49 protein-coding genes and 1 riboswitch (2 of these 50 only partly in view) are annotated in these 57,671 nt (G+C 47.0%); of the genes, 8 read left to right on the top strand and 41 right to left on the bottom strand.

Annotated elements, in window-relative coordinates; genetic code table 11:
- The 20 genes from serS to BQ9856_RS09090 all read right to left on the bottom strand — a co-directional run.
- A protein-coding gene (gene serS / locus BQ9856_RS09185) for a serine--tRNA ligase (RefSeq protein WP_077610757.1) crosses the window boundary here: on the bottom strand, positions 1-978 show its 5' portion. Its footprint begins 312 nt before the window's first position; only the first 978 of its 1,290 coding nucleotides appear in the window; it begins with the start codon at positions 976-978; its stop codon lies off the left edge, out of view.
- 135 nt (positions 979-1,113) lie between these two features.
- A complete protein-coding gene (locus BQ9856_RS09180) occupies positions 1,114-1,950 on the bottom strand; it encodes a pyridoxamine kinase (RefSeq protein WP_077613316.1) in 837 nt (278 codons plus the stop codon).
- A 61-nt stretch (positions 1,951-2,011) separates the two neighbouring features.
- Positions 2,012-2,599 (bottom strand): ECF transporter S component, encoded by a 588-nt coding sequence (locus tag BQ9856_RS09175; protein WP_077610756.1) that lies wholly within the window; start codon positions 2,597-2,599, stop codon positions 2,012-2,014.
- Positions 2,600-2,695: 96 nt separating this feature from the next.
- Complete coding sequence (locus BQ9856_RS09170) at positions 2,696-3,358, bottom strand: thiamine diphosphokinase (RefSeq protein ID WP_077610755.1); 663 nt, start codon at positions 3,356-3,358, stop codon at positions 2,696-2,698.
- Entirely contained in the window at positions 3,355-4,017 is a 663-nt protein-coding gene (gene rpe / locus BQ9856_RS09165) for a ribulose-phosphate 3-epimerase (RefSeq protein ID WP_077610754.1), read from the bottom strand. Before rpe ends, BQ9856_RS09170 begins: the two co-directional genes overlap by 4 nt.
- Before the next feature lies 1 nt (position 4,018).
- The gene (rsgA, locus tag BQ9856_RS09160) at positions 4,019-4,897 is read right to left on the bottom strand and encodes a ribosome small subunit-dependent GTPase A (protein WP_077610753.1); all 879 of its coding nucleotides are present in this window, start codon (positions 4,895-4,897) and stop codon (positions 4,019-4,021) included.
- 10 nt (positions 4,898-4,907) lie between these two features.
- Positions 4,908-7,055, bottom strand: a complete 2,148-nt coding sequence (gene pknB, locus BQ9856_RS09155; RefSeq protein WP_077610752.1) for a Stk1 family PASTA domain-containing Ser/Thr kinase — start codon at positions 7,053-7,055, stop codon at positions 4,908-4,910.
- Positions 7,052-7,780: a Stp1/IreP family PP2C-type Ser/Thr phosphatase gene (locus BQ9856_RS09150; RefSeq protein ID WP_442855511.1), complete on the bottom strand. Its 729-nt coding sequence runs from the start codon at positions 7,778-7,780 to the stop codon at positions 7,052-7,054. The genes pknB and BQ9856_RS09150 overlap by 4 nt, the downstream gene beginning before the upstream one ends.
- Before the next feature lie 37 nt (positions 7,781-7,817).
- A complete protein-coding gene (gene rlmN / locus BQ9856_RS09145) occupies positions 7,818-8,855 on the bottom strand; it encodes a 23S rRNA (adenine(2503)-C(2))-methyltransferase RlmN (protein WP_077610750.1) in 1,038 nt (345 codons plus the stop codon).
- Positions 8,856-8,933: 78 nt separating this feature from the next.
- Positions 8,934-10,313 (bottom strand): 16S rRNA (cytosine(967)-C(5))-methyltransferase RsmB, encoded by a 1,380-nt coding sequence (gene rsmB, locus BQ9856_RS09140; RefSeq protein ID WP_077610749.1) that lies wholly within the window; start codon positions 10,311-10,313, stop codon positions 8,934-8,936.
- Entirely contained in the window at positions 10,306-11,022 is a 717-nt protein-coding gene (locus tag BQ9856_RS09135) for a zinc metallopeptidase (RefSeq protein WP_077610748.1), read from the bottom strand. Before BQ9856_RS09135 ends, rsmB begins: the two co-directional genes overlap by 8 nt.
- Positions 11,023-11,089: 67 nt before the next feature.
- Positions 11,090-12,034 carry a methionyl-tRNA formyltransferase gene (gene fmt, locus BQ9856_RS09130; RefSeq protein ID WP_077610747.1) on the bottom strand — a complete coding sequence of 315 codons (945 nt, stop codon included), beginning with the start codon at positions 12,032-12,034 and terminating at the stop codon, positions 11,090-11,092.
- Between the two features lie 2 nt (positions 12,035-12,036).
- On the bottom strand, positions 12,037-12,528 hold the full coding sequence (gene def, locus BQ9856_RS09125; RefSeq protein ID WP_077610746.1) for a peptide deformylase: 492 nt from the start codon (positions 12,526-12,528) through the stop codon (positions 12,037-12,039).
- Positions 12,529-12,547: 19 nt separating this feature from the next.
- Positions 12,548-14,776, bottom strand: a complete 2,229-nt coding sequence (priA, locus tag BQ9856_RS09120) for a replication restart helicase PriA (RefSeq protein ID WP_077610745.1) — start codon at positions 14,774-14,776, stop codon at positions 12,548-12,550.
- 108 nt (positions 14,777-14,884) lie between these two features.
- Positions 14,885-17,317, bottom strand: coding sequence for a replication restart helicase PriA (gene priA / locus BQ9856_RS09115; protein ID WP_159441974.1), 2,433 nt, complete (start codon positions 17,315-17,317; stop codon positions 14,885-14,887).
- A 108-nt stretch (positions 17,318-17,425) separates the two neighbouring features.
- Positions 17,426-18,796 carry a UDP-N-acetylmuramoyl-tripeptide--D-alanyl-D-alanine ligase gene (locus tag BQ9856_RS09110; RefSeq protein WP_077613315.1) on the bottom strand — a complete coding sequence of 457 codons (1,371 nt, stop codon included), beginning with the start codon at positions 18,794-18,796 and terminating at the stop codon, positions 17,426-17,428.
- Positions 18,797-18,934: 138 nt separating this feature from the next.
- On the bottom strand, positions 18,935-20,401 hold the full coding sequence (locus tag BQ9856_RS09105; protein ID WP_077610744.1) for a UDP-N-acetylmuramoyl-L-alanyl-D-glutamate--2,6-diaminopimelate ligase: 1,467 nt from the start codon (positions 20,399-20,401) through the stop codon (positions 18,935-18,937).
- Between the two features lie 13 nt (positions 20,402-20,414).
- The gene (locus BQ9856_RS09100; RefSeq protein ID WP_077610743.1) at positions 20,415-22,085 is read right to left on the bottom strand and encodes a formate--tetrahydrofolate ligase; all 1,671 of its coding nucleotides are present in this window, start codon (positions 22,083-22,085) and stop codon (positions 20,415-20,417) included.
- Between the two features lie 39 nt (positions 22,086-22,124).
- Positions 22,125-24,845, bottom strand: a complete 2,721-nt coding sequence (locus BQ9856_RS09095; RefSeq protein WP_077610742.1) for an FtsK/SpoIIIE family DNA translocase — start codon at positions 24,843-24,845, stop codon at positions 22,125-22,127.
- Positions 24,846-24,906: 61 nt separating this feature from the next.
- Complete coding sequence (locus tag BQ9856_RS09090) at positions 24,907-25,689, bottom strand: ClpP family protease (protein WP_077610741.1); 783 nt, start codon at positions 25,687-25,689, stop codon at positions 24,907-24,909.
- Positions 25,690-26,020: 331 nt separating this feature from the next.
- Between BQ9856_RS09090 and BQ9856_RS09085 the strand changes: the two genes are divergently transcribed.
- The gene (locus tag BQ9856_RS09085; RefSeq protein WP_077610740.1) at positions 26,021-27,352 is read left to right on the top strand and encodes a citrate synthase; all 1,332 of its coding nucleotides are present in this window, start codon (positions 26,021-26,023) and stop codon (positions 27,350-27,352) included.
- 3 nt (positions 27,353-27,355) lie between these two features.
- Entirely contained in the window at positions 27,356-29,668 is a 2,313-nt protein-coding gene (locus BQ9856_RS09080) for a hydratase (RefSeq protein WP_077610739.1), read from the top strand.
- 103 nt (positions 29,669-29,771) lie between these two features.
- Here the strand turns inward: BQ9856_RS09080 and BQ9856_RS09075 are convergent, their stop codons facing one another.
- From BQ9856_RS09075 to BQ9856_RS09040, 8 genes are all read right to left on the bottom strand, one after another.
- A complete protein-coding gene (locus tag BQ9856_RS09075; RefSeq protein ID WP_235839182.1) occupies positions 29,772-31,364 on the bottom strand; it encodes a C40 family peptidase in 1,593 nt (530 codons plus the stop codon).
- Between the two features lie 264 nt (positions 31,365-31,628).
- Complete coding sequence (locus BQ9856_RS09070; protein WP_077610737.1) at positions 31,629-32,426, bottom strand: ABC transporter ATP-binding protein; 798 nt, start codon at positions 32,424-32,426, stop codon at positions 31,629-31,631.
- Positions 32,427-32,428: 2 nt separating this feature from the next.
- On the bottom strand, positions 32,429-33,343 hold the full coding sequence (locus tag BQ9856_RS09065; RefSeq protein ID WP_077610736.1) for an ABC transporter permease: 915 nt from the start codon (positions 33,341-33,343) through the stop codon (positions 32,429-32,431).
- 150 nt (positions 33,344-33,493) lie between these two features.
- On the bottom strand, positions 33,494-34,543 hold the full coding sequence (locus tag BQ9856_RS09060) for an ABC transporter substrate-binding protein (protein WP_077610735.1): 1,050 nt from the start codon (positions 34,541-34,543) through the stop codon (positions 33,494-33,496).
- A gap of 216 nt (positions 34,544-34,759) precedes the next feature.
- Positions 34,760-35,623 carry a YitT family protein gene (locus BQ9856_RS09055; protein WP_077610734.1) on the bottom strand — a complete coding sequence of 288 codons (864 nt, stop codon included), beginning with the start codon at positions 35,621-35,623 and terminating at the stop codon, positions 34,760-34,762.
- Between the two features lie 147 nt (positions 35,624-35,770).
- Positions 35,771-37,288 carry a UDP-glucose--hexose-1-phosphate uridylyltransferase gene (galT, locus tag BQ9856_RS09050; RefSeq protein ID WP_077610733.1) on the bottom strand — a complete coding sequence of 506 codons (1,518 nt, stop codon included), beginning with the start codon at positions 37,286-37,288 and terminating at the stop codon, positions 35,771-35,773.
- 89 nt (positions 37,289-37,377) lie between these two features.
- The gene (locus tag BQ9856_RS09045; RefSeq protein WP_077610732.1) at positions 37,378-37,893 is read right to left on the bottom strand and encodes a Gx transporter family protein; all 516 of its coding nucleotides are present in this window, start codon (positions 37,891-37,893) and stop codon (positions 37,378-37,380) included.
- A 125-nt stretch (positions 37,894-38,018) separates the two neighbouring features.
- On the bottom strand, positions 38,019-39,200 hold the full coding sequence (locus BQ9856_RS09040) for an FMN-binding protein (protein WP_077610731.1): 1,182 nt from the start codon (positions 39,198-39,200) through the stop codon (positions 38,019-38,021).
- A gap of 369 nt (positions 39,201-39,569) precedes the next feature.
- Between BQ9856_RS09040 and BQ9856_RS09035 the strand changes: the two genes are divergently transcribed.
- Positions 39,570-39,920, top strand: a complete 351-nt coding sequence (locus BQ9856_RS09035) for a NusG domain II-containing protein (RefSeq protein WP_077610730.1) — start codon at positions 39,570-39,572, stop codon at positions 39,918-39,920.
- Between the two features lie 4 nt (positions 39,921-39,924).
- Here the strand turns inward: BQ9856_RS09035 and BQ9856_RS09030 are convergent, their stop codons facing one another.
- From BQ9856_RS09030 to BQ9856_RS08990, 9 genes are all read right to left on the bottom strand, one after another.
- The gene (locus BQ9856_RS09030) at positions 39,925-40,812 is read right to left on the bottom strand and encodes a DegV family protein (protein WP_077610729.1); all 888 of its coding nucleotides are present in this window, start codon (positions 40,810-40,812) and stop codon (positions 39,925-39,927) included.
- A gap of 34 nt (positions 40,813-40,846) precedes the next feature.
- Positions 40,847-42,250 carry a sensor histidine kinase gene (locus tag BQ9856_RS09025; RefSeq protein WP_077610728.1) on the bottom strand — a complete coding sequence of 468 codons (1,404 nt, stop codon included), beginning with the start codon at positions 42,248-42,250 and terminating at the stop codon, positions 40,847-40,849.
- Between the two features lie 41 nt (positions 42,251-42,291).
- Positions 42,292-42,981, bottom strand: coding sequence for a response regulator transcription factor (locus BQ9856_RS09020; RefSeq protein ID WP_077610727.1), 690 nt, complete (start codon positions 42,979-42,981; stop codon positions 42,292-42,294).
- A gap of 42 nt (positions 42,982-43,023) precedes the next feature.
- The gene (locus tag BQ9856_RS09015) at positions 43,024-44,679 is read right to left on the bottom strand and encodes a Na/Pi cotransporter family protein (RefSeq protein WP_077610726.1); all 1,656 of its coding nucleotides are present in this window, start codon (positions 44,677-44,679) and stop codon (positions 43,024-43,026) included.
- A 103-nt stretch (positions 44,680-44,782) separates the two neighbouring features.
- On the bottom strand, positions 44,783-45,775 hold the full coding sequence (locus BQ9856_RS09010) for a dipeptidase (RefSeq protein ID WP_077610725.1): 993 nt from the start codon (positions 45,773-45,775) through the stop codon (positions 44,783-44,785).
- 132 nt (positions 45,776-45,907) lie between these two features.
- A complete protein-coding gene (locus BQ9856_RS09005; protein ID WP_442855510.1) occupies positions 45,908-47,092 on the bottom strand; it encodes an ABC transporter permease in 1,185 nt (394 codons plus the stop codon).
- Positions 47,070-47,777 (bottom strand): ABC transporter ATP-binding protein, encoded by a 708-nt coding sequence (locus BQ9856_RS09000; RefSeq protein WP_077610724.1) that lies wholly within the window; start codon positions 47,775-47,777, stop codon positions 47,070-47,072. Before BQ9856_RS09000 ends, BQ9856_RS09005 begins: the two co-directional genes overlap by 23 nt.
- 44 nt (positions 47,778-47,821) lie before the next feature.
- Positions 47,822-49,576, bottom strand: a complete 1,755-nt coding sequence (locus BQ9856_RS08995) for an HlyD family efflux transporter periplasmic adaptor subunit (RefSeq protein WP_077610723.1) — start codon at positions 49,574-49,576, stop codon at positions 47,822-47,824.
- Positions 49,577-49,590: 14 nt separating this feature from the next.
- Entirely contained in the window at positions 49,591-50,682 is a 1,092-nt protein-coding gene (locus tag BQ9856_RS08990; protein ID WP_077610722.1) for an S-layer homology domain-containing protein, read from the bottom strand.
- A 324-nt stretch (positions 50,683-51,006) separates the two neighbouring features.
- On the opposite strand from BQ9856_RS08990, the gene BQ9856_RS08985 reads away from it, so the two are divergent.
- Both BQ9856_RS08985 and BQ9856_RS08980 read left to right on the top strand, forming a co-directional pair.
- Positions 51,007-51,681 carry a response regulator transcription factor gene (locus BQ9856_RS08985; RefSeq protein ID WP_077610721.1) on the top strand — a complete coding sequence of 225 codons (675 nt, stop codon included), beginning with the start codon at positions 51,007-51,009 and terminating at the stop codon, positions 51,679-51,681.
- A complete protein-coding gene (locus BQ9856_RS08980; RefSeq protein WP_077610720.1) occupies positions 51,678-52,925 on the top strand; it encodes a sensor histidine kinase in 1,248 nt (415 codons plus the stop codon). The genes BQ9856_RS08985 and BQ9856_RS08980 overlap by 4 nt, the downstream gene beginning before the upstream one ends.
- Positions 52,926-53,017: 92 nt before the next feature.
- Here the strand turns inward: BQ9856_RS08980 and BQ9856_RS08975 are convergent, their stop codons facing one another.
- Both BQ9856_RS08975 and BQ9856_RS08970 read right to left on the bottom strand, forming a co-directional pair.
- The gene (locus BQ9856_RS08975) at positions 53,018-53,728 is read right to left on the bottom strand and encodes a GTP pyrophosphokinase (RefSeq protein ID WP_077610719.1); all 711 of its coding nucleotides are present in this window, start codon (positions 53,726-53,728) and stop codon (positions 53,018-53,020) included.
- A 27-nt stretch (positions 53,729-53,755) separates the two neighbouring features.
- On the bottom strand, positions 53,756-54,595 hold the full coding sequence (locus BQ9856_RS08970) for an Mrp/NBP35 family ATP-binding protein (RefSeq protein WP_077610718.1): 840 nt from the start codon (positions 54,593-54,595) through the stop codon (positions 53,756-53,758).
- Positions 54,596-54,717: 122 nt separating this feature from the next.
- Between BQ9856_RS08970 and BQ9856_RS08965 the strand changes: the two genes are divergently transcribed.
- A complete protein-coding gene (locus BQ9856_RS08965) occupies positions 54,718-55,479 on the top strand; it encodes an HD domain-containing protein (protein ID WP_077610717.1) in 762 nt (253 codons plus the stop codon).
- 61 nt (positions 55,480-55,540) lie between these two features.
- Here the strand turns inward: BQ9856_RS08965 and BQ9856_RS08960 are convergent, their stop codons facing one another.
- Positions 55,541-56,113: a folate family ECF transporter S component gene (locus BQ9856_RS08960; RefSeq protein ID WP_077610714.1), complete on the bottom strand. Its 573-nt coding sequence runs from the start codon at positions 56,111-56,113 to the stop codon at positions 55,541-55,543.
- Positions 56,114-56,174: 61 nt separating this feature from the next.
- Positions 56,175-56,272: riboswitch (THF riboswitch) on the bottom strand.
- 67 nt (positions 56,273-56,339) lie between these two features.
- On the bottom strand, positions 56,340-56,864 hold the full coding sequence (locus tag BQ9856_RS08955) for a phosphatase PAP2 family protein (RefSeq protein ID WP_077610713.1): 525 nt from the start codon (positions 56,862-56,864) through the stop codon (positions 56,340-56,342).
- A gap of 161 nt (positions 56,865-57,025) precedes the next feature.
- On the opposite strand from BQ9856_RS08955, the gene BQ9856_RS08950 reads away from it, so the two are divergent.
- Together BQ9856_RS08950 and BQ9856_RS08945 are read left to right on the top strand one after the other, a co-directional pair.
- Complete coding sequence (locus BQ9856_RS08950) at positions 57,026-57,409, top strand: CidA/LrgA family protein (RefSeq protein ID WP_077610712.1); 384 nt, start codon at positions 57,026-57,028, stop codon at positions 57,407-57,409.
- Positions 57,390-57,671 carry the 5' portion of an LrgB family protein gene (locus tag BQ9856_RS08945; protein ID WP_077610716.1) on the top strand. Its footprint extends 24 nt past the window's final position, so 282 of the gene's 306 nt are visible here — the first part of the coding sequence; the start codon lies at positions 57,390-57,392; the stop codon falls past the right edge of the window. Before BQ9856_RS08950 ends, BQ9856_RS08945 begins: the two co-directional genes overlap by 20 nt.

Here is a 57,671-nt window from a genome sequence, read left to right as displayed (position 1 = left end):
ACAGCATTCCAGGGTTCTTACCGGGATATCCAGGGAACGGAACAGATCAACGGTATTCTGCCATAATTTCTCATACCAGTCCATGCTTTCTTCCGGTCTGCAGACAACGATCATTTCCTGCTTTTCAAACTGGTGGATGCGGTATACGCCGCGTTCCTCCAGGCCGTGAGCGCCTTTCTCCTTGCGGAAGCATGGAGAGTAGCTGGTCAGGGTCTTCGGAAGTGCTTCTTCCGGAAGGATGGTATCAATAAACTTTCCGATCATGGAATGCTCACTGGTACCGATCAGATATAAATCTTCCCCTTCGATCTTATACATCATGGCATCCATCTCAGCAAAGCTCATAACACCGGTCACTACTTCACTGCGGATCATGAACGGCGGAACGCAATAAGTGAATCCGCGGACGATCATAAAATCCCTTGCATAAGAAATGACGGAAGAATGAAGCCTTGCAATATCGCCCATCAGATAATAAAAACCGTTGCCGGCCACTTTTCTTGCGCTGTCAAGGTCAATTCCATCAAAGCTTTCCATGATTTCTGTATGGTAAGGCACCTCGAAGTCAGGGACCACCGGCTCGCCATAACGCTGCACTTCTACATTCTCACTGTCATCTTTTCCGATTGGTACGCTCGGATCAATGATATTCGGAATGGTCATCATGATCTTTTTGATTCTTTCTTCCAGGTCACGTTCCTTTTCTTCCAGCTGGGCCAGATGTTCAGAAGCATCGGTTACTTTCTTCTTCATCTCCTCCGCTTCTTCCTTCTTCCCCTGTCCCATCAAGGCGCCAATCAGTTTGGAAAGTTTGTTGCGCTCAGCTCTCAAGACATCCCCTTCCTGCTTTGCCGCGCGGTTCTGCTCATCCAGTTCAATGACTTCATCGACCAAAGGCAGCTTGCTATCCTGAAACTTGTTTTTAATATTTTCCTTTACAATCTCAGGATTTTCTCTTACAAACTTTAAATCTAACATGGTATTCCTCCTGGTTTCTCCTCAATATTCTCCGCGGAAATAATCCCGCATAATAATCTGCCGTTGATTATACTACAAAAAAAGGGCAAAGAAAAGCCCTTTTCCTAAAAATTCCTGTATCTTGTCCTATTCTGATCAATGAATGAGCAAATGAAGGATCTCTTCAAAGCACACTCCGTTATTTACCGGAATATTTAATTCGTCTGATTTTTTAATACAGTTCTTGACAAAATAGCCCGCTTTTTTTACCGCCTCCCTTAAGGGAACCCCTTTTACGGTTTGTGCTGCGATGATGGAAGCAAACACATCCCCGGTTCCGGGCCGCTCACACCCCACATGAAGGGAACGCAGAAAGCCGGCCGGCCCGCTCTTATCTGCCACTACGTTGGTTACATAGCTGCCCTCTTTTACTCCTGTGATCACCACTGCTTCCGGCCCCATATTCCTTATTTCCTCTGCCATTTTTAGAAGCTCGGAACGCTTCCAGCCGCCGGTCCGGTATTCCCTTCCGGTCAGAATACAGGCTTCCGTCAGGTTTGGTGTTACAATATCCCCAAAACCAACCAGTTCTTTCATACGGCTGCACATCTTTGGCGTATACGTCTGATAAGCTTTTCCGTGATCACCCATAATGGGATCAATGATTACCTTTGTTACCGGTGTACGAAACTCTTTTATCATATCAATGACGATCGTAATCTGTTCCTCTGATCCCAAAAAACCGCTGTATATCCCGTCAAACGCCAGTTTCAGCTTTTTCCACTGTTCAATGTAAAGAGGCATTTTATCCGTATAGTCATCAAAAAAATAACTTGGAAATCCGGTATGATTGGAAAGAATCGAGGTCGGAACCGGACAGCACTGGACCTTCAGGGCGGAGAGGATGGGAATAGCCACTGTCAAAGAACAGCGGCCATACCCCGACAGATCATTAATGACTGCAATTTTTTTCTGTTGCTTCCCAGATGCCATAAAAATTTCCTCTTTTCCGCCCATGCTTTTTGGGCATAAAGGTATCCCCGAAGGGTACTTCCTAACAAATTTTTGCGAATAATCCCGACCTGACCAAAGCATTTCGAAGCGGTAAATAAATGATCACGGAAACAATGGCTGAAGTCACGGCATTGATGGAAGTGGATGCAATATTCCATGCGAGTGCCAGCTCAGCCGCCGGTTTTCCCAAAATGAGCAGCTTATAATAATAACCTACCAGAGGATCAAAAATTACATTGAACAGCAAGCCGCCGACTGCCGCTATTATAGTCCAGGTAAGTATGTGCTTCTGGTCGGTTGATTCATTGATCCTGCCGATCCTATGGGCCAGCAATCCGGTTATAAGGCCGATGCACAATTTTAACAGAAAAGTTTTTGGTGCATAAACCACATAAACCGGGTCAAAGAGATCCCCGATGGTCATGCCGATCGCTCCGCCTAATCCACCATAAAGTCCTCCCAGCAGAAGAGCTCCCAAAACACAGACGGCATTCCCGAGATGAATGGACGTGGCATCTCCGCCCGGAAGCGTGATCTTAAACTGCAGAAACGTGAATACCACATAGGACATGGCTGCAAACAGCCCGGTCAGTGAAAGCCTATAGATTCGTTGATTCATTTTACTCATTGGTAATTCCTCCCTTAATGCTATGATTGTTCCTAATCTTAGCACGCAAGTGGAGTGATATAAATATCCAGTTTCGATATATTAAACCATACCAGTTTAATCGTGGGATTCCACACAGATAAGCGTTCCGGAATCAAAGTCGATTGTGCCTTTTTCGCCCGTCAGTTCATTGCTGATACAGAGGCTGGTTCCTATATCAATATCCTTTTTATGGAGAGGGTATTTAAAACCGGTCAAAGTGATCCCCTTTACTTCCCCGCTCAAGGGAAGAAAGGAGATGTATTTTCCCTTTACCTCCTCTGCAGCAAACGTCCGTCCCCGATCCAGTACCGTGATCCAGTTTTTTTCGTCTGCAATGGCAGCCTCCACACCTTTTTTCAGGCAGGCATAAAGAAGATGGATATTGCCAATGAAATGGTCCATCCTCCCCCCTGTGGCGCCCAGCAGAATCAATTTTGTACAGCCAAGCTTTATGGCGGTATCCAGGGCCAGCTCGGTATCGGTTTCATCCTTTTCCGGTCTGTGGATCTCCCATGTAATCTCATCCGGGCAGCTTTTATATTCCGCTAAGACTTCCGGATCCACCGTATCAAAGTCTCCCACAATCGCATCCGGCTTTAAATGAAGCTTATGGAGAGAGGCAAGCCCGCCATCCACAGCAATCACTTTATCAAATGTCCTGTTCTCCAAAAATCTGCCGGCAAATCCATAGTTCATGGTGCCTCCGGTAACAATCAAACCTGTAATTTCTTTCTTCACCCTTCATATTCCTCAAATATTTTTAAAAATGCCTTTGTATTGGCTGCCGCATCCCCTTTGAATACGGCTGAACCGGCCACAAATACGTTAGCGCCTGCTTCAATCAGCTCTCTCACGTTATCGCAGGTCACTCCTCCGTCAACCTGAATGTCAGTTTGAAGGCCCCGTTCCCTGCACATGCTTCTTAACGCCCTCACCTTATCCAGGGTGTATGGGATGAATTTCTGTCCGCCAAAGCCTGGGTTTACGGTCATGATTAAGACCATATCCACTTCTCCCAGAATGCAGTCAAGAACAGACAGGGGAGTTGCCGGATTAAGTGCCACCCCGGTCTTTAACCCCGCTTCCTTAATCTGGTTAACGGTGCGGTCCAAATGGGTACACGCCTCGGCATGTACGCAGATGAGATCTGCTCCCGCTTCCTTTAAGTCATTCACATATCTCCCTGGTTCCTCTACCATCATATGAACATCGAATACCCGGTCAGTGCAGCTGCGCAGGCTGCCGATCACAGGCATTCCAAATGAAATGCTGGGAACAAAAGCCCCATCCATCACATCCAGATGGATATAATGAGCGCCTGCCGCCGCTGCATCCGACACCTGCTGTCCCAGATTTTTAAAGTCCGCCGCTAATATAGAAGGGGCAAGTTTTAGCATATTAGTATCTCCTTTTTTCTTTTAGTTCCTGGTATAAAAGCCGGTAGTTCTCATATCGGCTATGACTGATTTTTCCTTCTTCCACTGCATTCTTTACGCCGCAGACGGTTTCCCCAATATGAACACAGCCCAAAAATCTGCAGTTTTCTTCATAAGGTTCAAATTCCGGAAAATAGTCCTTCAGACGGATACACTCCATATCCTCCATGTACATGGAACTGAATCCCGGCGTATCCATCATGTACGTGTCCCGTCCGATGCCAAAAAGCTCGGAATGCCTGGTGGTATGCTTTCCTCTTTGGATTTTCTCACTGATATTTGCAGTCTCCATCTCAGCCTGGGGGTAAAGAAGATTGGTGAGAGATGACTTTCCAACTCCGGATGGTCCTGCCAGAACCGTAGTTTTTCCAAGGACCAGCGTCCGGATCCCATCGATCCCCCGGTTATCATAGGTACTGGTAAAATATACGGGATATCCCGCCGCCCCGTAGATATCCCGGAGAGCTTGTCTTTTTTCATCGCCTGTTAAATCAATCTTGTTAAAACAGATACTTACAGGAACCTCCTGGACTTCCATCATGACCAGAAAACGGTCCAGCAGATTTAAATTCGGCTCCGGATGAGTAATGGAAAAAAGCACCAGAGCCTGATCCACATTGGCCACGGCCGGACGGATCAAGGCATTTTTTCTGGGCAGGATCTGATCAATGTTTCCTTTCATTTCCAGTTTATCCAGAACAGAAATTTCCACATCATCTCCAACCAGAGGCTTTACATTTTTATTGCGGAAAATGCCTTTCGCCTTGCATTCATATAAATTTTCGTCCGTGCCGTGCACATAATAAAATCCTGCGATTCCTTTCAAAATTTTACCTGTCATATACCATTCCTTAAGATTGGGGGACCGGGATAAATGTGATGGAATAGGAATTAATCACATCGCCTGTCTCTACATTTACGATTTCAACTGTACCGTTTGTAACACCGTAAGCGCCTTCTATATTTTTAAACGATACCGGCAGCAGCTGGTCACCTGTCATAGTGACAGGACCCATGAGCTCCCTGACCTCATCCTTTCCATTCACCCATTGCCTTAACTGTATCTTTAAGGTAAGCTGGGTGCTGCCTGAACCAGGTCCGATGATGTTCTGCAGGGAATAGGATTTGTCAATGGAAGCCAGATATTTGTATTTGGCCTGCTGGGCAGTTCCGCTGCTGATCACATAATTAACAGCTGTCCCTGATTCTACCTGGCTGCCTGCTGTTACAGACTGGCTGATGACGCTGCCCATGGCTACGGTCTCAGAAGTTGCTTCTGTGACCGTACCCTGGACAAGTCCTACGTCAGCCAGCATTTCAATGGCAACCTCCTGGGTCTGACCGGAAATGTCCGGTACGGTAACCGGATTCACCAGGACAGGCCCGCTGCTTGAGACCAGTGTCACCGTCTCACCTTCTTTCGCTTCACTCGGACTGAAACTGATCACGTATCCGGCCGTCACCGTATCACTGTTCTTCTGCTCCACATTGACTACCAGGCCTTTGTCCTCCAGAGCTGTCTTTGCGGATGCGGCATCCATTTTTTCCAGACCGAGCTGGGTCAAATCAATGGTGGCATGTTCCGGTCCTTTGCTTATCACGACATAAACGGCTGAATACTTGTCAACCACCGTACCTTCCGATGGCTTTTGGGATACCACATCCCCTTCATCGACCGTATCGTCATACACGTAGTCGCTTGTTTTCATATACAGACCGCCGCTGTCCTTTAACTTCTGTTCTGCAATATCAGCCGCCAGTCCCAGCACATCCGGCATCTTCACCTTCTTATCGCTTAAGGTTTCTTCCGCAGAAGTCTCTAAGGCTGATTCTGATTCCTTAGAGGAACCGGAACGGAACAGACCGCTCACCTTGGAAAATACAATAATAAGTACAATCACAATAATGATGGCAACGACAACGCCTGCAGCGGTCAACAATTTTTCAATCCTGGGATTGATATCATCTTCTGACTCCTGCCTTCTGGTTCTGCTGCCGCCTGCAGGTGCATTGCCGTTTCTTTCCGGCCGCTGTTCCTGTTTTCGGATCCCGTTCCGGTTCACAGATGGATCTGCCTGTACCTTGCGGCCGGAACGGATCTGTTCCAGCTCGGGCTTCCCGATGACCACAGTCTGGGAGTCATCCACCTGGGAATTGTACTGAACAAAATCCCCGTCCGGATTAACAAGCGCCTTTCGCAAATCCGTTATGACCTCATGCATGCTTCCATAACGGTACTCCGGTTTCTTCTCGGTGCATTTTAAAATGATATTTTCAAGTCCTACGGGAATGCTCTCATTATAGAAGCTGGGCGGTGTTATGGGGTCTTCCAAATGAGCCAGGGCAACTGTTACCGTATTGTCCCCCTGAAACGGGACCCGGCCGGCCACCATCTCATACATGGTGATGCCCAGGGAATAAATATCGCTTCTGACATCGCTGTAACCGCCTCTTGCCTGTTCTGGCGATATGTAGTGTACGGAGCCTACGGCAGTGGCGTTCAGTGTCTGGGATGAGGCAGCCCGCGCGATCCCGAAATCCGCCACCTTCAACTTTCCGTCTCTCGCAATAATAATGTTCTGAGGCTTGATATCCCGGTGTATGATTCCCTGCTCATGAGCGGCTGCAATTCCCTGAGCAACGGAAATCGCAGCCCCGATGGCTTCCTTCACCTCCAGGCAGCCCTTTTTGGATATATAGTTTTTTAACGTAATTCCTTCGATCAGCTCCATAACAATGTAATGGAGATCTCCCTCATCCACAACATCGTAGATATTCACAATGTTCGGGTGGGAAAGGCAGGCAGCCGACTGGGCCTCCATTTTGAACTTACTGACAAATCCACTGTCCGAACTGAATTCTTCCTTTAATACCTTTATGGCAACGGGGCGGTTTAATTTATGGCACAGGGCCTTATACACATCTGACATACCGCCGGAACCGATCTGCTCCAGTATTTCATACCTGTCCTGTAAAAATGTCCCCGGTCTTAAGATCATAAGCTTACCTCCCTGCCAATCTGCGGATCAATTAAAACAACAGCAATATTGTCTTTTCCTCCATTGTCATTGGCTACTGTAATTAATTTTTCTGCCTTTTCCGGCAATTCCAGTTCTGAGCAGATAATTTCTTCCATCTCAGCGTCCTCAAGCATATTGCTGAGTCCATCGGAACACATGAGTACATAATCCCCCGGCTCCAGGCTGACTTCAAAAAAATCAATCTCCAGCTTATCCTCTGTACCAACCGCTCTTGTAATGATATTCTTTTTTTCACAGTAATCCCGGCTCCCCCGTTCCAGCTGGCCCAAAGAAACCAGCTCTTCTACGAAGGAATGATCTTTTGTAATCTGTTTTAACTGATTCCTTACCAGATACAGCCGGCTGTCTCCTACATTGGCAACATACATGGTGGAGTCCTCAACAACTGCCGTTACCAGTGTTGTTCCCATGCCGTTTAATTCTGCCTTTTCTAAGGATTCCTGATACAGCATACCGTTAACCTTCTGTATTCCTTCCCGAAGAAGCGGAATAATCTGGGACGGCTTTGCCTGTTTTAAATAGGCCACCAGATTTTCGGCAATATATCTGGAAGCGTAATCCCCGGCCTGATGGCCGCCCATCCCGTCTGCGACTAAAAAAAGATTGGGCAGTACGCCCACAGACTCTGTTGAGGCATAGACGTAATCCTGATTGGCCGTTCGGACTCTTCCAGTATCTGTCATAGCGCAAGCCTTCATCGTTTCATTCTCACTTCCCTCTTTATTCCTGACTTAAAAAGCTCTTTCTCAGCTGTCCACATGCTCCGTTGATATCCCGGCCCATTTCTCTTCTTATAGTAACATTTATTCCGTTTTTTTCAAGAAGATTTTTAAAAGCTTCTATGGCTTTCCGGTCTGACTGCACGTAATTCCGTTCTTTGATTGGGTTTACCGGAATCAGATTGACATGTCCATGCTGGTTCTTTAACAGAGCCGCAAGTGCCGCCGCTTCATTCAGGTTGTCATTGACGCCGCTTACAAGGCTGTACTCGAATGTAAGCCGCCGTCCGGTTTTTTCAAAATAAGTCTGACAGGCATGCAGCACATCCTTTAATGGGTAACGGTTGGCTACAGGCATCAGGGTCTTACGAACCTCATCATCTGGTGCATGCAGGGATAAGGCCAGAGTGATCTGAAGATTTTCCTCCGCAAGTCTTAAAATTTCCGGAACAATGCCGCAGGTGGATACGGTTACGTTACGCTGGCTGATATTCAGTCCGTTTTCATCGGTAAGAAGACGGATGAACGAAACCAGATTATCATAATTGTCCAAAGGCTCCCCGGACCCCATAACCACCACATTGGAAACCCGTTCTCCAGTTATTTTCTGGATCCGGTAAATCTGATCCAGCATCTCTGACGGCCTCAAATTCCGTTCCAGCCCGTCAAGGGTTGAGGCGCAGAACCGGCAGCCCATACGGCAGCCCACCTGGGATGAAATGCATACCGAATTCCCGTGCTTATATCTCATCAGAACGCTCTCAATGATATTCCCATCCGAAAGGCCGAATAAGTATTTTCTCGTTCCGTCTATTTTCGATATCTTTTCCTCTACAACAGTAAGGGAAACAAATGCTGCTGACTGCAGCAATTTTTCTTTCAGAGATTTGGGAAGATTGGTCATCTCATCAAAATCAGCCGCCAGCTTCCGGTGCATCCACTCGTAGAGCTGTTTTGCGCGGAATGGCTTTTCACCAATGGACACCATATACGATGTCAGTCTCTCCAGATCAAGAGATTTTATATCTGTTTTTTCCATTCTATTTCCCTCTGTTCTGCCCACGTTTTTTGGCAGGGCCCGCCCCGCTTTCGGACGGAAAGGTATGCCTGCAGGACGCTACCTTTTTCGAAATGCCGCAATGAAGAATCCATCACATGGATGGATCCCTGGCAAAAGCTGTAAATATCCCTGCCTCATGGTGGCTGAATTCAGTTTTTCTCCCAGTTTTCCTTCCAGATCTATGAAATCAAACGGAAAATGCTCCAGGAACCACCGTACATTATCTTCATTTTCCTTCCTGTCTATGGTACATGTACTGAAAACCAGTTTTCCACCCGGCTTCACATAAGCCTGTACAACCGAAAGAATCTCCCTCTGGAGCGAAGCCAGAGCTTCCAGATCATTCATTGTCATGCGGTATTTGATATCAGGTTTTCGTCCTATGATACCCAGACCGGAGCAGGGCAGGTCAGCGATTACAATATCCGCTTTTTCAAAGGAATCCGGATCCGAAACCAAAGCATCCTGTACCTTTGCACGGATATTTTTAAAACCGCACCGTTCAATATTTTCCTGTACCATGCTGATCTTCTGATAACTTAAGTCCCGGACTTCCACCATACCGGTCCCATGAAGCTTATCCGCAATGTGGAGGCTCTTTCCTCCCGGGGCGCCGCAGACATCAATGCAAAAATCCCCTTTTTGCGGATCTGCAATTTCACCCACAAAACTGGAACTTAAATCCTGCACCTGGATATATCCCTTGCGGAACGCTTCCAGGCCTTCCAGATGATCAAACCGTTCCAGGTAAAGAATTCCTTCCGAAATACCGGATTCCGACACTTCTGCTCCCTGCATTTTTAAGCTCCGGAGAATTTCTTCTTTCGAAGCCTTTGCAAAATTACAGCGGACCGTAGTTCTGCTGTTCTTTAAAAAAGCTTCCATCATAATCCCGGCCGTTTCCCTGCCATAGGTTTCCTCCCACATGGATACAATCCAGGAAGGCATGGAATAACGAATGGAATCATCAGGCCAGCACAATTCCTCCCTGTTTCTGGAAATGTTTCGCAGCACTCCGTTAACAAAGCCCTTTAATCCGGCAAACTTCCGTTTTACAGCAAGCTTCACGGCTTCATTGCACACCGCCGAATCAGGAACACGGTCCATATAAAGAAGCTGATAAACCGACATGCGCAGAATGGTACGGATGACGGGTTTCATCTTACTGACCTTGATGTTAGAAAAGGAATCAATGACATAATCGATCTGGAGTAAGTATTCTACTGTTCCATCTACGGTCCTGGAAATGAAAGCCCGCTCCGATTTATCCAGATACTGGTACTTATTTAAGGCCTGACGCAGGATCATATGGCTGTAGCCGCCCCGCTCCAGTATTTCCAGCAGGATGTCCAGTATAATTTCCCTATTCCTGCCCGCGTTTTCTGGGCGTAAAGGTATGCCTGCATGGCTTTCCCTGCTGTCTGTCTCTTTAGTCATTATCCCTTCTTCCTCCAAATAAAATCACCAGTCTTAAAAGCTGAAGCACAGTTGCTGCCAAAGCGGCCACATAAGTAAGCGCCGCTGCACCTAATACTTTTCTGGTATGCCCTAATTCCTGATCGCCTAAAATCCCCACCTGTCCCAGTAATGTGACCGCCCGGCTGGAGGCATTGAATTCCACAGGCAGAGTCACCAGCTGGAAAAGAACAGCCAGGGAAAACAGGATCAGCCCTATGTTGACCAGGGGAGAACCGATCCCGCCTATGATAACGCCCAGAATGATGAGGGGCAGAGCCGCCTGGGAACCGATATTGGCTGCAGGAACAATGGCTCCCCGAAGTCTTAACGGAACATATCCCGTATGATCCTGCATGGCATGGCCGCATTCATGGGCAGCTACACCGATTGCCGCAACCGATGTGGATCCGTAAACAGAATCAGACAGATTGACCGTCTTGGTCTTAGGATCATAGTGGTCCGTGAGCCGCCCGCTTACGGGCCTTACCTGTACATCATAAATCCCCTGTGAATTCAACAGGCGCTTTGCCGCTTCTGCTCCTGTCATCCCTGACATGCTTCTCACCTTTGAATATTTGTTGAATGTACTGCTTACTCTGGCAGATGCCGTCATGGACAAGACTGCCCCGATAATGACCAGAATCCAGGTAGGATCCAGATAATATCCCATCATACCGCCATAAAACATAATCAGATGCTCCTTTCATTATTACTGCCCACGTTTCTTGGGCATAAAGGTATACCCGCAGGGTATTTCATTTTTGCTCAAGTTGTTTCAAAACAGTTCCTTCTGAAACCTGATATCCGCGCAGAAATGCTCCGATATCCATGCGCTTTTTTCCCTGCAGCTGCAACTCGCGGATGGATAAGCCGCCTTTTCCCGTCTTTACAATCATGCAGTCCCGGCCAACTTCCACCACCTGGCCATACACTCCTTCATACTCTTTCTCCACCACCTTTGCTTCCCAGAGCTTCATCACCTTTCCATTCCATCCCGTATAAGCGCTGGGCCATGGATTTAAGCCCCGGATCAGGCGCTCAATGGATTCCGCATCCATGGACCAGTCGATATCTCCCATGGATTTTTTTATCATCCCTACATAGCAGGTATTTGAATCATCCTGGGGAGTCCTGACTGCGGTTCCTTCTTCCATTTTTTTTAAGGTTTTTAAAATAAGCCTGCCTCCGATTTCGCTCAGCTTATCATGTAGACTGCCTCCGGTCTCCTTCTCATCTAGAATAACAGCTTCCTGGTCCAGCATATCCCCGGTATCCAGGGTCTCCGCCATCATCATAGTCGTAATTCCGCTCTCTTTTTCCCCGTTTATGACTGCATACTGGATCGGGGACGCGCCGCGGTATTTCGGAAGCAGGGAAGCGTGGATATTCAAACAGCCGTAACGGGGGATATCGAGAATGCTCTTTGGCAGAAGCTGCCCAAAAGCAGCCACCACGATTGCTTCCGGTTCCATATCCGTAAGAATTTTAACAAACTCCGGATCTCTGGCCTTAACCGGCTGGTAAACGGGAATTTGGTATTCCAATGCCTTTTCCTTTACCGGAGTCATCTGGACTTCCTTCCCTCTTCCCTTGGGTTTATCCGGCTGAGTCACGACTGCAATGACTTCATGCCCGGCTCCCACCAAAGCCTCAAGAGCGGGAACGGAAAAATCAGGCGTTCCCATAAATATAATTCGCATAATTACTCTTCTACCTCCGATTCTTCCTCTTCCAAGGTGACATCCTCCAGTTCGCCTTCCACCTTGTCCACATATAAATCACCGTTTAAATGGTCACATTCATGGCAGATGGCCCGCGCTAACAGTTCTTCCCCTTCTAATTCAAATGGCTTCATCTCTGCATCAAAGGCCTTTACTTTTACATAATTGGGTCTTGTAACTGTTCCGGATTTTCCGGGCACACTTAAGCAGCCCTCGGGACCGGTCTGGCTTCCGCTTGTCTCCACGATTTCCGGATTAATGAGAACATACCGGTTGCCATCTTCCACGTCTATTATAACAATCTGCTTTAAAATCCCCACCTGAGGAGCCGCAAGCCCAACTCCGTTGGAATCGTACATGGTTTCAAACATATCCGCAATCAATTCGGTGATCCTGGGGGTAATTTCCTTTACAGGTTTGCAGTGCTTTCTTAAAATTTCATCTCCGATGGTTCTGATCTTTCTAATTGCCATTTATCTTTTATCCTCTCATTTATGAAAAATCGTATTGTATCATAACCTGCTCAAACAGCTCCGGATGGCTTTCTGAAAAACCATCGATATGATTCCTGATTTTTATTAGTATATCATAGTTTTCCTGTTTCAAGTATAAAATTTTTCTATAGATATCATTAATTTTGTAAACCGAGGCTTCCACCGGGCCAATGGTCTGCACCATTTCCCGTTCCGCCATGGGGCCGATATACCTGGTTACTGCCGCCGCAGTGTCCGTCAGACAGCTTTCCTGCCGGGAAGAAAACTGAACCGTCAGAAGGCCGCTTGCAGGGGGATATTTCATGAGGCGCCGGTATGCCATCTCCTGCTGGTAAAACGCCTCATAATCCTGGTTTGCAGCCGTTACAATGCTGTAATGTTCCGGGTTATAGGTCTGAATGATCACATCTCCATGCCGAAAATCCCGTCCGGCTCTTCCGGCTGCCTGGGTTAAAAGCTGGAACGTCCGTTCTGCCGAACGGTAGTCCGGGGTGTTTAAAGACAAGTCCGCCGCCAGGACACCTACCAGGGTCACATCCGGAAAATCATGCCCCTTCACAATCATCTGGGTTCCGATGAGGATGTCCGCCTCTCCCTCGGAAAAAGCAGACAGGATCTCTTCGTGTCCGCCTTTTTTTGAGGTGGTATCAAGATCCATGCGCAGGATTCTGGCAGCAGGGAACATCTTTTTTGTCATCTGTTCAATCTTCTGGGTTCCCGCTCCAAAATTTGCAATGTAAGGAGACCCGCAGGAAGGACAGCGTTCCGGCACCGGTATGGAATGACCGCAATAATGGCACACCAGGCGGCTGTTGTTGTGAAGGGTCAGGGTCACATCGCAGTGGGGACAGCGGATAGCCTCCCCACAGGAGCGGCAGGATACAAAGTTCGCATAGCCTCTCCGGTTCATGAACAGCATGATCTGCTCCCGTTTTTCAAGACGGTCCTCGATCAGCATTTTTAGCTTCCGGCTGAAGATGGACTTATTTCCTTCTTTTAATTCCTGCCTTAGATCCACCACAGAAACAGCAGCAAGAGAGCTGTCTTTCTTTGCCCGTGACCTAAGATGAAAAAGCTGGTAATCTCCCCGAAGGGCTCTGGTATACGCTTCCAGTGACGGAGTCGCCGAGCCCAAGACCAGGGATGCGCCCTGCATAGCCGCCCTTTTAACGGCCACATCTCTGGCATGATACCTTGGAACTACCTCGCTTTTATAAGCTCCCTCGTGTTCTTCGTCTATCAGAATCAGGCCAAGTCTGGAAAAGGGAGTGAATAAAGCCGAGCGCGGACCGATCATAATATCCACATCTCCATTTCTGGCCCGTTCAAACTGATCATAACGTTCCCCTGCCGACAAACGGGAATTCATGATGGACACCCGGTTTCCGAATCTTCCGTAAAATCTCATAACAGTCTGATAGGTCAGAGCAATTTCCGGGATGAGAACAATGACCTGTTTTCCGTCTTCTATGACTTTTTGGATCAGTTCCATATAAACTTCCGTCTTACCGCTGCCGGTGATGCCGTGAATCAGATAAGTCCTTCTGATCTGTTCCCCATAATCCCGGCAGAAACTGTCTACAATGGCCTGCTGTTCCGGGTTTAAAAGCACCTTGTTTCTCTCTTTTGTTTCAACTTTAATTGGGTCTCTGTAAACTTCCTCGGATTCAAGAATTACATAATTTTTTTCAATCATGGGCTTTAAGGTAGAAGCAGATAAGTTCATCTGGTTTACCGCGATCTCATATGGAATGGCAGGGGCTTCTAAAAATGCCTGAAAGAGGCGTATCCTGGCTTTATAGTTCTTTTTCTCCGCCTCGGCTAGGGCGTTTGTAAGCGCTTCCTGCCCCAGAAGGCAGCGGAGTACCTTTTTCTCCTTTGGTTTCACCTTCTGCCTTACCGGAAGCACTGTCTTTAACGCCTGGTTCATGGTAGAGCCGTACTGCTCCTTCAGCCACCATGCCAGTGAAATAAGCAGGGACTCCGCCGTCACGCCATCCGTTACGATCCCTGCTATATTCTTAATTTTATCCGGATCATAATCTGCATGGGCGGTAATGCCGACCACATATCCTTTCCTAATGGAATTCCCTTTTCCAAAAGGGATCGTAACCAGAGATCCAACAGCAACTTTGTCAAGCAGCCCGGAAGGAATCCGGTAATCAAAGGTTCTGTCAACTTTTTCATGGGAAATGTCAATGATAATCCGTGCAAATCGTTCTGCCATAGTTTCCTCTTTCCCGCCCACGCTTTTTGGGCATAAAGGTATACCCGAAGGGTGTTTCCTCCTTCCCGCCCATGTTTTTTTGCATAAAGGTATACCCGAAGGGTGTCATCAGAGCTGGTAAAACTCCTCGGCCACCCTGCCAAGTTTCATGCTGTTGGAGCCCTTAAAAAGCACACAGTCTCCTTCTTTTAATTCCGTTTTTAAGTAAGCCACAAGAGGGCCCTGTTCCATAAATTCCCTAACCAGGATACCAGGGGCTTTTTCCTTCACCGCTCTGGCGATTTCTCCTGCCAGTTCTCCAAGAGTCACCACCTCATCAACCGGGTGCTCTGCAATATATTCTCCGATTTCATAATGGAATTCCGGAGATCTCTCTCCAAGTTCTTTCATATCAGCCAGTACGGCAATCCGCCTTTCTGCCTTTGTGATGGAACCCAGAACTTCAAGCCCCGCCTTCATGGATACCGGGCTGGCATTATAAGTATCATCGATCACGGTCATACCGCCCGTACGGTAAATCTGCTGGCGGTTTTTAAAACCCNCAGTGTCCGTCAGACAGCTTTCCTGCCGGGAAGAAAACTGAACCGTCAGAAGGCCGCTTGCAGGGGGATATTTCATGAGGCGCCGGTATGCCATCTCCTGCTGGTAAAACGCCTCATAATCCTGGTTTGCAGCCGTTACAATGCTGTAATGTTCCGGGTTATAGGTCTGAATGATCACATCTCCATGCCGAAAATCCCGTCCGGCTCTTCCGGCTGCCTGGGTTAAAAGCTGGAACGTCCGTTCTGCCGAACGGTAGTCCGGGGTGTTTAAAGACAAGTCCGCCGCCAGGACACCTACCAGGGTCACATCCGGAAAATCATGCCCCTTCACAATCATCTGGGTTCCGATGAGGATGTCCGCCTCTCCCTCGGAAAAAGCAGACAGGATCTCTTCGTGTCCGCCTTTTTTTGAGGTGGTATCAAGATCCATGCGCAGGATTCTGGCAGCAGGGAACATCTTTTTTGTCATCTGTTCAATCTTCTGGGTTCCCGCTCCAAAATTTGCAATGTAAGGAGACCCGCAGGAAGGACAGCGTTCCGGCACCGGTATGGAATGACCGCAATAATGGCACACCAGGCGGCTGTTGTTGTGAAGGGTCAGGGTCACATCGCAGTGGGGACAGCGGATAGCCTCCCCACAGGAGCGGCAGGATACAAAGTTCGCATAGCCTCTCCGGTTCATGAACAGCATGATCTGCTCCCGTTTTTCAAGACGGTCCTCGATCAGCATTTTTAGCTTCCGGCTGAAGATGGACTTATTTCCTTCTTTTAATTCCTGCCTTAGATCCACCACAGAAACAGCAGCAAGAGAGCTGTCTTTCTTTGCCCGTGACCTAAGATGAAAAAGCTGGTAATCTCCCCGAAGGGCTCTGGTATACGCTTCCAGTGACGGAGTCGCCGAGCCCAAGACCAGGGATGCGCCCTGCATAGCCGCCCTTTTAACGGCCACATCTCTGGCATGATACCTTGGAACTACCTCGCTTTTATAAGCTCCCTCGTGTTCTTCGTCTATCAGAATCAGGCCAAGTCTGGAAAAGGGAGTGAATAAAGCCGAGCGCGGACCGATCATAATATCCACATCTCCATTTCTGGCCCGTTCAAACTGATCATAACGTTCCCCTGCCGACAAACGGGAATTCATGATGGACACCCGGTTTCCGAATCTTCCGTAAAATCTCATAACAGTCTGATAGGTCAGAGCAATTTCCGGGATGAGAACAATGACCTGTTTTCCGTCTTCTATGACTTTTTGGATCAGTTCCATATAAACTTCCGTCTTACCGCTGCCGGTGATGCCGTGAATCAGATAAGTCCTTCTGATCTGTTCCCCATAATCCCGGCAGAAACTGTCTACAATGGCCTGCTGTTCCGGGTTTAAAAGCACCTTGTTTCTCTCTTTTGTTTCAACTTTAATTGGGTCTCTGTAAACTTCCTCGGATTCAAGAATTACATAATTTTTTTCAATCATGGGCTTTAAGGTAGAAGCAGATAAGTTCATCTGGTTTACCGCGATCTCATATGGAATGGCAGGGGCTTCTAAAAATGCCTGAAAGAGGCGTATCCTGGCTTTATAGTTCTTTTTCTCCGCCTCGGCTAGGGCGTTTGTAAGCGCTTCCTGCCCCAGAAGGCAGCGGAGTACCTTTTTCTCCTTTGGTTTCACCTTCTGCCTTACCGGAAGCACTGTCTTTAACGCCTGGTTCATGGTAGAGCCGTACTGCTCCTTCAGCCACCATGCCAGTGAAATAAGCAGGGACTCCGCCGTCACGCCATCCGTTACGATCCCTGCTATATTCTTAATTTTATCCGGATCATAATCTGCATGGGCGGTAATGCCGACCACATATCCTTTCCTAATGGAATTCCCTTTTCCAAAAGGGATCGTAACCAGAGATCCAACAGCAACTTTGTCAAGCAGCCCGGAAGGAATCCGGTAATCAAAGGTTCTGTCAACTTTTTCATGGGAAATGTCAATGATAATCCGTGCAAATCGTTCTGCCATAGTTTCCTCTTTCCCGCCCACGCTTTTTGGGCATAAAGGTATACCCGAAGGGTGTTTCCTCCTTCCCGCCCATGTTTTTTTGCATAAAGGTATACCCGAAGGGTGTCATCAGAGCTGGTAAAACTCCTCGGCCACCCTGCCAAGTTTCATGCTGTTGGAGCCCTTAAAAAGCACACAGTCTCCTTCTTTTAATTCCGTTTTTAAGTAAGCCACAAGAGGGCCCTGTTCCATAAATTCCCTAACCAGGATACCAGGGGCTTTTTCCTTCACCGCTCTGGCGATTTCTCCTGCCAGTTCTCCAAGAGTCACCACCTCATCAACCGGGTGCTCTGCAATATATTCTCCGATTTCATAATGGAATTCCGGAGATCTCTCTCCAAGTTCTTTCATATCAGCCAGTACGGCAATCCGCCTTTCTGCCTTTGTGATGGAACCCAGAACTTCAAGCCCCGCCTTCATGGATACCGGGCTGGCATTATAAGTATCATCGATCACGGTCATACCGCCCGTACGGTAAATCTGCTGGCGGTTTTTAAAACCCGTAAATTCCTGAAGGCATTTAGCTGCTTCTTCCATTGGAATTTTGCATTCTGACGCTATGGCCAGGGATACCATTGCGTTTAAGACATTATGACTGCCCATTACCGCCAGACGCAGCGGCACCCTCTGCTGTCCATGAACCGCCGTAAATGCCGGGAAGCCATCTTCCAGATGAACATCCAAGGCACGGTAATCGCAATTTTCACCCGTACCATAATAGATGGTCCGGCATCCTTCTTTTGCCCTGGTATTCTTTAAAAATTCGTCATCCCCATTTAAAAAGAGAATTCCGCCTTCCATGAGCCCGTCCTGAATGGTCAGCTTTTCTTTGTAAATGTTTTCCCTGGATCCAAGCTGTTCGATATGGGTCACTCCGATGTTGGTAATGACAGCCATCTGAATTTTCGCGATCCTGGCAATGACGGTCAGTTCCCCCGGCTCACTCATTCCCAGCTCAATGACTCCGATTTCATCCTCCCCGGATATTTCCGATATGGTAATGGGAACGCCGACCTGACTGTTATGGTTTCCCGGTGTCTTATAGACTTCAAAGCGGGCAGACAGGGCGCATGCTGCCATCTCCCTTGTCGTGGTCTTTCCCACGCTGCCCGTAATCCCCACCAAAGGAAGCTTAAGCCGGTCCCTGTAATAGCTTCCCACAGCCTGAAGGGCTTTTTTTGTATCCTCCACACGTATCCATGGATTCGGCGAGTCCATGGAGTCATGTTCGCTTGTCAAAGCTGCTGCTGCCCCATTGTCAAAAGCCTGCCCGATAAAGCGGTGCGCATCCACCTTTTCCCCAACTATAGGCACGAACAGATCATTTCCTTTCATATTTCTGGAATCAATGCTTATGTGTTCCAGAGCTGTATTCTCACTTCCGCAAAGAAGCCTTCCTCCCGTAGCGAAAAGGATTTCCTTTACCGTCATATCTTCCATTGCTTCCTCCGTTCCATGTACGCCTCCGGCGCACATTCCTTCCATCTACCGTACAAATGCCGAAAGCCACATTTCCTTCCGGCTTCCGGCATTTTGTTTTATCTTTTACTGCCAGCTTTCTACACTCGCATGTATTTTCTATCGATTTATACTCTCCACCACTTTAAGGACCTCTTCCCGGTCGGAGAAATGGTGCCGGACTCCGTTTATTTCCTGGTAATCCTCATGCCCTTTTCCAATAATGGCAATCATATCACCCTGCTGGGCATGGGTAATACTGTAACGGATCGCCTCCCTGCGGTCCGGGATCTCTATGAATTTTCCTCCGGTCTTTTCAAGGCTTCCGCGAATGTCTGCAATGATATCTTCCGTCTTTTCGAATCTGGAATTATCCGCAGTTATGATCGTAAAATCCGCGAGCCGCCCTGCGCTGTCTCCCATGGATATGCGCCGGTCCTTCGAACGGTTTCCGCCGCAGCCAAAGACGCAGACCAGACGCTTGGGCCGGTAATCCTTAAGGGTTGTGAGCAGGCTCTCCATGCTGACCGCATTATGGGCATAATCCACGATCACCGTACAAGCTTCAGAGGTATATACGATTTCCATGCGTCCATTTACGCTTAAATGCTCCAGGCCATGGCAGATCCTGTCCTTCGGCAGTCCCAAAAAGCTTAAGAGACTCACGGCGGCAAGCGCATTGGTAACGTTAAAGCGTCCCGGAATATTGACACGGACCGAAAGCTCATAGATACCTTTTACATCAAATTCCAGTCCGACAAAATCCGGCCGGGCTACATAGCGGATATCTTCCGCCTTAAAATCCGTGCCTTCTTTTTCAATGGAGAAGGAATAAAGCCTGCAGGAAGCATCCTTTACCACCTCATCCCAGTGCTCATCATCACCGTTCATGAGCCCTACCTTGCAGCAGCGGAAGATCTGTGATTTATAAAAAAGATATTCTTCAAAATCTTCGTGCTCATCCGGGCCGATGTGGTCAGGAGAAATATTGGTAAACAAACCGTAATCAAAGCAGATTCCATCCACCCGGTGCATCTTAAAAGCCTGGGATGAAACTTCCATTACCACATATTCACAGCCGGCTTCCACCATATGGCTGAAGGCTTCGTGAAGCTGGTAGGATTCCGGAGTTGTATTCATGGTAGGAGTTACAGCCTGATCAATGACAATACCTGTAGTTCCGATCATTCCCACTTTTTTTCCGCAGGCTTCCAGAATCGTCTTGATCATATGGGTGGTAGTCGTCTTTCCCTTTGTTCCGGTCACGCCTATGGTCACCATCTTCCTTGCGGGATGGTGAAACCTGGCAGCCGATAAAACAGCCAGCGCTTCTCTGGCATTATGTACGAGAATGGCTGTTACGCCATCCGGAACCGGACATTCCCGCTCTACAACAAGGACTTTGACCCCGGCGTTTACCACCTCCGGAATAAATTCATGGGAATCGACTCTCGTGCCTTTCGTGCATATGAAAACAACGCCTTCCTTTGCCTTTCTGGAGTCATAAATGACATCCTCCACTTCCACGTCAAGGCTGCCCTTAAGCACCTCATACGTTAAGTCCTTAAGCCATTCTTTTAATTTCATAGAAACCTCCAAGTCAGAATAATCCGGTGATTACTCCATCTTCCTTTACGTCAATATTATCTGCAGCCGGCTTCTTCGGAAGTCCGGGCATGGTCATGATGGCTCCCGTCAAAATAACCACAAAGCCCGCACCTGCGGATACGTAGGCATCCCGCACGGTAATTTCAAAGTCTTTTGGCCTTCCGAGCTTATTCTGGTCATCGGATAAGGAGTATTGTGTTTTTGCCATGCAAACAGGCAGATGTCCAAAGCCCATGTCCTCAAACTTTTTAATGGCCTTTAAAGCGGCCGGTGCATAGGATACGCCATCCGCACCGTAGATTTCCTTTGCCACCGTGGCAATCTTATCTTCCAGTCCCATTTCATCCGGATAGAGGGGAGTAAAATTGCTTTCATTCTGTTCCAGAACAGAAAGGACTTTCCCGGCCAGGCTGATTCCGCCCTCGCCTCCCTTTTCCCATACTTCGGATAAAGCGAATTCACATCCTCTTTCCTCACAGAACCTTTTCACGAACTGGTATTCCGCTTCTGTATCTGTAATAAAGGAATTTAATGTAACAATAACCGGAACGCCGTATTTCTTCATGTTTTCTATGTGCTTTTCCAGATTTACGATGCCTTTTTCAAGCGCCTCTAAGTTTTCTTCCTTTAAGTGGTCTTTTGGCACTCCGCCATTGTATTTAAGAGCCCGGACCGTTGCAACCAGAACGATGGCATCGGGCTTTAATCCTGCCATCCGGCACTTGATATCCAGAAATTTTTCCGCACCTAAATCGGCACCGAAACCAGCCTCTGTCACAACAATATCTGCCAGCTTTAAAGCTGTCTTTGTAGCACGTACACTATTGCAGCCATGGGCTATGTTTGCGAACGGGCCTCCATGAACAATGGCGCCGGTATGTTCCAGAGTCTGTATCAGGTTTGGTTTTAAGGCATCCTTTAATAAGGCAGCCATAGCCCCCACTGCATTCAGCTGAGAGGCAGTTACAGGTTCTCCAGCATAATTATATGCCACAATAATCTTTCCCAGCCGCTCTTTTAAATCATTCATATCATTTGCAAGGCAAAGGATTGCCATGATTTCCGATGCAACCGTAATGACAAAGTGATCCTCTCTCACAAATCCTTCTGCTTTCGAGCCAAGACCAACCACAATGTTTCTAAGAGCCCGGTCATTCATATCAAGGCAGCGCTTCCAAATAATCTGACGGGTGTCGATCTCCAAAGCATTGCCCTGGTGGATATGGTTATCCAGCAAAGCGGCAAGCAAATTGTTGGCAGAGGTAATGGCGTGGAAATCCCCTGTAAAATGAAGATTTAAGTCTTCCATTGGAACCACCTGGGCATATCCGCCGCCTGCGGCTCCCCCTTTGATACCAAAGCAGGGGCCAAGGGAGGGCTCCCTAAGCGCGATCATGGCCTTTTTCCCCAACCGGCCAAATGCCTCGCCAAGACCTACCGTAGTCGTTGTCTTTCCTTCTCCCGCAGGAGTCGGGTTAATGGCTGTCACCAGGACCAGTTTGCCATCCGGCCTGTCCTTCACCTTGGATAAAAGCCCGTCGGTCAGTTTTGCCTTGTATTTCCCATAAAGCTCTAACTCATCCTCGCCGATCCCATAGGAAGCGGCCACGTCCTTAATGGGTAACATCTTTGCCTCTTGTGCGATTTCTATATCTGTTTTCATCTGTATCATCCTCCTTCTATGTAAAAGACACAGTTTCATTTATAACCCCTGCTCCAGCATTTCCTCAAATTCTTCCATGCTCATCAGTACCTTACGCGGTTTGGTCCCTTCCTCTTCGCCTACCACACCGGCCTCTGCCAGCTGATCCATAATCCGGGCAGCCCGGTTAAAGCCTATTTTAAACATCCGCTGCAGCATGCCGATGGAGGCTTTGTCCTTTTCGATGATAAACTTTCCGGCCTGTATAAAATACTCATCCCTGTCGTTTCCGCCGCCTTTCATCTCTCCGGCTGCAGGCGCCTGGGCGATCAGGCTTTCTACCTCCGGGTTATATTCCGCTGTCATCCCCTGTTCTGTTAAAAATTCCACTACCCTGGAAACCTCGGTATCCGTTACAAAGGCCCCCTGCACACGCATTGGCTTTGGATAACCGGCGGGATAAAATAACATATCCCCTTTTCCAAGAAGCTTTTCCGCACCGTTCATGTCAATGATGGTTCTGGAATCCACGCCGGAAGAAACCGAAAAAGCGACCCGGGACGGAACATTGGCTTTGATCAGTCCGGTGATAACGTTGACCGATGGACGCTGTGTGGCAATAACAAGATGAATGCCCGCGGCCCTGGCAAGCTGGGCCAGACGGCAGATGGAATCCTCCACTTCTCCGGGAGCTACCATCATCAGATCTGCAAGCTCGTCAATGATGATGACGATCTGAGGCATCTTTTCCGGTTTGTTCTCATCCTCAATGTCCTTTAAGCTTTCCACCTTTGCGTTGTATCCCTTAATTTCCCTGACATTGTACTGGGCAAACTTATTATAGCGGTCCGCCATCTCAGCTACCGCCCAGTTTAAGGCTCCGGAAGCTTTTTTCGGATCCGTGACTACCGGGAGCAGCAAATGGGGAATTCCATTATAAACGCTTAATTCCACCACCTTGGGATCCACCATAATCAGCTTCACAGCCTCCGGATCAGCCTTGAAAATGATGCTCATGATCAGGGTATTGATGCAGACGGATTTACCGGATCCTGTGGCTCCGGCTATTAAGAGGTGAGGCATCTTTGCAATGTCCGTAACAACCACCTGCCCTCCAATATCCTTTCCAACCGCAAAAGCGATCCTGGAGGGGTGTTTTTGAAAGCTGTCCGCTTCCAGGATATCACGCAGATAGACCACATTGTTTTCTTTGTTCGGAACCTCGATCCCCACCGCAGGTTTTCCCGGTATGGGAGCCTCGATGCGGATATCCGCAGCTGCCAGACTTAGCTTTATATCATCTGCCAGACTTACAATTTTGCTGACCTTTACGCCCTGCTCCGGATGGAGTTCATACCTTGTCACAGAAGGGCCGCAGCTTATGTTGGTTACCGTAACGCCAACACCGAAATTCTGAAGAGTCCGCTGCAGCTTGATGGCGGTATCCTTATATTCACGGTCAGAAAAAACCGCTGCCTTCCCTTTCTTTAGCAGCGTAAGAGGAGGATATTCATATTTCTTTTTCACTGCCTCCTGTTTTTGGTTTATTTCCTGGGTAACACTCAGACCGTCTTCCCTGGCTGCCTCTTCCCGCTTCTTTTCCAGCTTTTTCTGCAATGCCTCGGTGTCGGTTTCTATGACCTTGCCGGAAGCGGTGACCACCTGCTTCGATTCCTCCGGAACAGAAAAGGTACCGAAGTCATTCCTTCCGCTCCTCCCCTCATCCGGAGGATATAAGTCATCCTCTACAATTTCCATTTCTTTTAAGGTCCTTGTTTCTTTCTTCATATAAATAGAAGATTCCCCGGAAGCCTCTGGAAAGGGTACCGGTTCCACATCCGGATCAAAAGGTACGGAATCCTCATCTTCCTCCGGGACAGGCGAAATGCTTCCGCAGAAAATGTCGGCCGGATTGGGTTCCTGCCCCTCCACTGAGGTAACAGCAGATAATTGTTTTACCTGACTGTCAATATCTTCTGCCAGGTCCCCGGCTATGTCTGCTTCAAAATCCGCTTCTTCCGGCTCCGGATCATCCTCTTCCCGGACTGCTGCCAGTTTTGTAGCTTCCAGATTGACTCCCCGAAGCTTTTGCTCTTCCCGAAGCTTCCTTCGTACTTCCTGCCGTTCCGCATGAATTTCTAAGTGCATGTCCATATTCTCCCTGGCATGCTGATAGGCTTTTCCGCTTCCCTTTTTTACCACATTTACAAAGGACTTTTCCGTAATGCAGACCGCGGAAATAATAAGCAGGACTCCAATCACAAGATAAGCGCCCACAACACCGATAATGGATGCAAGCCCCTCGGCTAAAAGGCCGCCTAAAAGACCGCCTCCTTTTCCGCTTACAGAAGCTTCCAGATAAATATCGATCAGACTTGCTCCTTCTCCGGCCTTTGCCCCAAAGAGGAGCTGCAGAAATCCGCACAAAGAAACCAGCGCCAGAATAAAGGACGCCAGTTTAAAAGCTGCTCTCGGATTTCCCCGGTTGGAGACATAGAACGCAGTACCTGCGAACAATAAAACAGGTGCAATATATCCGACTCCTCCAAATATGCCAAGCTGCACACCGCGCAGAAAATCTCCAACCATGCCGCACAAATGAAAATTGCTCAAAAACAGAATGGCTGCGGCTGCAAATGACATAATAATAACTACTTCTGAGTGGATAAATTCCGGTTCTGGCAGAACTACATTCCTTCTGGTGCTTGTGCTTCTCGTTCTCCCGTTTTTTCCTTTTGTCCCTTTTTTAGCTGTTGTCTTTTTCTTCGTTGTCTCAGGCACAATCCTTCCCCCTTTTATCCATTGGTAACAGTATACAAAAAAATCGGGAGAAATGCAATGATTAACGAGAAGCAGTTTCCATCAGTTCATATAATTTTCTTAAAGCATCCTTGATTCCGCCTACCTCATCGATCAAACCTTCCTTTACGGTCTCCTCGCCTACCAGCACGGTTCCCAAGTCTCTGGTGAGCATTTCCGTATTTAGCATCAGACGCTTTAATTGGTCGTAAGCAATTTTTGCATGGTTGGAAACAAAGCTTAAAATCCGGTCCTGGATCATTTCAAAATACTCATAGGTCTGGGAGGCGCCGATCACCATACCCGTCATTCGCACCGGATGTACCATCATGGTCCCTGTGGGCACTATAAAGGAATAGTCAGTGCACACCGCTAAGGGAACACCAATGGAATGACTTCCTCCAAGAACAAGGGAAACCGTAGGAATGCTTAATGAAGCAATCATTTCCGCAATGGCCAGCCCGGCATCCACATCGCCGCCGGAAGTATTTAAGAGGACCAAAAGCCCTTCAACGGAATCATCATCCTCAATTTCTGCAAGCTTCGGAAGAATATGGTCATATTTTGTAGCCTTGCTGTTGCTGGACAGATTTTCATGGCCTTCTACCTCTCCTATAATGGAGAGAAGATGGATTTTCCGCTTGTGCGCATTATCATCCAGGGTCATCTGACCATATTCCTCCAGTTTTTCATCCTCTTTCTGCTCAATGTCCTTTTCCGTCTTTTTTTCATCAAGGTTTTCCTGGCGTATTTCATTGGAAGGCTCATTCTGCCTGTCTTCCTGCTCTTCATCCTGCCTGTTCTTATTATATTGATAATCTCTCAACTTAAGAAACCTCCTATTTGCAATAAATTTGGTAGTTTCCTTATAATGTGGAGAAATCGGTTAAAATATGCCTGAAAATCTTAAAACTGCTTTTGGTATACTTTTAAGGAAATCAGGCATATGATTCTATTATCACAATATTTTAGTTGTTATTATAACAAGTTATTGACTTAGATACTTTTCCATGTTAAACTACCAAACAACACAAAACAAGTCACATTCTATTGCCAACGAAGGCAGCGCCGGAGAAATCCATTTGCGCTGCTTTTGTATCAATGGCTGCCGGTTCCTATGGCTGTGGCTTAATCTGGAAAAAAGGAGAGATCATCGCATGAACAATTTTTTCATCGCACAAACATTTGGTAAATCCTCTAATTGTACGGATATTCCAAACAACTTATTCAAAGAATACAATGTAAAAAAAGGTCTCCGGAACGAGGATGGTACAGGCGTCAGGGTGGGCTTAACCCGCGTATCCGATGTTGTAGGTTATGAAATCGAAGATGGGAAAAAGGTCAATGTCCCCGGCAAGCTCTACTACCGCGGAATTGAAATCAGCGACCTTGTGAATGGAAAGGGAAATGAACGATACGGCTTTGAAGAGACCTCATTTTTGCTTCTCTTTGGCTATCTTCCTTCCAAAAAGGAATTAAGAGAGTTTGCAGCCACTCTCCGCCAGCACTACCACCTTCCCGATGAATTTCTGGAGAAGAATATGCTTCGCACGCCTTCCCGCAATTTGATGAACAGCCTGCAGCAAAGCATTCTGGCTCTGTACGACTACGATGAAGATCCGGATAACGTTGACCCCTACCAGACATTATTAAAAGGAATCAACATCCTGGCAAAGCTTCCTTCCCTTGCGGTTTATGCATACCAGAGCAAGATCCATTATTATGACCGGGAAAGCCTTATCATTCATTATCCAAAACCCGAGTATTCCATGGCAGAAAATATTCTTTATATGCTGCGCCGGGATGGCTCCTTTACGGAGCAGGAGGCGGATTTACTGGATGTCATGCTGATGATCCATGCGGATCACGGCGGTGGCAACAACTCCACCTTTACCAATGTTGTAATTTCTTCCACCGGAACCGACATTTATTCATCCATCTCCGCATCCATCGGTTCCTTAAAGGGACCAAAGCATGGCGGTGCCAACATTCACTGCAGCGAGATGATAAGGGCCATTGATAAAGAAATCGGTGTAAAGGCGACGGAAGCCCAGATGAAAGGGGTTATCCAGAAAATCCTTAATAAGGATTTCTATGACAATTCCGGTCTTGTATACGGACTTGGCCATGCCGTTTATACTGTTTCCGATCCGCGCGCGGACCTATTGAAAATCTGCTGTGAAAAGCTTGCAAAACAGAAAAACAGGGAAGATGAATATGAATTTCTGACAAAATTTGAAAAGGTTGCCAAAGCTTGCCTGGCCGGAAACGGAAAAACCCTGTCAAACAATGTGGACTTCTACAGCGGCTTCGCTTATAATATGTTACAGATACCAGAAGACATGTATACGCCTTTATTCGTTTGCGCGCGCATGTCCGGCTGGCTGGCACACAATATCGAAAACAAGCTGTATGATGGAAGAATCATGCGGCCGGCAACAAAATACGTAGGTGAAACCATTCCCTACAAAAAAAGAGAGGAAAGATAGCATATGGTAAAATTGTATGACGGTGGTGCTTATCTTGTTCACGGAACCGAACTGGTCCCGGAACAGGAAGCTTTAAAAGTAACTGCCCTGACAGGAAACGCTGTTAAAAGGGATGAAGCCAAAAAAGGTACAATCGCCTATTCCATTCTGAAAGAGCACAACACTTTGGAAGATATGGACCATTTGAAACTACGTTTTGACTCCATGGCCTCCCATGACATTACATTTGTAGGGATTATCCAGACTGCCCGGGCCTCAGGGCTTAAGAAATTTCCGATTCCATACGTTATGACCAACTGCCATAATTCCCTATGCGCCGTTGGCGGTACGATCAATGAGGATGACCACGTGTTCGGGCTTTCCGCCGCAAAAAAATACGGCGGAATCTATGTACCTCCCCACATTGCGGTCATTCACCAATACATGCGTGAGATGATGGCCGGCTGCGGCCGAATGATCCTTGGCTCTGACAGCCACACCCGCTATGGTGCTCTGGGCACTATGGCAATCGGGGAAGGCGGAGGGGAACTGGTAAAGCAGCTCCTTTGCGATACCTATGATGTGGCCTATCCGGGTGTTGTGGCTATCTACCTCACAGGAAAGCCCTCTCCTGCCGTAGGCCCTCATGATGTGGCCCTGGCTATCATCGGAGAAGTATTTAAGAGCGGCTACGTGAAAAATAAGATCATGGAGTTCGTTGGACCTGGAGTGGCATCCATGGATACCGATTACCGGAACGGCGTGGATGTCATGACAACGGAAACCACCTGCCTTTCCTCTGTCTGGAGAACCGATGAGGATACAAAGGCGTATTTAAACCTTCATGGACGCATGGACGCCTACAGGGAATTAAATCCTGCCGATGTAGCCTACTACGACGGGGTTGTATATGTAGATCTCAGCACCATTAAGCCCATGATCGCACTTCCCTTCCATCCGAGCAACACCTATGAGATAGACGAGCTGAATTCAAATTTAGGCGATATTCTCCGGACTGTGGAAAAAGAAGCAGAACGCATTACCGGAAATTCCAATGCAGCTCTGTCCCTGACCGATAAGATCACAGATGGAAAACTGATGGTTCAGCAGGGAGTGATCGCAGGCTGTGCAGGAGGCAACTACTCCAACGTGATGATGGCCGCCCACATCCTGACCGGTAAAAACTGCGGAAATGACATATTCAATTTATCCGTATATCCTTCTTCCCAGCCGGTGTACATGGATCTGGTCAAGAAGGGCGCAATTACCGAGCTGATGGCAGCCGGAGCAACCGTACGCACGGCTTTCTGCGGCCCCTGCTTCGGTGCAGGAGATACACCTTCCAATAATGCCTTGAGCATCCGTCACACCACAAGAAACTTCCCCAACCGGGAAGGCTCCAAGCCAGGTAACGGCCAGATTTCCTGCGTTGCACTCATGGATGCCCGCTCCATTGCCGCTACTGCAGCAAATGGCGGATATCTGACCTCTGCGGAAGGCTATGCCGATGATTACAATGTTCCTGCATATGAATTCGACCCATCTTCCTATGAAAGACGGGTATATCAGGGATTTGAAAAGGCCCAGCCGGATGCCCGGCTGATTTACGGGCCCAATATCAAGGACTGGCCGGCTATGAGTGCCCTGGCAGAAAATATCATTTTAAAGGTATGCTCCAAAATCATGGACCCGGTTACTACGACCGATGAACTGATTCCTTCCGGAGAAACCTCATCCTACCGGTCCAATCCCCTTGGCCTGGCGGAATTCACATTATCCCGCCGTGACCCGGAATACGTAGGCCGTTCGAAGAAGGTAAATGATCTGGAGCAGATAAGAAAAACGGGAACCTGTCCATTAACGTCTGATCCTGAGCTGGAATCCGCAATGAAAGCCCTCCGCGTCTACCTGGACCAGCCGGAGCTTAAGGCGGGAGAAACCGAAATCGGAAGCATGATATACGCGGTAAAGCCCGGAGATGGATCTGCCCGCGAACAGGCAGCCAGCTGCCAGAGGGTGTTAGGCGGTCTTGCCAATATTGCCAAAGAGTATGCAACCAAGCGTTACCGTTCCAATGTGATGAACTGGGGAATGCTTCCTTTCCTTCTGGAGGACGAACCGGATTTTGAAGTGGGCGATTACATTTACGTTCCTGGTATCCGTACAGCCCTTGACGGGGATATGGAGCATATTCCTGCTTATGTTATTAAAAATGCAGAAGGGAATCCGATTCACAAGATAGAACTGCACATTGCTGATATGACCCCGGAAGAACGCGAAATCGTAAAGGCCGGATGTCTGATCAACTATAACAGAAACAGAAACGAACAGCAGTAATTATTTACAGCATAAAAAATGAGCTTTGAAAATGGCTTTTAAGACCAATCAAGGCTCATTTTTTGTATACTATTTTTCAGAATATCTTTCCGGGAGCAGCTGGTTAATCTCCGATCATATTGCGGATTTTTACCGGAGTCCGGTAATTCCACGTAGAAATCTTAATGCCGCTTCGCCTGCTGGCCGCATGAACGATCTGACCGTTACCAATATACATGGCAACGTGATTGATTTTCCCTCCGCTGTTGGCATAGTAAATCAAATCTCCCGGCCTCATCTCACCGGATTTCACCGCCTTGCCCATACCGGCCTGAGAACCGGAATAATGCGGAAGTCCGATGCCGAAGTGAGAGTAAACAGACATGGTAAATCCGGAACAGTCGGCGCCCTTGGTAAGGCTGGTCCCGCCCCATACATAAGGATTCCCCAAAAACTGCAGGGCGTAATTTACAATCTGAGTTCTTAAAGATGCCTGCGCATTGGCCTTTTCCTCCAGCGGAGAGAATTTGATCGCCTCCGGAAGGGCATACCGTACATCTACATAGTCCGTGGAAACATAGGCACTGCTGTTTTCTTCCAATTCAATCTGAACCCAGCCATCGATCTGTTTCAGCACAGGATAGCGTTCGTTATTGGATATCTGTGTCCATATCTTCGCGTCTGTGGATGGATCTGTTCTGGCATTCAGCATATCCGTATTAACAATTGCCATGAGCTCAGCCACCTGCAGGGCCTCATCCTTTGCCGGCTGTCCGGTCAGGATATAATCCGATTTCACATAGCCGGTGATGTTGCCGGACTGGATCTTATACCATCCGTCTTCTGTGGTCTCCAGGATATCCCCAGCCGCCTTGCTGGGCATCTTTGCTATGATCTTACCGTTTTCATTGGGCTCTTCCCTGACATTTAAATAATTATCCACATCGGAAATTCCGATGTTTTTATAGAAATTAAAGACCATGGCCTTTAGATCCAGTTTTCTTGCTTCATTCAGCGCATATTCCAGCTTTACATATTCCGTCGATAAATAACCGGTTGGAATCTGTACCCAGCCATCTGACTGGCCGACTACCTCATACCGTTCATTCGCCAAAGCCTGTCCTACCACATCGGAGCCGGTAGAAGCTTCCTTTCTGATATTCAGGTTATCGGTCTGAACGATTGCTCTCAGTTTAACCAGCTCTTCCGCCTTTTTTTTCGCATCATCCCCGGTCAGGACATATTCGGAATTTATGTACCCCTCAATCCCGCCGGAAGATATCTTATACCAGCCGGAATCCGTCTTTTCCAAAATCTCACAGGCGCTGTCTCCCTGCAGTTTTCCTATCACATCTTCCTCTGTTCCCGGTGCTTTTCTCATGTTTAAATATCCGGATACCTGGACGATGCCCAAATTTTTATAGGAGTTTATGACATTCTCTTTTGCCTCTGCCTCCTCTGCTGCCTGAGCCTCGGATTCTGTGCCCGCTTCCGCCGAATTCTCAGACTTAACAGCAAGCGCTTCTGATTTTGTGGCCAGGGCAGGATCTGCAGATGTATGCTTCATCACCGCCATACCGGCTGCTGTAACTACAGCCGCCAAAAGAACCGCCCCACCTCCAAATACAAAAAGTTTCTTATAATCATTCTGGTTACGTTTTTTTCGTGCCTTATCCAAACGGATTACGTAATCTTTTTTTTCGTTATTATTTTCCATCCTGTATTTTCTCTCCATCTACATGTATTCTACCGGAAAGCCGATTCAGACTATGAGCCTATCTGCAATAGTATAGCATAATTTGTCATGTTTTGCGATATTTGTACTGCAAAAAATTATTAAGATTATGTTACAAGCATTAAAAATCTGTTTAAAAGCTAAGGAAGGTGCAAGGTCCATACAAGCATCGGAAACAGGAAACATACAAAAACACGGGGCTTGAAACCCTCATCCAATGGTTTCCAGCTCCGTGTTATTTAAAGGCTACTTTGCCAGTATCATTCTGTCGTTCGCAAATTCCTCACCGCTGGCCTCTTCAAACTTTTTAAGAAGATCTTCTACCTCCAGCTTCTTTTTTTCCTCTCCTGACACATCATAAATAATCCGTCCTTCATGCATCATGACGAGGCGGTTTCCGATCTGAATCGCATCCTTCATGTTGTGCGTGATCATCAGCGTGGTGAGATTCTGCTCTTTCACAATCTCCTGGGTGATTTCCAAAACCTTTTTTGCGGTCTTTGGGTCAAGCGCTGCGGTATGCTCATCGAGAAGAAGCAGCTTCGGCTTCTTTAGTGTCGCCATCAACAGGGTAAGGGCCTGTCTCTGCCCTCCGGAAAGAAGTCCGACCTTATTGGTCATCCGGTCCTGAAGGCCCAGCCCCAGTTTTTCCAATGCATTATGATAAAATTCCTTTTCACTGGCTTTGATGCCCCAGGCAAGGCCCCTCCCCTGTCCCCGGCGGTAAGCCAGCGCCATATTTTCCTGAATTTCCATTCCTGCGGCAGTTCCCATCATCGGATCCTGGAACACCCTTCCAATGTACTTGGCCCGCTTATACTCCGGAGCTCTCGAAATGTTGATTCCGTCAATCTCAATCTTACCGGAGTCAATGGGGTAAACCCCGGCGATCATATTTAACATCGTGGATTTTCCCGCTCCGTTTCCTCCGATTACCGTTACAAAATCACCTTCGTTCAGATGGAGGCCAATGCCATTCAATGCTTTCTTTTCATTGATGGTATTCTTGTTAAAAGTCTTTCTGACATTCTTAATGTCCAGCATGATCATTCTCCTCCCTCTGTATAGGATTTTTTAAGGCGCCACTTGCTCACCATAACAGGCACGCAAAGCGCTACGGCTACGATTACAGCTGATAACAGCTTCATATCATTGGCATCCATACCCATTCTCAGAACCAAAGCGCGGATCACAAAATAAATTACGGAACCCACTGCCGCAGAAGTCAGCCTGCTTCCAAAGGACCGCAGTTTTCCCATTAATACAGATCCGATCACAATGGCTGCAAGACCGATGACTATGGCTCCGGTTCCCATACCGATATCCGCATATTTCTGACTCTGGCAAACCAGCCCTCCGGAAATTCCTACGAGCCCGTTGCTGATGGTAAGGGCCAGAAGCTTGGTCCAGTTGGTATTGACACCCTGGGCACGGATCATGGCCTCATTATTCCCGGTGGCCCGCATGGCACTGCCGACCTCCGTTCCAAAAAACCAGTAAAGAAAGACGATCATAATAACAGCCATACCGATCCCGATGGCCAGAGCTGCAGCCGGTTTGCTAAGTCCGGTCATATCTATGAATTTTGACATGATCGTATCCGTTTTCAAAAGAGGCATATTGCTCTTTCCTCCCATGATGCGGAGATTGACGGACCACAGCCCGATCTGTGTCAGAATTCCGGCCAGAATCGCCGGTATTTCAAAGATTGTATGTAACAATCCAGTCACAGCTCCTGCCGCCATTCCTGCCGCTGCCGCAGCCGCCAGTGCAACCCAGGGATCCATATGAAAGTTTAATATCATGACTGCGCATACACAGCCACCCAGAGCAAAGCTTCCATCTACCGTTAAATCCGCAATATCCAGAAGTTTATAGGTAATATAAACACCAAGCACCATAATCCCCCATAAAACGCCCTGAACAACCGCATCCTGAAGGGATACAAGTAAACCATTCATCAATCATTCCTCCACGTATTTTCTCTTAACACAGGTATAAATGCCTTACATAAAAAATGACGGCTCCATCTTTTATGTAAAGCATCTATTGATAAGCAGGCGGGCCAGTTAAATGGGTTCCGCCTGCCGGTCATTCCTTTTTAAAACTGTCTATTTCAGGCCGGATACGTCAATACCGAGTGCCTTTGCCGTTTCCTCGTTTACCGTCAGCTTGCACTTTTCTGCCGGAAGATATTCAATCGGCATCTTGGAAATATCCCCGCCCTCTGTCAGGATCTTCACAGCCTGCTGTCCGGTTAAATACCCCAGTTCATAATAGTCAATTCCATAAGTGGCCAGACCGCCGGCCTTTACCATGCCCTCTTCCCCGCAGATTGTAGGAAGACCGTTTTCATTGGCTACCATGGCAACGGTCGCCATACCTGCCGCAATGGTATTATCGGTCGGTGCATAGATAGCATTCACCTTGCCTACCATAGAAGTAACAACCGTCTGGATCTCATTGGAATTCGACACCGTATAATCAACTGCAGTCATGCCTTCCGCCTCAATTGCTTCCCTTGCCATCTTGGCCTGGATTTCAGAGTTGGATTCTGCTGAGCAGTAAAGGATCCCCACTGTTTTTGCCTCCGGAAGAACATGCTTTAACAATGAAATCTGCTCTTTTACAGGTGTTAAGTCAGAGGTACCGCTCACATTTCCGCCGGGAGTCTCGTTGCTTTCAACCAGATCCGATGACGCAGGGTCAGTAACCGCCGTGATCAGGACGGGAATATCGCTTGTCGCACCTGCTACCGCCTGGGCTGCGGGGGTCGCAATGGCGAGAATCAAATCATCCCCGTCATTTACAAGCTTGCTGGCTATGGTCTGGCAGGTAGGCTGGTCCCCGGAAGCATTCTGCTGGTCAACCGAATAGTTCAGCCCTGCATCGTCAAGCGCTTTGATAAATCCTTTATTTGCCGCATCCAGAGCCGCATGCTGCACAAGCTGGAGAACGCCGATTTTAAACTGCTTTCCATCCGCTGTCTTTTCTGCAGAGGATTCTGCTCCGCCTGTTTTTTCCGCCGCAGCTGCGGTATCTGCTGATGAGGCCGCATCTGCCGCTGTTGTCCCGTCTGCTGATTTGCTGCCGCATGCTGTTAAGGACAGCATCATGGCACCGGCAAGAACCAGTGATAATACTTTTGCTGACTTCTTCATAATCTTCTCTCCTCTTCCTTTCAAAATCTCGTCCTGTTTCGAACTTAATTCGTATCATACTACAAAAAATTCCACCCGTCAATTTTATTACTTTAAATTTATGTGTTTTTAAAGCGTTAAAGTATATTTTTGTTAAATATGAACTATTTTCGAAGAATATTTCCTGTTTTTTTCAGCAAAAAACCGGAGAATCGAAATTCTCCGGTTTTCATCCATTTAACTGGCAAGAAATCCTTTGCCAATGATCTCACTGGAATTGGAAATCAGTATAAATGCCGTCGGCTCCACAGTTCGTATATAATTTTTAAGCTTAAGCGCCTGAGAGCGTTTCATCGTTGTTAAAATAATTGTCTTTTTATGATGGCTGAAAGCCCCCTGTGCCTCATAAACCGTAGCACTCCGGTTTAGTCCGTGGATGATATAATCGCAAATCGGCGCCGGATCATCACAGATGATGCTGAAGCACTTGCATAAATTGAGGTTCTCAATCACATCGTCAATCACCAGGGATTTGGCCATCAATCCCAGTGAGGAGAATAATCCGGTCTCCGGTCCGAATACGATATAGGCCAGAATAACTCCCGTCACATCCACCAGCAATAGCACAGTCCCGATATTAAAACTGGTGTACCGCTTCAGTATCATGGCAATAATATCGGTTCCTCCGCTGGAAGCCCCGACGTTAAAAAGGATGGCTGATCCCACGCTTGGCAATAGTATGGCAAAAATCAGTTCCAAAAGCGGTTCTGTGGTCAAGGGCCTCGTCATAGGAAACACCCGTTCCAAAAAGTAAAGCGAAACAGACATCAGGACGCTGGCATAGACAGTCTTTATGCCAAAGCCCCGTCCCAGAAACAGAAAACCAAACCCTAACAGAATCATGTTCACAATTGTTGTGAAGTCACTGGCTGACCAATGGGTTAATGCACTGACAACCGTTGCAAACCCTGTAACACCTCCGAATGCAAAATTATTGGGGAATTTGAAAAAATAGACTCCCACTACCATAATCCAGATGCTGAACGTAATCAGTCCATACTCCGTAAGCGTTCTCAGTGTTTTGTTTTCTAACTGCTTCATGTCCTTTTATTTGTCCCCCTCCGGCTCTTTCAGTCCGGTTCTGTACGTTTTTAAGTGAGCGAAGGATTTCCTTTCACTCCAACTAGAATATAACTCAAAGGGGCAGCAATTACAAACATCAATCTATCTGATATTCTCACAGTCTTTCTATTGTGAATCCGCGGTAAAACCTACACTGCTCAAGAAACGCCAAAAGCCCTTTCGTCCGGCTTCGTCACATTTATAAACACCGGCATCCTCCAACACCCGCTGGAATACCAGACCGACTTCTTTCTTTAAAATATCCTCTACATTTTCTTTTGTTACCGTCTCATACTTTGGAAGGAACGTTTCCACCCAGCCGGCATGCTTTTCTATGGCTTCATTCTCTCTTACATTTTTGCCCTCCGTAATGAAATCAGCCAGCAGATTTAATTCCGATTTCAGTCTGGAGGGCAGAACTGCAAGTCCCATGACTTCAATTAAACCGATATTCTCCTTCTTAATGTGGTGAAGCTCCTGATGGGGATGGTAAACGCCGAGAGGAAACTCCTCTGTGGTAATGTTGTTCCGCAGCACCAGATCCAGCTCGTATATACCATCCCGCATTCTGGCAATCGGCGTAATGGTATTATGCGGCACTCCGTCTGTTTCCGCAAAAATAAAGGCTTCCTTATCCGTATAGGTCCTCCACGCGTCAAGTACTTTTGTTCCAAGAGAGATCAACTCCTCCGGATTCCGGCTTCGAATGCGCAAAACAGACATGGGCCATCTGACAATTCCGGCTTCCACACCATCAAAACCTTTGATCCGGAAATGAGTCTCCATGGGCGCTTTTGCCATGGCAAAGACATAATTGCCGCCTTGAAAATGATCATGGGAAAGGATGGAGCCTCCCACGATCGGAAGATCTGCATTGGAGCCAAGAAAATAGTGAGGGAACAGTTTTACAAAATCGAACAGTTTTACAAAAGTTTCTCTTTCTATCTTCATCGGAATATGCTGTCCGTTAAAAACAATGCAGTGTTCATTGTAATATACATAGGGTGAATACTGGAACCCCCACTGGCTGTTGTTGATGCTCAGCCGGATGATCCTGTGATTATTCCTGGCCGGATGACCGGCTCTTCCTGCATAGCCTTCATTCTCCATGCAAAGCTGGCATTTGGGATAGCCGCTCTGTTTCACCAGCTTGGCCGCAGCAATGGCCCTTGGATCCTTTTCCGGTTTGGAAAGGTTTACCGTGATATCCAGATCTCCGTATTTTGTGGCGGTCACCCACCTCATATCTTTTTTTATCCGGTAACGGCGGATATAGTCAGAATCCTGGCTCAGCTTATAATAATACCCGGTTGCAGCCTGAGGTGACTGATGATGATACAGCCCCCAGAAATGCCTCTCTACTTCACTTGGTCTGGGCATCAGGCAATTCATCAGCTTTGTATCAAACAAATCCCGGTATGTAACGCTGTTTTCCTCTATCACGCCTGTCTCATACGCATGATCCAGCAGTTCTTCCAGAACAGCCTCCAGGTTGATTTCACCAAAATCCCCTCCCGGTTCTTCATACTCGTCCATTTTCATCACGTCAAGAATCTGGTTAACTGCATAAAAGCGGTCCGGTTCTCCGATCAAACCTGTGTCAAGCCCGTACTGCACCAGCTTCTTAATTGCCTCATAAATCATTGTGCTGTCCCTCCTGGTTTCTTTTTCACCTTTTATCTATCCCATTATACCTTTCGCAGGTTTGCAAAACAATATAATATATTTTGTTTTTATTGCAATTTTTTTATAAAACTGCTGATGCGGCTTATAATCATGCTGCCTAAAATACCGATTACAAGTCCGGCGCCCGTACCCGCCAGGAGAAGCATGGGAAGATAAAAAAATACTCCTGCCTGCCTGACCACAAAAGCCGCCACGCAAATCTGGCCGATGTTATGGCCTACACCGCCTAAAATACTGATCCCGGATGTGCCAAACCAGTTTTTCTTCCTGCACAGGACCATCAGAAGGAGGCTTAAGCCCCAGCCGCCAAGGCTGTAGAGCATACTGAACAGGTTTCCGAAGGTCAGTCCCACCAGAACGATCCGAAGAAGTGAAATCACAACCGTGCCGCTTATTCCGATCGTGTAGAGCCCTACTACCGTCACCAGATTGGCAAGCCCCAGCTTTATTCCGGGAATTCCCAGAGAGACAGGGATCAGGGTTTCTACAAAGCTGAGAACAAACGCCAGTGCAATGAGCATCCCATATAACGCTGCCATGTATGCCGAATATTTTTTCTTCATAATGTTCTCCTTTACTCTTTCATTCAGCCTTCATATTATCACATTCCGGCGCTTATGTAAAAAGAAAATCCCGGGGAACGGTCCTGCTTTCGGCAAAACCGTTCTCCGGGATTTAGATACTGGATTTACTTCTGTGCTGCCTGGCTCAAGCAATCCTTTACACCATTTACAAATCCGGATAAATTAATGCTGACGGATGATATTGCATCCGTATAGCCGTCCGCATTGACAAGGCCTTCCACAGACTGGTTATCCAGCACGTATTTTACGACTGCCTCGGCCTGCTCATGCCATTTGGGCCCGTTCTCGGTCATCACATACTGGCCGTCCATGGACAGCTGGCTCTTTTTTGTTCCGTCTTCCTTTATGCAGTCCCAGGTAAGGCTTGTGATGGTGTTATCCTTAACCGTCATTTCAACTTGATCTTTAAATCCGTTCTTATCGAATTCCGGTGACTCATAGCTATAGGTTCCGTCTTTTAAGGAAGTTCTTTCAGCTGTTCCTCCGGATGCCTGACTGAGACAATCCTTCACTCCGTTTACAAATCCATTCAGATTGATGCTGACGGATGATATGGCATCTGTATATCCATCCGCATTGGCAAGCCCTTCTACGGACTGGTTATCCAGCACGTACTTTACGACTGCCTCAGCCTGCTCATGCCACTTTGGTCCGTTCTCGGTCATCACATACTGGCCGTCCATGGATAATTGGCTCTTTTTGGATCCGTCTTCCTTTACGCAGTCCCAGGTAAGGCTTGTGATGGCGTTATCTTTAATTGTCATCTCGATCTGGTCTTTGAAGCCGTTCTTATCAAACTCCGGAGATTCATAGGTGTAAGTTCCATCCTTCCACTGGGAAGCAGCCGTTTCTGCAGCCTCTTCCTGTGTTTCCGGTTCTGTCTCTGCGGCTTCCCCCCTTGCCTGGGCAAGTGCCTGATCCACAGCCTCTTTGATCGCTGTACTGCTTAGGGTTGCACCGGAAACGGCATCAACCTCTGTAGACTGTTTTGCTATAATTGTATCAGTAAGTCCCGGTACAACCAGATCCAAAAGGGTTTCCTTTTCTCCCTTTACCTCGATGGATTCAATGGATTTTGCCGTCACTGTCACTTCTGCCGTGACGGTTCCGCCATAGCCCCGGGCAGTTCCTGTATAAGTTCCGGGGATATAAACCGCCGGTCTTACGCTGTTATCAATCGCCTTATAAAGGGGATCAGAACCAAATATAGTAGCGCCCGCCAGTAAAATCATAGCCCCCAGCCCTATATAACCATTCCTTTTCGCATTTGCGTTACCTTTTTTCATAGCTTCCTCCTGCTTTTATAAAGATTGATTTTATTTTAACATATTGAAAGCACTTACATCAATCATTTTATAAAATTTTTATTATATTTGGAAAGAATCGGTATTATGTGCTATAATTTAACCGAATCAAGTAAGTTTCCCACTTCAAATGCGAAAAGCATTAATGGCGGTTGGGGACTTGCCCCAGTCAGGTGGAGTACAAACTCCACCTGACAAGCAGCGATAGCTGCTATTCGGTTATGCCCGGTGGAGCGGGGCACGCTGTGAGCAAGCAGCGAAGCGGATTGCGAATATCCGCTTGACTAGAATCCTGTTTCAAAAGGGGTCCATAAGAATTATAAAAGAAAATAATATAGAAGGATAAACGAAATGGAAATAAAAAAACACAAAAAAGAAGTTTTACTGATTGTTATAATTTTATTGATATCCTGTGTCCTGCTCCTCGTTAACCGCATCCTCTTTTCAAAACCTGCCAGGCAGGTGGAAATATCGGTTAACGGGGAGGTGGTGAATACGCTGGATTTAAACCAGGATGCGGATATCCTGGTGGAAGGTTATCATGGAGGTACCAACCACGTGATCATAAAAGACGGAAAGGTACAGGTTTCAGAAGCCACATGTCCGGATAAGATCTGCGTACATCAAGGCTGGGTGGATCAGACAGGGGAAAGCATCGTGTGTCTGCCCAACCGGATGATTGCCCGCATTATCGGAGAATAATCATTTAATCCGCCCTTTTATCTCCAAAGAAAAACAGGGCTACGGTGCCGGGCCCGGTATGGGAGCCGATCACCGAGCCGATGCTGTTTAAGAGCACTTTTCCGGAAAGCCTGGGAAAGTGCTCCTCTATAAGGGCGGCCACTTCTTTTGCATCCTCTTCACAGGCAGAATAAGAGAGAAAACATTTTCCGCTGTAATCCCTTCCGCCGGCCGCATGGAGTTCCATCATTTTCACGATCTCCTGGATGGCCTTTTTTTTCGTGCGGATCTTCTGACGCGGGATTAAATGTCCGTTATGATCTATGTTCATAAGTGGGCAGATATTGAGCACCGTTCCCAGCATAGCGGATGTGGCCGAGATCCTGCCGCCCCGTTTAAAGCTGGTTAAATCGGTCGAGAAAAACCAGTGGTGCACAAAAAGCTTGTTGTTTTCCGCCCACTCCCTGGCCTCCTCAAGGGAAACGCCCTTATCCCGTAAGTCTGCCACAGCATCGGTTAAAAGTCCATATCCGGAAGAAGCACCCAGGGTATCGACAACGGCAATGGTCCTTTCCGGGTACCGGGAAAGCATTTCTTCTCTGGCCACGCAGGCAGAATTATAAGTTCCGGAAATGCCGGAGGAAAGTGTGAGGTGTAAAATATCCCTGCCTTCCTTTAAAAAAGGTTCGAAAAAATCGCAATATTCTTCCACATTGACCTGGGAAGTCACAGGTGCTGCCCCCTTAGCAATCCGGTCATAAAACTCATCAAAAGGAATGCTCTGCCCCAGATCATCCGGATAGGTAACGCCATCCACCGTATAATGAAAACACACATAGGGAATCCGGCGCTCCTCAAAATATTCCTTCTTCATATCCGCTGTAGAACAGCAGGTCAAAACAAAATTACCCATACCTGCACACCTCCTGTCATATAATGACTTCAGTTTAACATACTTTTCCCTGAATTGGAATCTTTACGGTAAACTCTGTCCCTGCATCAAGCTCTGAACGGACGGTAATGGTACCGTGGTAAAAATTCACAATGTGCTTGACTATGGAAAGCCCCAGCCCGGTTCCGCCCTGTTTCTTGCTGCGTCCTTTATCCACCCGGTAAAAGCGCTCAAAAATACGGCCCAGAGCTTCTTTCGGAATCCCCATACCATTATCCTTCACCTGGATTATCACATTCCGGTCCTCTTCCGTCACCTTGACCCATACCTGACCGCCTGGTTTGTTGTATTTCACCGCATTGCTTATCAGATTTCCGAAAAGCTCCTTCATCTGCTGTCCGTTGGCATAAATGCAAAGCGGCTTGCAGTCCATATGGATCATGACTTCATGGGAAGCTGCCAGCGGTTTTATGGATTCAATGATATCATCTAACAGGATAGACAGGCGCACATCACTTTTTACCACCTCTGCTTCCTTTGTTTCCAGCCGGGAGATCATGAGAATGTCATTAATCAGGTTATTCATATTGGCGGCTTCCTTTTTAATGCGTTTTACGAAATCCTTTTTTTGCCCCTCATCCTGAATGATTCCGCTTTCCAAAAGCTCTGCATACCCCTGCACGGAGGTAATCGGAGTTTTCAGTTCATGGGAAGCGTTGCTGAAAAATTCCTGGCGGATCTGTTTTTCAAGCTCGATCTGGTTCAAATATTCCTTTACATTCCTGGACATTTCCGTAGTCGTTTCCGCTATGATGTTAATCTCCGGATACTGGTAGGTTTCAAAGGACAGGTCTGTATAATCCCCGTTTACTTTTAACATCTCCTGGGAAATTTCCTTTAACGGCTTTGTAATGGACTCTGCAAAGCTGTCAGCAGAAAAAGCAGAGTACATAATAGCCACAAGAAAACTTAACCATACCGCCGGCAGTAACAGCATTAAATATTCTTTCATGCCGGTATAGGGAATTGCCATGCGCAGAATGTAGTCCGAATACTTGGAACGGACCGCCACATAAAGCATATTTTCCTTAAGCGTTTCGGAGTAGCGCCTGGAAGTGCCTACGCCCTCTGCCAGGGCCTCCTTTACTTCTTCCCGGTTCAAATGATTATCCAGGGAAGAGGCCGGTACATCTCCAGTATCGGCCGCAACGCTTCCATCCATACGTATCATGGTAAAACGGCTATGATTTTCATTCAGGGGCTGCTCAAGCTTTTCCACCTCACCGGTAAGATCGCCGGAATAGTCCAGAATCTTGTCCATAGCTCTTAAGGTGTACAGCATATCCTTTCTTGAATTTTTAAGCAGCGCACTGCTGGACGCAATATAAAAAATGGAACTGCTGAGTACCAGCACTACCAGAATTATCTGGATAAACTTTGCAAAAATCACTCTGCGCATACGTTCCTCCGCTCTGCAGGCCGATACAGCCGGACTGTCTTCTACTCTTCCGTCTTAATAAAACGGTATCCCACACCACGGACTGTCTTAATGCAGGAACCGCCATTCTCCCCCAGCTTTTGCCGGAGGGTACGGATATGCATGTCCAGAGTCCTGGTCTCCCCATCGTAATCATAACCCCAGATGTGGTTTAACAATTCGTCTCTGGTTACAACCTTATTATGATTTTCCATTAAATATTGTAATAATTCAAACTCTTTCAGGGTCAGTTCCACTTTCGTTCCATCGCAAAAAACCTCTCTGGTTTTTTTGTTTAAACTTAAGCAGTATTGCTCCAGCTCGTCTTCCGAGGCCTGCCCTCTGGTGCTGCGCCGTAAAAGGCTTCTGATTCTGGCAGCCAGCTCCATCACACCAAACGGCTTCGTCATATAGTCATCAGCCCCGCCGTCTAAGCCGGCCACCTTATCAAACTCTCTGTCCTTTGCGGTCAGAACAAGGATAGGAATATCTTTTAAAGACTCATTTTTCCGAATCCTCCGAATGGCTGTCAGCCCATCCATGCCGGGAAGCATTAAATCAAACACCGCCAGGGCGGGTTTATCCGATTCAATATGCTTTAAGGAATCCTCCGCCATCTCAAAGGCGGATACTTCATAACCAAAACCTTCCAGGGCGATTTTTATTAAATCCCTGATGTTGTCATCGTCTTCAATTACATAGATTCGTTCCATATGTTCTCCCTTCCGTTACAGATAAAATTGAGTCAGTTTCTATTACATTTCATCCCTTACATAACCGGCAATATTATGGGCATGGTCTGAAATACGTTCCAGATTGCTCAAGGCATCTAAAAAAATAACTCCGTTTTCCGGCTTACAGGTTTGGGCTGACAATCGTTCAATATGGCGTTCCCTTAACTCCTCTTCCAGGTTGTCCACATTTTCCTCGCTTTGGACAACGGCGCGGACCTCGGACATGTCAGAGGATGCCCTGGCCTTTATGGCATGCTCCAAAGATGAACGGACCGCCTTAAGCATTTCCTTCATCTCATTCTCCGCTTCCTTTGAAAATATGATGTTCCGGTCCGCTTTTTCCGCTGCCAGCTCGGATAAGTTTTCACAGTGGTCGCTGACCCGTTCAAAATCACTGACGGTATAGAAGAGATTTTTTACAAGAAGATGCTGCTCCTCATTTAAGGACTGGTTGTTGATCTTTATTAAATAGTCTGTGAGTATCTTTTCGTAATCATCGATTTTCTGCTCCATTTGTTCCACCTGCTTAACCTCTGCCCTGTCATTGCCAAGAAGGGCACCCGCTGCAAGATCAAAGTTTTCCAAAGCCGCACGCCCCATGTTCACCACTTCATGGTTTACATTTTCAATGGCAAAGGATGGGGTCTCTAAAATCCTTTCATCCAGATGCCTTTTCATTTCTCCATCGGGATCCAATTGCTTTTCCTTCTTATCCTCCCGCACAAATATCCCGGAGGCCTTTACTAAAAATCCGGCAAACGGGAATAAAAGAATGGTGTTGCTTACATTAAATATGGTATGGAATATGGATATTTCCACACTGCTGATCTGAGAAGATGCAAAAACCGGGTTAAGCTGAAACACGACAAACATAATGCATCCAAAAATAACAGCGCCGATCACATTAAAAAGAAGATGAATGACAGCGGCCCGTTTTGCAGTCTTGTTGGCTCCCACGCTGGAGAGCAAAGCGGTCACACAGGTGCCGATATTCTGTCCCAGTGTAATGAAAATTGCTGACTTCCAGTTCACAATTCCATTAAGCGCCAAAGTCTGCAAGATTCCTACGGATGCAGAAGAGCTCTGAATGATGCCGGTCACCACCAGACCTGCCAGAATACCCAAAAGAGGATTCCTTCCCAGTACAGAAAAGGCCTGTCCAAAAATAGGCGCGTTCCGATAGGGAGTGATGGATGCAGACATAAAATTAAGGCCGATAAACAGCACACCAAAACCGACCAGAATTTCACCTATCTGTTTTTTCTTCCCGCTTTTGGAAAAAAGGCTGAAAAGCGCTCCCACGCCCACCAGTGCAGGAGCAAAAAACTCCGGTTTTAACATCTCGCCCCACTCGCTCATGGAAACGATCCAGCTGGTAACGGTGGTTCCGATGTTGGCACCCATGATAATGCCTACCGCCTGCCCGAGGTTAATGATCCCGGCATTTACAAAGCCCACTACCATAACTGTGGTGGCAGAGCTGCTCTGGATGATTGCCGTTATTCCGGTTCCTAAAAGAACACCCATAAGCCGGTTGCTGGTCAGAGCTCCTAAAAGCTGCTGCATCTTATGGCCCGCTGACTTTTGAAGCCCGTCGGCCATGGCATTCATTCCATAGAGGAACATTCCAAGCCCTCCAATGAATTTAAATAGCATTTGTACATCCTCAATTGACATAACTTCCTCCTGATTTATCACACTATGACATGTTATGTAAGTACTATATCAAATCTATGTAAAGTATCATGCACATGAATGTAAATTCTATGTAAAATTTGTTTTAATGTAAAATTTCTTTGTAAACCCGGAGGACATTTCCATAGAAAACAGCTTCTATCTCGCTATCCGTAAAACCTGCTTTCCCCATGGCAGCCTCTAAAACCGGTAAATCTGCAGGAGACTTCATCTCCAGGTCTCCGCCGATGCCGTCAAAATCAGATCCCAGTCCGATACAACTGATCCCACCTACCTGCTTCATATGTTTTATATGGGAAACCATATCCTGGATCCGGCTTAAGGCTCCCTCCCCCTTTTTCCAGTCGTGAAGAAAATCGGCACAATAATTGATTCCGGCTACTCCGCCCCGTTCCGAGAGCATTCTTATCATCTCATCGGTTAAGTTCCGCGGGTTTGAGGCAATGGTTCTGGCGTTGGAATGGCTTGCTACAAAAGGTTTTTTTGTATGGCGGAACACGTCTGCAATTCCTGCATCCGACAAATGGGACACATCAATGATCATGCCCATTTTTTCCATTTCCCGTACAAATTCTATCCCCTTCTCCGTGAGCCCGTGTTCTTTCTCCGGTTCAAAGAATGCTTCCCCGCCTTCTTCCCAGATCCGGTTTGGATGACCCAGTTCATTTTTGTAATTCCAGGTCAGTGTCATCATACGGACCCCGAGACGGTAAAAATTTCTCAGGAATGCAAGCTCTCCCTGGCAGACACCGCCCTCCTCAATGGTAAGCATGGCAGACATCTTCCCTTCCTTCCGGTTCCTTTCGATGTCATCATAACAGGTTACGACGCCTATCATATCTTTGTATTTCCCAAGCTCCGTATAGAATAGGTCTGCCAGCTTCATACAATGCTCAAACGGGTGCTCATGCCTGCTTAAATTGGTAAACAGTGCAAAGTTCTGCAGGCAGTAATCTCCTTTCCTCATACGCTCCAGATCAATGTGGCAGTCATTTTTTAATATGGAATATTCCTTTCCTTCTTCTTTTCTGTAAAACAACTCCGCAATGGTATCACAGTGCATATCTACAACCTTCATGTCTTGCTGTCCTTTCTCACGATCCGTCAGATTTTGCCTGCACAAAAGGAGCAACCCGCAATGAGCTACTCCTTTCGTAACTATGCAAATAGTATCACCAATATGATACATTTGCAAGAAAATATTCGATTCTTACTCGCTGCGCAGGGCATCGATCGGGTTTAAATTGGCAGCGCGGCTGGCCGGCATATAACCAAAGAGCAGGCCGATCCCCACCGACACGCTGAAAGAAACGATCACTGCACTTGGGGTGGGCGACGCATTCATTCCCATCGCAGTTCCAATGACCGCAGTGGCTGCGGAACCGATCACGATACCCAAAACGCCCCCAAGCGAACTGGTAACGGCTGCTTCAATTACAAACTGCTGCATGATGTTACGCTTTTTTGCCCCAAGGGCTTTCCGGATTCCGATCTCTCTGGTACGTTCCGTTACAGATACCAGCATAATGTTCATAACACCCACGCCTGCTACCAGAAGAGATATCCCGGCAATCCCGCCCAGCAGCATGGACATCATGGAAATCATGGAATTTAAGGAATCCAGCATCTCGCTCATGGCAGTAACACGGTATAAGTCATCATCTTTGAAAATCTCATATAAAAATGTTTGAATGGCTTCTTTGGCTTCTGTTGTGTGTTCCATATCAGAGGTCGCTAAAACATAGCTGCTGATATTGGCGTCATTGCCCATCTTGGCTGCACAGCTGTAGGGAAGATAAAGTACATCATCCGTACCGCCGGCCTCCAGCTCATCCTCATCCTGCCTGGAGATCACACCTACAATCCGGAATGCGTATCCGTTTATTTTAATCGTCTGGTCAATGGCCTTTTCCACGCTTCCGTATAAATCCCAGGCCACATAATAGCCCACAACACATACCTTTTGTCTGGAAAGAATGTCAGAGTACTGGAGGAAACGGCCGGTCTCCAGTGTCTGGTCCTTCATTTCCAAGTATTCTTCACTTACGCCGGTCACGGTGGTATCCGTCAGGGATTCTGTTCCGTTTTTTATGGTAGAGGACAGCGAAACATTGGGAGTCATCTGGGAAAAAAGTTCCTTATGCTCCTCATAAAACTGATACATCTCATCCACGGAAACGGACCTGGAGGAAAGATTGGATACATTCACATTGATCTGGTTCGTTCCCATGCTGGCAAAGCTTTCTGTCATATAGGACATCTGCCCATTCACAAGGCTTACCAGAATGATGACCGATGCCACGCCTATAATGATTCCAAGCATGGTAAGAAAAGAACGCATCTTATTGCCCCAGATGCTCTTAAGAGCCATTTTAAAGGATTGCAGAATATTCATTTACGTCTCCATCGAAATTAATCTTGCCATCATGTACCCGGACCACACGTCTGGCCTCCAGCGCTATGGCGCTGTCGTGGGTAATCATAACTATGGTATTGCCTTCATCATTTAGCTTTTTTAAGAAATTTAAAACTTCACGGCTGGTTTTGGAATCCAGAGCTCCTGTGGGTTCATCGGCCAGAATCAGGGAGGGATCCCCTGCCAGAGCTCTGGCTATGGAAACCCTCTGCTGCTGGCCGCCGGAAAGCTGATTGGGCAGATTCCGCCACTTTTCCGCCAGACCTACCCGCTCCAGAGAAGCCAGAGCCCGTTCTTTCCGTTCATTGGTGCCTATCCCGGCATACAGGAGAGGCAGCTCCACATTTTCCAGAAGATTTAATTTCGGCAGCAGATTGTATTGCTGGAATATGAAGCCGATCATCTTATTCCGTATCTGAGCCAGCTGGTTATCAGACATGCCTCCTACATCCTCACCGCCCAGCAGATACTCCCCTGAGGTAGGGACATCCAGTGCTCCTATGATATTCATGAGCGTGGACTTTCCGCTTCCTGACTTTCCCACTATGGCCACAAACTCCCCGCGGCAAATGGTAAGAGACACACCGTCGCTTGCGCGGACTTCCTCATCTCCCAGCCGGTATACTTTATAGATTTCTTTTAATTCAATCAAGGGTTCTTCCACGTTTTATAACCTCCTGCTGCCGTTAAGACCTGGGACCGCCGCCATTACCCGCCGCCTCCGGACCTTCCGCTGCCATTACCGCCGCCTCCGGACCTTCCGCCGGCATTACCGCCGCCTCCGGATCTTCCTCCACCTGGACCGCCGCCCATTCCGCCCATGCCGCCCATACCGCCTGGCATCATGGTATCCTGTGTCGTACTTACCGTGGATTGTGCAACATAAACTTCCTGATTTTCTTCAAGTCCGCCGGTGATTTCCACATAATCATCACTGATTAACCCTGTGGTAACTTCAACAGCACGGAAGCCTGCAGGAATATTTCCCTGTGCCTCTTTTACCGTTTCATCCTTCACATAAACCTGATTTCCGCGCATCAGTGCATCGGCCGGTACGGACAGTACATCCTTTGCCTCATCCAGAATGATCACTCCATCTACATTCATGCCCGGAAGCAGCTCATCCATTCCGTCATTTAACGTAACTGTTACCGGGTAATTGGTAACTCCGTTCGATGTTGAGCTTTGCATGCTCACATTGGTAACTGTACCGGAAAAAGTCTTTTCGGTCACCGCATCTGCAGTAACGACCACGTTCTGCCCTACTTCAACGGATTTTACATCCAACTCATCCACAGACATTTCAAAAGTATAATTGGACATATCGTATATGACCGCCAGCGTTGTGCTTCCGCTGGAGCTTTTGGTGATCTTATCCCCTGCTTTTACAGTCTTAGTTATGACTCTTCCGGAAATGGGGGCCGTAATGGTATAGTTGTCGTAGGTATCCCGGGTGCTTTCCAGCTTGCTTTTGGCTGATTCCAGAGTCTCTTCGGCTTTTTCCAGTGTTTCCTTATAGGTACGTATCAGCTTTTCTGCGGACTTGCTTTCCATGGTGAAAACCGGAGTTCCTTTTGTTACATAGTCTCCCTCATGCACTAAAAGGGTTCCGACCTCCACGCTGGAGGATAAGTCTGCTTTCATAGTCGTTTCAAGCTTGGGTTCAAACGTTGCCTCCATGCTGCAGACAAAATCCCCGACCATTGCTGTGGCAGCGGCTTCTGTGGTAAGGCCGCCCGGATTGGTCACTTCAATGGTGACATAACGGACGATACGCCCGCCGGTAAGGGTCACATCCATATTGCTGATGGAGGAAACCACGCCCTGAATCTGTTCCCCCGTATCGGTAAGAGTTAAAACCGCTGCATTTCCGGCTGCCATCTGGGCTGCCTCACCTGAGAGGAAAGGAACCTTGATCTTCATGGTTTTATCATCGTAGACAGCGGCAATTTCCGTACTGCTGCTGATTTTATCCCCTTCCTTTATGGAAAGGGATTTTATGTAGCCGTTTTCTGTGGATTTGTACGTATTCCCACTATAATCGCTTAAAGCAGTGTTATAATCCTCCAACGCGATTTCGTAACTTTCCTGGGCTCTTGTCAAGGAATTATTTACTGATGTCATCTCCGATTCCATGGAGGAGGTATCAATCCGGTAAAGGACCTGGCCCTGTTCTACCTCATCCCCCTCTTCGAAATCCGCCGCAGTGACTTCACCTTCTACCAGGGAGGTTATGTCATAGGTATCCTTTGGGGAAATGGTTCCTGAGGAAGAAAGCTCAGACGTGATATCCCGTTTCGTTGCCTTGGCTGTCCGTACACTTTTTGCCTCTGCGGAAGTTTCCCTGGATTTTTTTAAGCTTACTGCTGCTGTAACCCCGGCCAGAGCCACAAGGATTATGATCAGAATGATTAAGACTTTCTTTTTTTCTTTTGAAAACAATTTCTGGATGATTTTCTTCATTCCGGCCTCTCCTGCTAATCTTCTATATAATCAATGACTGTCCGTGTTTCATTTCCCTCACTGTCGGTTGACATCGTATAAACCAGGTTCACCGTATCACCAACCCGCAAATCTCCATAGGAAGAAAATGCAAACTGCATCTCAGTGCTGGTAAGCTCATAGGTATTGCCATCATCCAGAATAATGGCGCTTGGCGTCATCAGATCGGTAGAATTATAAACGACGTTGCTGATCTCCCCAAAGACAGCAGAACGGCCGCTTTCGTTCTCATTTCCAACGGTGTAAAGCCATACGGTCTTGGAAAGGCTGTGGTAATATACCAGCACACCGTCCGCACTGTCAAATGCGACGGTAATTGCCTCGCTGGAGTTGGAAACCGCCTCTCCGTCAAGATAAACATTGGCTGCACTGAGTTTAAAGGGAAGATAGGAATCGAGCCTGTTCTTGCTTCTTACAACCTTCGGCCCCTTTAAGCTGTTATCAACCATTGTAAACGGATTGATCTCTCCATCCTCTGTCAATTCGCAGTCCAGGCTCTTTCCAAACATGGTTCCTGACTTGGTGTCCGTCTTTAACAGGTTATAAAAGAGGTTTATGCAATCCTCCTTCTTTAAAACTTCCAGGGCTTCTTTATTCAGGTTCTCATCCAACTCCAGGAAATGGTATTTGGAAAGCCTGGAACCTGACTGGTCTCCCGTAAAATCGGAATTTTCATATCCAAGCAGGCCCAGAACACCTTTCACTGCATCCTGAAGCGTTATGTATTCATCCGGTTTAAAATTTCCTCCCAGATAACCGTTCATCCAACCCTGTTCCGCTGCGATCCGGATCTGAGCCGCATATTCATGGTTTCTGGGCACATCAGCAAAAACGGATGTGCTGCTGGTCCCGCTTACCGTACTCCGGTAGGAGGAAGCATTCACCAGCATGCTGGCAAATTCCCCCCGTGTCACCGTCATATCCAAATTCGTAGTACTCATGATACCCGAAACTCCGATTACCTTTTTCCTTAAATCAATATTAGCTGATGCTTCCGTTATCATAGGGCTGGCTGCCGTCGCAGCCAATACAACAGCCAGGGAAGCCGCCATTCTTCGTCCGTCCATCCAGGTTTCTCCTCTCATCATTCAAATCTGCAGCCTATTTTAACATGTTCCTATGTCCGTTCTGTGACAGGAAGCTGAAATTAGTCTGAAAGCGTCCCCTCCAATCCCCAGTTTCCGGCATATTCTACCATTATTACCTGAAAATAGCCTGAAAATCCATTTTTAGGAGCCTCATAACTCCCTCAAAGTGCGTTAAAATACCATTTCAGCATATTTTAAGCTTAAACCTTTACAATTACAATAAATGTAAGATTGCCTAAAGCACCATCTCAATTTATAATAGTTATCAACAGGTTCATCATAAAAATAAAGGAGAACGGAATCATGAAGGTACTGATAGTAGAAGATGAAATAAGATTGGCCGAAGCATTGGGACAGATCATGAAGGAACAGCATTATCAGGCCGATATTGTATATAACGGAACCGACGGCCTGTATTGCGGCCTGTCCGGTGAATACGATGTTATCGTCCTGGATGTGATGCTCCCCGGAGAAAATGGCTTTCATGTAGTGCGGAAACTGAGAGAGGCCCACATAAAAACTCCGGTTCTCATGCTGACTGCACGGGATGATATCCGTGACAAGGTAACAGGCCTTGATAAAGGGGCTGATGACTACATGACAAAACCGTTTATACCGGAAGAGCTTCTGGCCCGCATCCGAGCCATCTCCCGCCGCCAGGGGGAAGTGATCGTAGAGGAAATGAGATTTGGGGATTTAATCCTGAACCTGTCGGCCAATGATTTATGCTGCGGTTCCAAATCCATTCATCTGGGATACAAGGAATTTGAAGTGCTGAAAATCCTCATGAGCAATTCCGGAAAGATCATCTCCAAGGATACCCTGATATCCAAGGTATGGGGCAATGACTCTGACGCAGAGGATAATAATGTGGAGGCCTATATATCATTCCTTCGCAAAAAGCTGACCTTTGTAGGTTCACGGGTAGAAATCGGAACCATCCGCAAGGTCGGGTACCGCCTGGAGGAAACGGAATGATTAAAAAATTAAGAGGAAAGTTTATTTTAATAAACATGACTTTTGTAATCAGCATCCTCACCGCAGTGCTTGGCATCTTCTACTACACCAATATAAAACGCATCGAGCGTCAGGCAGAAATGGTCCTCCTGCAGGCCATCGACCACAACCGGTTTAACCGGCCTCCTGACAAAGTGGAATTCGGGAGAAGGCCAAAAGAAGACCTAACGCCTTTTACCCCTGTTTTTGTAGTGACCTTAAACCGTGATCATTCCATAAATAATATCTGGGAAAACAACATCACCGTCACCAAAGAGCTGGCTTCTACCCTGATACAGCTTACAGAGGCAGACAGCTCCCACAAGGGGGTTCTCAAGGATTATTCTCTCCGCTACCTTAAGATGGATACCATGGAAGGGACAAAAATTGCATTCGCAGACCAAGGCTATGAATGGAATAATTTAAAAGCCCTTCTGATCAACTGCCTGCTGATCCTTTTTGTATCAGTCATTCTCTTTCTGATTTTAAGCCTGTATCTTTCCCGTCTGGCCCTTAAGCCTGTGGAAACCGCATGGAAACAGCAAAATCAGTTTATTGCCGATGCATCCCATGAATTAAAGACGCCGCTTACCGTAATCCTGGCCAATTTGCAGATTCTTTCCTCCCACAAGGAATGCACCATCAAAGATCAGGAGAAGTGGCTGGATAATACAAAGGAAGAAGCAGCCCGCATGAAACAGCTGGTGGAAGAACTCCTGTTCCTGGCCCGCTCCGATGCAGGAACCGTCGAGGCAGCCCAGATAACGAAGGCGCCCCTGAATTTCAGTGACATCGTACTCAATGGAGTCCTGCTTTTTGAATCCGTAGCATTTGAAAATAAGGTGAATCTGGAAAATGATATTGAACCCGGAATCACACTGGAGGGCTGTGAAGCCCAGTTAAAGCAGGTAATCACCATCCTTTTGGATAATGCATGCAAATACGCAGGAAAAAACGGAGCCGTTTCCGTCCGTCTAAAGAAATCTGCTCATCACGTTGTCTTAACCATCCAAAATACCGGTGAGCCCATACCTTTGGAGGAGCAGAAACATATTTTCGAACGGTTTTACCGGACGGATAAGTCAAGAGTCCGCAAGGAAGGCGGCTACGGCCTGGGACTTTCCATCGCAAAAACCATTCTGGAACAGCACAAAGGAAAGATCGGGGTTTCCAGCAGTTCCGAAACAGGAACCATCTTTACAATCAGTTTGCCGCTATCCGAGTAAGCCATGAGTAGCGCACAAAAAGGGAGGGGCGATTTGTTATGTAATCACATTCACATAACAAATTGCCCCTCCCCAGATTTTCCTTCCTGCACTTATTTCGTAACCGTAATCCCCTGGTCCTCAATCTTCTTTCTGATCTTCAGCATCCGTTCATCGGTCTGTGCGATCACATCGGCGCATTCCCTGAGTTCATCACTGATCTCCTCAGAATACTCTTCCACTTCTTTTTTGTATTTCAGCTGATGATCCAGGCTGGCCCAGAAATCCATGGCAATGGTCCGGATCTGTACTTCTACCCGCATCCACTTTTTCCGGTCAGAGAAAAACACAGGAATCTCTACGATCATATGGTAGCTGCGGTAACCATTGTTTTTGGGATGCCGGATATAATCTTTAATGGCGATAATATGTACATCATCCTGACGGGTCAGCATCTCTGCCACCGCGTAAATATCGTCAAGGAATGAGCAGATGACGCGGATTCCTGCCACATCATCCAAATTTTCCATCATGGATTCCAAAGAAACCGGAAGCCCTCTGCGCTGCAGCTTTTCGACAATGCTTATGGGCTTTTTCACCCTGGATTTCACCATCTCAATGGGGTTCCTGGAGTTTCTCACAGACAGTTCGTCATTTAAGACCTCCAGTTTTGTCTTGATCTCCCGGATAGCACAGGTGTACATCATCATGGATTCCTGGAATTGGTAGGCCTGCTTCATAAGCGGGTCCGGAACCTGGACCAGATTGGGTACATTCACAATGGACTGGTTCAATTCGCTATTGGGATTCATGCTAATATTCATACTTATACCTCAAAAATTTCAAGTAACTTACGCCGTCTCGACTGACAAAACGGCTGCATCAAGCCATGGTGCTTCTAAATATTCAACCGTACCCGCATCCACTGCTCCGGCAATTTTCGGATCAATGGGAATCTTAGCTAATACAGTAAGATCACTGGTTTTTGCGACTTCATCAATGTGGCTTTCTCCAAATACGGAAATCTTTTTCCCACAGTCCGGGCAGGATAAATAACTCATATTTTCAACCAGGCCAAGAATCGGTATATTCATTTTCTTCGCCATATTTACTGCTTTCGCAACAATCATGGAAACCAGTTCCTGAGGGGATGTTACAATGATAATTCCGTCCGGCGGAAGGGACTGGAATACGGTCAATGGCACATCGCCGGTTCCCGGAGGCATGTCTACAAACATGTAGTCTATGTCCTCCCAGAGGGCCTCCTGCCAGAACTGTTTTACAGCCCCGGCGATCACCGGGCCTCTCCAGATCACCGGATCGGTTTCGTGGTCTAAGATCAGATTTGCCGACATTACTTCAATTCCTGTTGCAGTCGTAGCCGGAATCATAAGACCGTTCGGTGTCATGCCTACCCCTGCATCCGTAAGGCCGAATGCCTTGGGAATGGACGGACCGGTAATATCCGCATCCAGAATGGCTGTTTTATATCCCTTGGCTTTCATGCGCACTGCCATCATGGCAGTTACCAGTGATTTTCCAACACCGCCCTTCCCGCTTACAACGCCGATTACCTTTTTCACTGTGCTGGCAGGGTTAAGGGGTTCTAAAAAACTTGTCTGCTCCTCCTGTCTGCTGCTGCAGCTTTCCCCGCAAGTATTACAATTATGAGTACAATTAACATCACTCATGGCTCATTCCTCCTAATGAATTATAATCTAAAATATAGAAGACAGCATTTGATTGTCATGGATCTCTTTCTGTAGTATAATGCAAACACTTAAGATTATAGTATGAAAGAAGGTTTCTGTCTATGGATTTTACACAAGCTAAAAAAATATTTGCACGCTATTTGAAGCATTATGATGCAACGGACGATAAAATCCGGCTGAAAATTGTGCATACCTACGGTGTCGTTAAGGCTGCCGGATATATTGCAGAAGGGTTGAATCTTTCCCGGGAAGATACGTCCCTGGCCTGCCACATTGCCCTGCTTCATGATATCGGGAGGTTTGAACAATTAAAATCATATCACAGCTTTGACGATTCGATCATTTCCCATGCCGAGCTGAGCCTTAAAATACTTTTCGAAAACCGCCTCATTGAACAATTCATTCCGGAGCGCAGCTTCGATCCGATCATTTATGCTGCGATCCGGAACCACAGCCTCTATCAGATGGAGGAATCCTTAACCGGCAAAGAGCTGCTGCATTCTAAAATCATCCGGGATGCGGATAAGCTGGATAACTTCCGTGTCAAGGAACAGGATTCTATCCATACCATGCTTGACGTATCTCCGGCCCAACTCGGAGCAGAACCGGTTTCCGACCGCACCTTCCATTGCTTTCTTAGCCACACTCCTATCCGGTATTCTGAGCGTGAGACTCATATGGATATGTGGGTTTCTTATCTCGCCTATATTTTTGATTTGAATTTTCCCATCAGCCGCAGATATGTCCGGGAACATGATTATATAAACAAGCTGGTGGACAAAATCCCATACACCGATCCGGAAACCCGAAACCGCATGGAAGCCATCCGAAAAACCGCTCTTCTCTATCTGGAACAGCAATAATTTCCTGATTCCATTCAAAAAGGCCTGTGGTGCAATTTGAAACACCACAAGCCTTTCTCCTTTATCTTGTTCCCGCCGTTTTCGCACTCCGGATGGCCTGAAAGACTCCCATCGAATCCATAGCTTTTGCCATGATATAAAAAATCATGGAATCAACGGGCCACATGACCAGATTCTTAAGCGCTCTGGCCGGAAGGAGAACCATGAAGCCTTTTCCATACAGGATGGACAGGCACAGGGTGTTGAGCACTACATTGCAGATCAGCATGACAAGGAACTTGGCAACCAGAATCCTTCTTAAGGTAACAGGCTTCCTATAGTACATACAGCCATACATAAGACCTGCCAGCATGGTCACCAGGGTTAATCCCGGAAAAAAGGCTCCGGCCGGTTTTAAGAGATACTTAAGCACATCAAGGCTTCCGGAAAAAAGGCTGCCCACTACCGGTCCAAATAAATATGCTACCATTCCATTGGGGATGGAAGAAAAGCTGATCCTGATATAGTTACCCGCATTAATGGAAAACATGCCAAGAATAATCGCTATGGCAGCAAACATGGCGGCAGTGGTGATGGTCCTCACAGACTTCAGCTCTCTGTAAGAATCGGTGAACAAAGTGACGAATTTTTTCATAAAAAAATACCTCCTTTGCAGACCTCAAACTACAACCGGAGATAATATACCTATCTTCTGATGCAGCGGGATGCGACTCGTGTACCGCAAGAAAATCTTTTCGTCCGGCTGACAACTCCCTGTTCAGCCGGCACTTAACGCACACAAGTCTACTCTGCGACTTATAATATTGTATTTTGTAACGCCACCAGTATAACACAGATCCGGCGGAAAGCAAGTACTTTTTTCAGGACACGTTTTCTTTCTCCACCATGCGGTGAACGAAAAAGGCGATGAAACTCCCCAGAACCATTCCTCCAAGCACATCAGTAGGGAAATGAACAAATAAATACATTCTGGAGAATGCAATGAGTGCTGCCAGGATTAAAAAAGCGGAACCCCATTTCCGGTTATAAAGCCAGATACTGACCGCTCCTTCAAAGGAGGCCAGCGTATGCCCGGACGGAAAGGAATAATCTCTGGGGTTCTTAACCAAAAGAAGAACGCTGTTATCAATCCAACAAGGCCTGTCTCTGGCAACCAGATTCTTAAGCAGCCCATTTCCGATTAAAAGACCTGCCGCCAGGGATAACATGACGCACAGGCCGATCCGCCTTGTATTTTGAAACAATAACAAAACAGTACCGGTAATAATCCAGAAAATTCCATGGTCTCCCAGGCTGGTTATCCCCTTCATAAGCCCATCCAGCCAGGGGGTATGCAGCGTTTGTAAAAAATATAAAATGCCAAACTCCAGTTCAGCCATCATCATCCTTAACTCCTTTTCATTTAATATGAATAATTATACCTTTTATCCACGAAATTTCCAATTAAAAAATATGTTATGTCATTAAAAACATTTGACAAGCCGCAAATTTCAGTTTAGGATAAACCATAGTTGAAAATTCAACAGGAATCGCAGGAGGCTATGCCATGAAATACATCAGACAATTCAGTATCATTCTTTTCATATCCCTGGTAGGAGAAATCATACATTTATTTGTTCCCCTTCCCGTACCCGCCAGTATTTATGGCCTGATCCTCATGTTAATGGGCTTAAGAACAAAACTCATTCCCCTGGAAGCGGTGGAAGAGGTAAGCACATTTCTTATCGATATCATGCCTCTGATGTTCATTCCGGCAGCCGTGGGGCTGCTGGATTCCTGGGGAACGCTGAAACCCATTCTCGTTCCTTTCCTGGTTATCACTTTACTTTCCACGGTTATTGTCATGGTGATCACCGGAAAAGTAACTCAGTTTCTTATCAAAACCGACAAAGAAAGAAAGGCACATAAAGATGAGCAGTACAATCAGTGATTTTTTGTTTTTTGGTGCAGTGATCAGCATTCTGGGTTATGAGCTGGGAGTCCGTATAAAGAAACGGTTCAGGCTTGCCATATTCAATCCGCTTTTAATATCCATTTTGGCGGTCATGGCTTTTTTATCCGCATTTCAAATTGATTATGAGGCTTATAACGGCAGCGCCAAATATATCAGCTATCTTCTGACCCCGGCTACCGTTTGCCTGGCGGTTCCGCTCTACCGCCAGCTGGAGCTGCTTAAGAAGCATTCCAAAGCC

The organism is Clostridium sp. Marseille-P2415, assembly GCF_900155545.1.
GTDB lineage: Bacteria > Bacillota > Clostridia > Lachnospirales > Lachnospiraceae > Lacrimispora.
The sequence above is the reverse complement of the archived record's forward strand: the minus strand, read 5'-3'. Positions and strand labels throughout refer to the sequence as shown.

What these genes read in the sequence shown, in the direction of transcription:
- BQ9856_RS09180 (WP_077613316.1), bottom strand. Translation starts at nt 1,950, where the DNA reads ATGGCATCTGGGAAGCAACAGAAAAAAATTGCAGTCATTAATGATCTG.
- BQ9856_RS09175 (WP_077610756.1), bottom strand. Translation starts at nt 2,599, where the DNA reads ATGAGTAAAATGAATCAACGAATCTATAGGCTTTCACTGACCGGGCTG.
- rpe (WP_077610754.1), bottom strand. Translation starts at nt 4,017, where the DNA reads ATGCTAAAACTTGCCCCTTCTATATTAGCGGCGGACTTTAAAAATCTG.
- rsgA (WP_077610753.1), bottom strand. Translation starts at nt 4,897, where the DNA reads ATGACAGGTAAAATTTTGAAAGGAATCGCAGGATTTTATTATGTGCAC.
- pknB (WP_077610752.1), bottom strand. Translation starts at nt 7,055, where the DNA reads ATGATCTTAAGACCGGGGACATTTTTACAGGACAGGTATGAAATACTG.
- BQ9856_RS09150 (WP_442855511.1), bottom strand. Translation starts at nt 7,780, where the DNA reads ATGACAGATACTGGAAGAGTCCGAACGGCCAATCAGGATTACGTCTAT.
- rlmN (WP_077610750.1), bottom strand. Translation starts at nt 8,855, where the DNA reads ATGGAAAAAACAGATATAAAATCTCTTGATCTGGAGAGACTGACATCG.
- rsmB (WP_077610749.1), bottom strand. Translation starts at nt 10,313, where the DNA reads ATGACTAAAGAGACAGACAGCAGGGAAAGCCATGCAGGCATACCTTTA.
- BQ9856_RS09135 (WP_077610748.1), bottom strand. Translation starts at nt 11,022, where the DNA reads ATGTTTTATGGCGGTATGATGGGATATTATCTGGATCCTACCTGGATT.
- fmt (WP_077610747.1), bottom strand. Translation starts at nt 12,034, where the DNA reads ATGCGAATTATATTTATGGGAACGCCTGATTTTTCCGTTCCCGCTCTT.
- def (WP_077610746.1), bottom strand. Translation starts at nt 12,528, where the DNA reads ATGGCAATTAGAAAGATCAGAACCATCGGAGATGAAATTTTAAGAAAG.
- priA (WP_077610745.1), bottom strand. Translation starts at nt 14,776, where the DNA reads ATGGCAGAACGATTTGCACGGATTATCATTGACATTTCCCATGAAAAA.
- BQ9856_RS09110 (WP_077613315.1), bottom strand. Translation starts at nt 18,796, where the DNA reads ATGGAAGATATGACGGTAAAGGAAATCCTTTTCGCTACGGGAGGAAGG.
- BQ9856_RS09105 (WP_077610744.1), bottom strand. Translation starts at nt 20,401, where the DNA reads ATGAAATTAAAAGAATGGCTTAAGGACTTAACGTATGAGGTGCTTAAG.
- BQ9856_RS09100 (WP_077610743.1), bottom strand. Translation starts at nt 22,085, where the DNA reads ATGAAAACAGATATAGAAATCGCACAAGAGGCAAAGATGTTACCCATT.
- BQ9856_RS09085 (WP_077610740.1), top strand. Translation starts at nt 26,021, where the DNA reads ATGAACAATTTTTTCATCGCACAAACATTTGGTAAATCCTCTAATTGT.
- BQ9856_RS09080 (WP_077610739.1), top strand. Translation starts at nt 27,356, where the DNA reads ATGGTAAAATTGTATGACGGTGGTGCTTATCTTGTTCACGGAACCGAA.
- BQ9856_RS09075 (WP_235839182.1), bottom strand. Translation starts at nt 31,364, where the DNA reads ATGGAAAATAATAACGAAAAAAAAGATTACGTAATCCGTTTGGATAAG.
- BQ9856_RS09070 (WP_077610737.1), bottom strand. Translation starts at nt 32,426, where the DNA reads ATGCTGGACATTAAGAATGTCAGAAAGACTTTTAACAAGAATACCATC.
- BQ9856_RS09065 (WP_077610736.1), bottom strand. Translation starts at nt 33,343, where the DNA reads ATGAATGGTTTACTTGTATCCCTTCAGGATGCGGTTGTTCAGGGCGTT.
- BQ9856_RS09060 (WP_077610735.1), bottom strand. Translation starts at nt 34,543, where the DNA reads ATGAAGAAGTCAGCAAAAGTATTATCACTGGTTCTTGCCGGTGCCATG.
- BQ9856_RS09055 (WP_077610734.1), bottom strand. Translation starts at nt 35,623, where the DNA reads ATGAAGCAGTTAGAAAACAAAACACTGAGAACGCTTACGGAGTATGGA.
- galT (WP_077610733.1), bottom strand. Translation starts at nt 37,288, where the DNA reads ATGATTTATGAGGCAATTAAGAAGCTGGTGCAGTACGGGCTTGACACA.
- BQ9856_RS09045 (WP_077610732.1), bottom strand. Translation starts at nt 37,893, where the DNA reads ATGAAGAAAAAATATTCGGCATACATGGCAGCGTTATATGGGATGCTC.
- BQ9856_RS09040 (WP_077610731.1), bottom strand. Translation starts at nt 39,200, where the DNA reads ATGAAAAAAGGTAACGCAAATGCGAAAAGGAATGGTTATATAGGGCTG.
- BQ9856_RS09035 (WP_077610730.1), top strand. Translation starts at nt 39,570, where the DNA reads ATGGAAATAAAAAAACACAAAAAAGAAGTTTTACTGATTGTTATAATT.
- BQ9856_RS09030 (WP_077610729.1), bottom strand. Translation starts at nt 40,812, where the DNA reads ATGGGTAATTTTGTTTTGACCTGCTGTTCTACAGCGGATATGAAGAAG.
- BQ9856_RS09025 (WP_077610728.1), bottom strand. Translation starts at nt 42,250, where the DNA reads ATGCGCAGAGTGATTTTTGCAAAGTTTATCCAGATAATTCTGGTAGTG.
- BQ9856_RS09020 (WP_077610727.1), bottom strand. Translation starts at nt 42,981, where the DNA reads ATGGAACGAATCTATGTAATTGAAGACGATGACAACATCAGGGATTTA.
- BQ9856_RS09015 (WP_077610726.1), bottom strand. Translation starts at nt 44,679, where the DNA reads ATGTCAATTGAGGATGTACAAATGCTATTTAAATTCATTGGAGGGCTT.
- BQ9856_RS09010 (WP_077610725.1), bottom strand. Translation starts at nt 45,775, where the DNA reads ATGAAGGTTGTAGATATGCACTGTGATACCATTGCGGAGTTGTTTTAC.
- BQ9856_RS09005 (WP_442855510.1), bottom strand. Translation starts at nt 47,092, where the DNA reads ATGAATATTCTGCAATCCTTTAAAATGGCTCTTAAGAGCATCTGGGGC.
- BQ9856_RS08995 (WP_077610723.1), bottom strand. Translation starts at nt 49,576, where the DNA reads ATGAAGAAAATCATCCAGAAATTGTTTTCAAAAGAAAAAAAGAAAGTC.
- BQ9856_RS08990 (WP_077610722.1), bottom strand. Translation starts at nt 50,682, where the DNA reads ATGGACGGACGAAGAATGGCGGCTTCCCTGGCTGTTGTATTGGCTGCG.
- BQ9856_RS08985 (WP_077610721.1), top strand. Translation starts at nt 51,007, where the DNA reads ATGAAGGTACTGATAGTAGAAGATGAAATAAGATTGGCCGAAGCATTG.
- BQ9856_RS08980 (WP_077610720.1), top strand. Translation starts at nt 51,678, where the DNA reads ATGATTAAAAAATTAAGAGGAAAGTTTATTTTAATAAACATGACTTTT.
- BQ9856_RS08975 (WP_077610719.1), bottom strand. Translation starts at nt 53,728, where the DNA reads ATGAATATTAGCATGAATCCCAATAGCGAATTGAACCAGTCCATTGTG.
- BQ9856_RS08970 (WP_077610718.1), bottom strand. Translation starts at nt 54,595, where the DNA reads ATGAGTGATGTTAATTGTACTCATAATTGTAATACTTGCGGGGAAAGC.
- BQ9856_RS08965 (WP_077610717.1), top strand. Translation starts at nt 54,718, where the DNA reads ATGGATTTTACACAAGCTAAAAAAATATTTGCACGCTATTTGAAGCAT.
- BQ9856_RS08960 (WP_077610714.1), bottom strand. Translation starts at nt 56,113, where the DNA reads ATGAAAAAATTCGTCACTTTGTTCACCGATTCTTACAGAGAGCTGAAG.
- BQ9856_RS08955 (WP_077610713.1), bottom strand. Translation starts at nt 56,864, where the DNA reads ATGATGATGGCTGAACTGGAGTTTGGCATTTTATATTTTTTACAAACG.
- BQ9856_RS08950 (WP_077610712.1), top strand. Translation starts at nt 57,026, where the DNA reads ATGAAATACATCAGACAATTCAGTATCATTCTTTTCATATCCCTGGTA.